General features: G+C 44.7%; 51 protein-coding genes, 5 pseudogenes and 1 riboswitch (2 of these 57 cut by a window edge). Of the genes and pseudogenes, 24 read left to right on the forward strand and 32 right to left on the reverse strand.

Annotated features, from left to right (window positions below):
• Positions 1–7 carry the 3' end of an Hsp70 family protein gene (locus tag SU60_RS03720; RefSeq protein WP_041154377.1) on the forward strand. Its footprint begins 1,946 nt before the window's first position, so the window shows 7 of its 1,953 coding nt (coding positions 1,947–1,953); its start codon lies beyond the left edge, outside the window; the stop codon is at positions 5–7.
• 58 nt (positions 8–65) lie between these two features.
• Positions 66–2,878, forward strand: a pseudogene (locus tag SU60_RS03725) (Hsp70 family protein).
• Positions 2,879–2,987: 109 nt separating this feature from the next.
• On the opposite strand, the gene SU60_RS03730 reads toward SU60_RS03725, so the two are convergent.
• Positions 2,988–3,182, reverse strand: coding sequence for a hypothetical protein (locus SU60_RS03730; RefSeq protein WP_005394200.1), 195 nt, complete (start codon positions 3,180–3,182; stop codon positions 2,988–2,990).
• A gap of 85 nt (positions 3,183–3,267) precedes the next feature.
• Here SU60_RS03730 and SU60_RS03735 point away from each other — a divergent pair.
• From SU60_RS03735 to SU60_RS03750, 4 genes and pseudogenes are all read left to right on the forward strand, one after another.
• Positions 3,268–3,953, forward strand: a pseudogene (locus SU60_RS03735) (DNA-3-methyladenine glycosylase I).
• Between the two features lie 283 nt (positions 3,954–4,236).
• Positions 4,237–5,976: an ABC transporter transmembrane domain-containing protein gene (locus SU60_RS03740; RefSeq protein ID WP_041154378.1), complete on the forward strand. Its 1,740-nt coding sequence runs from the start codon at positions 4,237–4,239 to the stop codon at positions 5,974–5,976.
• A gap of 3 nt (positions 5,977–5,979) precedes the next feature.
• The gene (locus SU60_RS03745; RefSeq protein WP_041154379.1) at positions 5,980–7,755 is read left to right on the forward strand and encodes an ABC transporter transmembrane domain-containing protein; all 1,776 of its coding nucleotides are present in this window, start codon (positions 5,980–5,982) and stop codon (positions 7,753–7,755) included.
• 187 nt (positions 7,756–7,942) lie between these two features.
• A complete protein-coding gene (locus SU60_RS03750; protein WP_041154380.1) occupies positions 7,943–8,491 on the forward strand; it encodes an MSHA operon transcriptional regulator in 549 nt (182 codons plus the stop codon).
• A gap of 117 nt (positions 8,492–8,608) precedes the next feature.
• On the opposite strand, the gene SU60_RS03755 is transcribed toward SU60_RS03750, so the two are convergent.
• The 3 genes from SU60_RS03755 to SU60_RS03765 form a co-directional block, all read right to left on the reverse strand.
• Positions 8,609–8,821: a hypothetical protein gene (locus tag SU60_RS03755; RefSeq protein ID WP_041154381.1), complete on the reverse strand. Its 213-nt coding sequence runs from the start codon at positions 8,819–8,821 to the stop codon at positions 8,609–8,611.
• 312 nt (positions 8,822–9,133) lie between these two features.
• Complete coding sequence (locus tag SU60_RS03760; protein ID WP_041154382.1) at positions 9,134–10,339, reverse strand: aromatic amino acid transport family protein; 1,206 nt, start codon at positions 10,337–10,339, stop codon at positions 9,134–9,136.
• 207 nt (positions 10,340–10,546) lie between these two features.
• Complete coding sequence (locus SU60_RS03765) at positions 10,547–11,149, reverse strand: 2OG-Fe(II) oxygenase (RefSeq protein WP_041154383.1); 603 nt, start codon at positions 11,147–11,149, stop codon at positions 10,547–10,549.
• A 285-nt stretch (positions 11,150–11,434) separates the two neighbouring features.
• Here SU60_RS03765 and SU60_RS03770 point away from each other — a divergent pair, with 285 nt between their 5' ends.
• Complete coding sequence (locus SU60_RS03770; protein ID WP_041154384.1) at positions 11,435–12,379, forward strand: LysR family transcriptional regulator; 945 nt, start codon at positions 11,435–11,437, stop codon at positions 12,377–12,379.
• A 717-nt stretch (positions 12,380–13,096) separates the two neighbouring features.
• The gene (locus tag SU60_RS03775) at positions 13,097–14,800 is read left to right on the forward strand and encodes an EAL domain-containing protein (protein WP_041154385.1); all 1,704 of its coding nucleotides are present in this window, start codon (positions 13,097–13,099) and stop codon (positions 14,798–14,800) included.
• A 257-nt stretch (positions 14,801–15,057) separates the two neighbouring features.
• On the opposite strand, the gene SU60_RS03780 is transcribed toward SU60_RS03775, so the two are convergent.
• From SU60_RS03780 to urtA, 16 genes and pseudogenes are all read right to left on the reverse strand, one after another.
• Entirely contained in the window at positions 15,058–15,531 is a 474-nt protein-coding gene (locus SU60_RS03780) for a response regulator (protein WP_041154386.1), read from the reverse strand.
• On the reverse strand, positions 15,518–16,855 hold the full coding sequence (locus tag SU60_RS03785; RefSeq protein ID WP_041154387.1) for an ATP-binding protein: 1,338 nt from the start codon (positions 16,853–16,855) through the stop codon (positions 15,518–15,520). Before SU60_RS03785 ends, SU60_RS03780 begins: the two co-directional genes overlap by 14 nt.
• Positions 16,856–16,859: 4 nt before the next feature.
• Positions 16,860–18,277: pseudogene (locus SU60_RS03790) on the reverse strand (SLC13 family permease).
• Between the two features lie 462 nt (positions 18,278–18,739).
• On the reverse strand, positions 18,740–19,270 hold the full coding sequence (locus SU60_RS03795; protein ID WP_041154388.1) for a HupE/UreJ family protein: 531 nt from the start codon (positions 19,268–19,270) through the stop codon (positions 18,740–18,742).
• A 12-nt stretch (positions 19,271–19,282) separates the two neighbouring features.
• Positions 19,283–19,923: pseudogene (gene ureG, locus SU60_RS03800) on the reverse strand (urease accessory protein UreG).
• Between the two features lie 2 nt (positions 19,924–19,925).
• Positions 19,926–20,588, reverse strand: a complete 663-nt coding sequence (locus SU60_RS03805) for an urease accessory protein UreF (protein WP_041154389.1) — start codon at positions 20,586–20,588, stop codon at positions 19,926–19,928.
• Positions 20,588–21,076, reverse strand: a complete 489-nt coding sequence (ureE, locus tag SU60_RS03810; RefSeq protein WP_041154390.1) for an urease accessory protein UreE — start codon at positions 21,074–21,076, stop codon at positions 20,588–20,590. Before ureE ends, SU60_RS03805 begins: the two co-directional genes overlap by 1 nt.
• 25 nt (positions 21,077–21,101) lie before the next feature.
• Positions 21,102–22,808 carry an urease subunit alpha gene (ureC, locus tag SU60_RS03815; RefSeq protein ID WP_041154391.1) on the reverse strand — a complete coding sequence of 569 codons (1,707 nt, stop codon included), beginning with the start codon at positions 22,806–22,808 and terminating at the stop codon, positions 21,102–21,104.
• A gap of 74 nt (positions 22,809–22,882) precedes the next feature.
• The gene (locus SU60_RS03820) at positions 22,883–23,188 is read right to left on the reverse strand and encodes an urease subunit beta (protein WP_041154392.1); all 306 of its coding nucleotides are present in this window, start codon (positions 23,186–23,188) and stop codon (positions 22,883–22,885) included.
• Positions 23,189–23,202: 14 nt separating this feature from the next.
• Complete coding sequence (gene ureA / locus SU60_RS03825) at positions 23,203–23,505, reverse strand: urease subunit gamma (RefSeq protein WP_041154393.1); 303 nt, start codon at positions 23,503–23,505, stop codon at positions 23,203–23,205.
• Between the two features lie 81 nt (positions 23,506–23,586).
• On the reverse strand, positions 23,587–24,444 hold the full coding sequence (locus SU60_RS03830; RefSeq protein ID WP_041154394.1) for an urease accessory protein UreD: 858 nt from the start codon (positions 24,442–24,444) through the stop codon (positions 23,587–23,589).
• 6 nt (positions 24,445–24,450) lie between these two features.
• Complete coding sequence (gene urtE, locus SU60_RS03835) at positions 24,451–25,146, reverse strand: urea ABC transporter ATP-binding subunit UrtE (RefSeq protein WP_041154395.1); 696 nt, start codon at positions 25,144–25,146, stop codon at positions 24,451–24,453.
• A complete protein-coding gene (urtD, locus tag SU60_RS03840; RefSeq protein WP_041154396.1) occupies positions 25,143–25,979 on the reverse strand; it encodes an urea ABC transporter ATP-binding protein UrtD in 837 nt (278 codons plus the stop codon). Before urtD ends, urtE begins: the two co-directional genes overlap by 4 nt.
• Positions 25,976–27,061: an urea ABC transporter permease subunit UrtC gene (gene urtC, locus SU60_RS03845; RefSeq protein ID WP_041154397.1), complete on the reverse strand. Its 1,086-nt coding sequence runs from the start codon at positions 27,059–27,061 to the stop codon at positions 25,976–25,978. Before urtC ends, urtD begins: the two co-directional genes overlap by 4 nt.
• 2 nt (positions 27,062–27,063) lie before the next feature.
• Positions 27,064–28,710 (reverse strand): urea ABC transporter permease subunit UrtB, encoded by a 1,647-nt coding sequence (gene urtB / locus SU60_RS03850; RefSeq protein WP_052481480.1) that lies wholly within the window; start codon positions 28,708–28,710, stop codon positions 27,064–27,066.
• Positions 28,711–28,894: 184 nt separating this feature from the next.
• On the reverse strand, positions 28,895–30,112 hold the full coding sequence (urtA, locus tag SU60_RS03855; protein ID WP_245228348.1) for an urea ABC transporter substrate-binding protein: 1,218 nt from the start codon (positions 30,110–30,112) through the stop codon (positions 28,895–28,897).
• 481 nt (positions 30,113–30,593) lie between these two features.
• Here urtA and SU60_RS22220 point away from each other — a divergent pair, with 481 nt between their 5' ends.
• From SU60_RS22220 to SU60_RS03885, 6 genes are all read left to right on the forward strand, one after another.
• The gene (locus SU60_RS22220) at positions 30,594–32,312 is read left to right on the forward strand and encodes a purine-cytosine permease family protein (RefSeq protein ID WP_245228344.1); all 1,719 of its coding nucleotides are present in this window, start codon (positions 30,594–30,596) and stop codon (positions 32,310–32,312) included.
• A complete protein-coding gene (locus SU60_RS22225) occupies positions 32,303–33,913 on the forward strand; it encodes an ATP-binding protein (RefSeq protein WP_245228345.1) in 1,611 nt (536 codons plus the stop codon). The genes SU60_RS22220 and SU60_RS22225 overlap by 10 nt, the downstream gene beginning before the upstream one ends.
• Positions 33,891–34,796, forward strand: coding sequence for a response regulator transcription factor (locus SU60_RS03865; RefSeq protein WP_041154399.1), 906 nt, complete (start codon positions 33,891–33,893; stop codon positions 34,794–34,796). The genes SU60_RS22225 and SU60_RS03865 overlap by 23 nt, the downstream gene beginning before the upstream one ends.
• 260 nt (positions 34,797–35,056) lie before the next feature.
• Positions 35,057–35,344 (forward strand): hypothetical protein, encoded by a 288-nt coding sequence (locus SU60_RS03870; protein WP_041154400.1) that lies wholly within the window; start codon positions 35,057–35,059, stop codon positions 35,342–35,344.
• Positions 35,345–35,851: 507 nt separating this feature from the next.
• Complete coding sequence (locus SU60_RS03880) at positions 35,852–36,433, forward strand: hypothetical protein (RefSeq protein WP_209419664.1); 582 nt, start codon at positions 35,852–35,854, stop codon at positions 36,431–36,433.
• A 153-nt stretch (positions 36,434–36,586) separates the two neighbouring features.
• Positions 36,587–37,123, forward strand: coding sequence for a GNAT family N-acetyltransferase (locus SU60_RS03885; RefSeq protein ID WP_041154403.1), 537 nt, complete (start codon positions 36,587–36,589; stop codon positions 37,121–37,123).
• A 200-nt stretch (positions 37,124–37,323) separates the two neighbouring features.
• Here SU60_RS03885 and SU60_RS03890 read toward each other — a convergent pair whose 3' ends face one another.
• From SU60_RS03890 to SU60_RS03925, 8 genes are all read right to left on the reverse strand, one after another.
• A complete protein-coding gene (locus SU60_RS03890; RefSeq protein ID WP_041154404.1) occupies positions 37,324–37,851 on the reverse strand; it encodes a chromate transporter in 528 nt (175 codons plus the stop codon).
• A 2-nt stretch (positions 37,852–37,853) separates the two neighbouring features.
• Entirely contained in the window at positions 37,854–38,435 is a 582-nt protein-coding gene (locus SU60_RS03895; protein ID WP_041154405.1) for a chromate transporter, read from the reverse strand.
• A gap of 72 nt (positions 38,436–38,507) precedes the next feature.
• Positions 38,508–39,368 carry a DUF5718 family protein gene (locus tag SU60_RS03900; protein ID WP_041154406.1) on the reverse strand — a complete coding sequence of 287 codons (861 nt, stop codon included), beginning with the start codon at positions 39,366–39,368 and terminating at the stop codon, positions 38,508–38,510.
• The gene (locus tag SU60_RS03905) at positions 39,368–40,597 is read right to left on the reverse strand and encodes an allantoate amidohydrolase (RefSeq protein WP_041154407.1); all 1,230 of its coding nucleotides are present in this window, start codon (positions 40,595–40,597) and stop codon (positions 39,368–39,370) included. Before SU60_RS03905 ends, SU60_RS03900 begins: the two co-directional genes overlap by 1 nt.
• A 26-nt stretch (positions 40,598–40,623) precedes the next feature.
• Entirely contained in the window at positions 40,624–41,853 is a 1,230-nt protein-coding gene (locus tag SU60_RS03910) for a pyridoxal-phosphate-dependent aminotransferase family protein (protein WP_041154408.1), read from the reverse strand.
• The gene (locus SU60_RS03915; RefSeq protein WP_209419665.1) at positions 41,853–43,418 is read right to left on the reverse strand and encodes a gamma-glutamyltransferase family protein; all 1,566 of its coding nucleotides are present in this window, start codon (positions 43,416–43,418) and stop codon (positions 41,853–41,855) included. Before SU60_RS03915 ends, SU60_RS03910 begins: the two co-directional genes overlap by 1 nt.
• A gap of 2 nt (positions 43,419–43,420) precedes the next feature.
• Positions 43,421–44,602 (reverse strand): amidase, encoded by a 1,182-nt coding sequence (locus tag SU60_RS03920; protein WP_041154410.1) that lies wholly within the window; start codon positions 44,600–44,602, stop codon positions 43,421–43,423.
• A 142-nt stretch (positions 44,603–44,744) separates the two neighbouring features.
• Positions 44,745–46,181, reverse strand: a complete 1,437-nt coding sequence (locus SU60_RS03925; RefSeq protein ID WP_041154411.1) for an NCS1 family nucleobase:cation symporter-1 — start codon at positions 46,179–46,181, stop codon at positions 44,745–44,747.
• A gap of 322 nt (positions 46,182–46,503) precedes the next feature.
• Between SU60_RS03925 and SU60_RS03930 the strand changes: the two genes are divergently transcribed.
• From SU60_RS03930 to SU60_RS22230, 5 genes are all read left to right on the forward strand, one after another.
• The gene (locus SU60_RS03930) at positions 46,504–47,193 is read left to right on the forward strand and encodes a GntR family transcriptional regulator (RefSeq protein ID WP_245228346.1); all 690 of its coding nucleotides are present in this window, start codon (positions 46,504–46,506) and stop codon (positions 47,191–47,193) included.
• A complete protein-coding gene (locus SU60_RS03935) occupies positions 47,194–47,925 on the forward strand; it encodes an aspartate/glutamate racemase family protein (protein WP_041154412.1) in 732 nt (243 codons plus the stop codon).
• 102 nt (positions 47,926–48,027) lie between these two features.
• Entirely contained in the window at positions 48,028–48,987 is a 960-nt protein-coding gene (puuE, locus tag SU60_RS03940) for an allantoinase PuuE (protein WP_052481477.1), read from the forward strand.
• A gap of 185 nt (positions 48,988–49,172) precedes the next feature.
• On the forward strand, positions 49,173–49,403 hold the full coding sequence (locus tag SU60_RS03945; protein ID WP_041154413.1) for a PAS factor family protein: 231 nt from the start codon (positions 49,173–49,175) through the stop codon (positions 49,401–49,403).
• 107 nt (positions 49,404–49,510) lie between these two features.
• The gene (locus SU60_RS22230) at positions 49,511–49,624 is read left to right on the forward strand and encodes a nitrogen fixation protein NifQ (protein ID WP_280806688.1); all 114 of its coding nucleotides are present in this window, start codon (positions 49,511–49,513) and stop codon (positions 49,622–49,624) included.
• Here the strand turns inward: SU60_RS22230 and SU60_RS03950 are convergent.
• From SU60_RS03950 to SU60_RS21580, 3 genes are all read right to left on the reverse strand, one after another.
• Complete coding sequence (locus SU60_RS03950) at positions 49,621–50,103, reverse strand: HAD family hydrolase (protein WP_041154414.1); 483 nt, start codon at positions 50,101–50,103, stop codon at positions 49,621–49,623. The two genes, SU60_RS22230 and SU60_RS03950, sit on opposite strands and share 4 nt — an antisense overlap.
• Positions 50,104–50,201: 98 nt before the next feature.
• On the reverse strand, positions 50,202–50,936 hold the full coding sequence (locus tag SU60_RS03955) for a hypothetical protein (RefSeq protein WP_041154415.1): 735 nt from the start codon (positions 50,934–50,936) through the stop codon (positions 50,202–50,204).
• Between the two features lie 37 nt (positions 50,937–50,973).
• A complete protein-coding gene (locus SU60_RS21580) occupies positions 50,974–51,132 on the reverse strand; it encodes a hypothetical protein (RefSeq protein ID WP_041154416.1) in 159 nt (52 codons plus the stop codon).
• Between the two features lie 494 nt (positions 51,133–51,626).
• Positions 51,627–51,726, forward strand: a riboswitch (glycine riboswitch).
• Positions 51,727–51,842: 116 nt separating this feature from the next.
• Between SU60_RS21580 and SU60_RS03965 the strand changes: the two are divergent.
• The 4 genes and pseudogenes from SU60_RS03965 (at position 51,843) to SU60_RS03980 (ending at position 56,289) form a co-directional block, all read left to right on the forward strand.
• Positions 51,843–53,221, forward strand: a pseudogene (locus SU60_RS03965) (alanine/glycine:cation symporter family protein).
• A gap of 209 nt (positions 53,222–53,430) precedes the next feature.
• A complete protein-coding gene (locus tag SU60_RS03970; protein ID WP_041154417.1) occupies positions 53,431–54,444 on the forward strand; it encodes a DUF2817 domain-containing protein in 1,014 nt (337 codons plus the stop codon).
• Positions 54,432–55,076, forward strand: a complete 645-nt coding sequence (locus SU60_RS03975) for an alpha/beta fold hydrolase (protein ID WP_245228347.1) — start codon at positions 54,432–54,434, stop codon at positions 55,074–55,076. Before SU60_RS03970 ends, SU60_RS03975 begins: the two co-directional genes overlap by 13 nt.
• A 217-nt stretch (positions 55,077–55,293) precedes the next feature.
• The gene (locus SU60_RS03980; protein WP_041154418.1) at positions 55,294–56,289 is read left to right on the forward strand and encodes an LLM class flavin-dependent oxidoreductase; all 996 of its coding nucleotides are present in this window, start codon (positions 55,294–55,296) and stop codon (positions 56,287–56,289) included.
• Positions 56,290–56,362: 73 nt separating this feature from the next.
• Here SU60_RS03980 and SU60_RS03985 read toward each other — a convergent pair whose 3' ends face one another.
• Positions 56,363–56,998: a LysE family translocator gene (locus tag SU60_RS03985; RefSeq protein WP_041154445.1), complete on the reverse strand. Its 636-nt coding sequence runs from the start codon at positions 56,996–56,998 to the stop codon at positions 56,363–56,365.
• 239 nt (positions 56,999–57,237) lie between these two features.
• On the opposite strand from SU60_RS03985, the gene SU60_RS03990 reads away from it, so the two are divergent.
• Positions 57,238–57,671: the 5' end (the start) of a carboxypeptidase M32 gene (locus SU60_RS03990; protein WP_041154419.1), read on the forward strand. 1,048 nt of this gene lie beyond the right edge of the window; only the first 434 of its 1,482 coding nucleotides appear in the window; it begins with the start codon at positions 57,238–57,240; its stop codon lies off the right edge, out of view.

Below are 57,671 nucleotides of genomic sequence, written 5' to 3' on the forward strand. Positions count from 1 at the left end.
ATACTAAGTAGCAATGACAAAACGGCATCCAATTGGGTGCCGTTTTCAAATACACGAAGGTTTGTATGGCATCTCCTTGTTTCCTTGTTGGTATTGACTTAGGCACCACAAACACTGTGGTGGCATATTGTGAAATCACCGACAACCTTGAACAGTCTGAAGTTTCCCTATTTGATATTGACCAACTTATTGGTCCGGGCGAAGTGGTTCGTAAGGCACTGCTACCCTCTTTCCGCTACCATCCAGCTGAAGGACAAATATCACCGTCTGATTTAACGCTTCCATGGGACAACCAACCCGTACCTGGCGATATTAACAACGTTATTGTCGGTGAATGGGCGCGAGAATTAGGTGCGAAAGTCGAAGGTCGTCAGGTATCCAGTGCCAAAAGCTGGCTATCACATCAAGCGGTGGACCGCAGTTCCGATATACTCCCTTGGGCCGGCGCACAGGACGTTGATAAAGTCTCGCCTGTGATTGCGAGTGCCAGTTACCTCAATCACATTCGTCAAGCCTGGAACTACCGTCACCCAAGCAATAAACTGGAAGATCAAGAAGTGGTCGTTACGGTACCAGCATCGTTTGACGAGACAGCGCGTAAGCTCACTTTAGAGGCGGCCGAACTGGCTGGCTTGACGAAAATTGTCTTACTCGAAGAGCCACAAGCCGTATGTTACGACTGGTATGCACGCCACCAACAAACTGCCTCAGAAGAACTCAAAGGATTACCCTTAATTCTTGTGTGCGATGTGGGTGGTGGTACGACCGACTTAAGTTTGATTGAAGCAAAATTTGACGGTTCAAGTGAAGAGCTTGCTTTGGATCGTATTGGTGTTGGCGAGCATTTAATGTTGGGCGGTGACAACCTAGACTTAGCATTAGCCCACTTAGCTGAAAACCGTTTTAATCAGAGTAAAAAGCTCACAGCAGCAAGTTTAACCAAGTTAATTCAGCAAACTCGTAAAGCGAAAGAAAGCTTGCTTTCTGCAAGTGCACCCGATGACGTAAAAATCACCATGCTTGGTAGTGGTTCTAAACTGCTTGGAGGGACCAAGAGTATTTCTCTAAGCAAACAAGAAGTTCATCAAATTGCGCTGGACGGTTTTTTCCCGCTGTCAGAGTTTGGCGAAGTCCCTGATAAACGCCGCAGTGCGGTGGTAGAATTTGGTCTTCCTTACGTCGCTGATCCAGCAGTAAGTAAACACGTCGCTGAATTTTTAACTCAGCATCAGCAAGTCTCACGTGCCGCCCTTGGCATAGATGATGAGCAACAAAATGCCATTCCAGTCGGTATTCTGTTGAACGGTGGTGTGTTTAATAGTGACCTTGTTACAAAGCGCGTAACTACTTTGCTCTCCAATTGGCGTGGTGCGCCAGTTACGGTACTCGATAATCCTCATCCAGATTGGTCTGTAGCTCTCGGCGCCGTCGCGTTTGGTAAAGCAAGACGCGGCGCGCAACTTAAAATTGGTGGTGGTGCTGCCCGCTCCTATTTCTTGCATCTGCAAGAAAAAAACAAAATGGGCAAAGCACTGTGCTTACTCGCAAAAGGAACCGAAGAAGGCCATGAAATTCGCTTAAGTGGTCGTCGCTTTTCCCTAACGTTAGGCGAGCCTGTTCGTTTCAACTTACTGACCTCAACGCACGATACCTTAACGAATAACACCACGATTCAAAATGGCGTAATCGCGAGGTAGACCCTGACTTATTCACCCCCCTCCCACCATACATTACCACTCTCGAGGGTGAAGGTGCGGCGCTGCATGCTAACCAAAAAGAGCGAGTAGAAGTACAGCTTGCCTGTCAGTTGACCGAAGTCGGCACGTTGAAAATGGAGTGTGTCCGCGCAGACGATGACAGTAAGCGCTGGGCGTTAGAGTTCGAAGTTCGCAATAAACAAGTAGATGAAACCGAGGAAGTGCAACTTCACCCAAGGTTGAACGAATGTAAAGCGTTGATTGCTCGTCTGTATAGCGGCAACAAAAAGAGTGCAGATAGCAAAGAGATTAAAACCTTAGCGAAGGATCTTGAAAAGAAACTCGGTAAACGCGATGAATGGGATTTTACTACGCTCCGTCAATTGTTTGATGCATTTTCGCAAGGACGAAAGCGTCGTCGTCGCTCTGAACCACACGAAAAGAATTGGCTACGACTGTCTGGGTTTGCACTGCGACCAGGTTTTGGAGATGCAACGGATTCATGGCGAATCGAACAAGTGTGGAGCCTGTATCAACAAGGCATTCAATTTAAGAATCATCAAGGCTGGACGGATTGGTGGGTATTCTGGCGCCGCATTGCGGGCGGTTTAAACCAAGAACAACAAGAAACAATACTTGCCGATATCGCTAAATATTTACATCCAGGTGCGATGAAGAACCCGCAGTCAGCAAAAGCGGCGCAAGACATGGGTTATGAAGCCATGGTTCGTCTCTCTGCCTCTTTAGAAAACCTTGAAGTGGAAGATAAAGTGCTACTGGCAACCTGGTTCTTGAGTAAAGCCATCAACCATAATCAATTCCAACAGGCGCACTGGTGGGCTATGGGTCGTCTTGCGTCTCGCACGCCACTTTATGGCAGTCAACACAACGTAATTCCACGTGAACAAGCTGAGCAGTGGCTTCCCAAATTGCTCGATCAAAACTGGCAAAAAGAACCAATGATCGCGTTTGCCGCTGTCATGATCTGCCGTAAAACGGGAGACCGATTGTTTGATATTTCTGATGATTTTAGACAACAAGTTCTAGCCAAGCTTAAACAGAGCAAAGTGCCAGAGTCTTGGGTGTCTTTGGTTGAAGAAGTAAAAGAACTCTCGGAAAGCGAATCAAAACGCGTATTTGGTGATGCGCTACCAAGTGGTTTAACGCTGGTCCATCATTAACTACGTAATCCTAGTCGTCAATTACGTAATCCCATTCTTTGCAAGATTAGAGACGCTCTGACTTACACAGCCCTTCACATCGAAGGGCTGTGTTTTATCTAAAAAGACATCAATTCATCTCTGTCGTAATGACCACATCTCGCGTTTCGTTATCCATATCACTAATGCCCACCACAGACACTTCACGATCGGATAGCGTTTCGATCAAGCTATCTTCTAAACCACCATCGGCTAACCAAGTATAAAATTTATCTGCGATGCGTTCGGAACCTTCGCCAACAAACGTTAATGTGACCTTTTTCATGAGTGGCACCCCATTAATTTACGATTCAGCCACTTAAGCGTAGTATGTTTGCTAAACATAAACAGTAAACAACGTAGAATTATTTATGACCATTGAAAAATTTGATGCTATTTATCAGCGTGCTGCAGAACGTAAAGGAGGAGAAAACCAGCTGGAACAGTTGATCTCTCACCCACTAAGTAAATCTGAATTGGCAAAGATTACAGACGATCGCTGGCTGGCCGCCTTCTCGATGAAAGTATTTCAAAGTGGCATTTCTTGGAGCGTCGTTCGTAACAAATGGCCAAATTTTGAAGAAGTCTTTTTTGGATTCAAAATTGAACCCTTACTGATGCTTTCAGACGAACAATGGGAAACCAAAGCAACGGACAAGCGCATCATCCGCCACCTTAAGAAAGTCATGTCTATCCCAGCTAACGCCCGCATGATTCACGAAGCTCAGCTTGAACATGGGTCATTTAGCAATATGGTCGCAAACTGGCCTCAAGATAATATCACGGGTCTGTGGAGCTACCTTAAAAAGCACGGTAATCGCCTAGGAGCAATACAGGCCCTTACACACTGCGTCAAATGGGCGTTGACACGTTCATCCTTTCTAACGACGTAGAGGCTTATTTACGTAACTATAAAATCATCGAAGGCGGTAAAGATACGAAGAAATCTCTGGATGCTGCAAACAAAGCGTTTCTTCAATGGCAGCGAGAAAGTGACAGAAGTCTCTCTGAAATCAGTCAGATCATTGCTTTTAGTACCGGTGACAACCGAATATAAGTGCCTCTTTAATAATATCGGAGGGAGCGACATCTCTCCCTCTACCCTTAACAAGTTTTACGAATCCCCGCTTTCACTACCATTCGCAACCGTTAACAAAAAATTCACATTGTGTTGTTTGATCAAATACCGACAGACAGAATGCCAGAATTTCAATAGAGCAGGTATTCGAAATTGGTACAATCTACCGTTTTTCAAATTGTGCATTATTTGCACTTGTAAACTATCCATTTAGATTAATAATAGTTCCATAAAAAATTCAGTATGTTAAGTCGGGGGCGTGATGAAAATCTTCTGGGAATTACGTTGGTATTTCCAACAAAAATGGAAACATTACGTTGGCTCGATTGTTCTTCTAGCACTGATTTCTCTTCTCCAGCTTGTTCCCCCAAAAGCAGTCGGCATTATTGTTGATGGTGTTGTTGATAACACTTTAGATACAAACACATTAGTCCTTTGGTTGTTTGGGTTAGCCCTTCTGGCTTTCATTATTTATGGATGTCGAATTCTTTGGCGTATTTGGCTGTTTGGTGCCAGTTGGGAACTGGGGACCATTCTACGCAATAAGCTCTATCGGCACCTCTCCTCTCAACCTCCTCGATTCTTCGAACGTTATAAAACTGGCGATTTGATGGCACGCGGAACTAACGATGTACGCAACATTGTTACGACAGCTGGTGAAGGTGTACTGACTGCCGCTGATTCCTTAATTACTGGGATCGCAGTGTTCATTATCATGGTTACCCAAATCAGCTGGAAACTAACTTTAATGGCATTACTCCCAATGCCTTTTCTTGCCATTGTTATTTTCTATATCGTGCGTATTCTCCACTTGCGTTTTCGCACGGCTCAGGAAGCCTTTTCTACCATGTCTGACATGACACAAGAATCACTCAACGGCGTTCGCATGTTGAGAGCCTTTGGCTTAGAAGAGCAAGAACAAAAACGTTTTGAAGAAGTTGTTGAAGATACTGGCGATAAAAATATCGCGGTAGCCAGAGTAGATGCACGCTTCGATCCCGCCATTCAATTAACGATTGGTCTTTCCTTTTTACTCAGTATCGCTTCGGGAGCCTATCTTGTTGATAAAGGAGAAATAACGCTAGGCGATTTAACGGCATTTAATATGTACCTCGGGTTAATGATTTGGCCCATGCTCGCGTTCGCCTTCTTGTTCAACATTCTCGAGCGAGGTTCAGCAGCATGGAACCGCCTACAAGAGATTTTTGATGAGAAGCCAGAAATTGTCAGTGGTGATATACCATTAGAAAGTAAACCACTTCCCCTCAACATCAACATTGATGAATTTCATTGGTCAAAGGATTTACCACCCGCCCTTGTCGATGTCGATATCTGCTTAGAACCGGGACAGATGTTGGGAATAGCCGGACCTGTTGGGAGTGGTAAATCCACCTTACTCACACTGCTTTTAAGGCAACATGAATTAGAGAAAGGTAATATAAAACTTGGCGATGTTGATATCAAAGAAGCTAAGCTGACTGAGTGGCGACAACGCTTTGCGGTGGTCAATCAGACACCATTTCTCTTTTCTACGTCTATTTTCGACAATATCGCACTAGGCAATCCGAGCGCCAACAAAGAGCAAGTTTATGAGGCAGCAAAACTGGCATGCGTTCATGAAGATATCGAGAAATTTCCAGAAGGTTATCAAACTGAAGTTGGTGAAAAAGGTATCACACTCTCCGGTGGTCAAAAGCAGAGAATTGCAATAGCACGAGCAATGTTACTTAATGCTCAAATTCTGGTTCTGGACGATGCTCTGTCAGCAGTAGATGGGAGAACGGAACACCAAATTTTGCAAAACCTTGAAACTCATTATCGCGATCAAGCGTTAATCGTTATTGCACACCGATTAACGGCATTAGAAGCGGCAGATGAAATCATTGTGTTGAATCAAGGAAATGTCATCGAACGTGGCCCTCATTATTCATTACTTGCCCACCAAGGTTGGTATGCAGAAATGTTCCAATACCAGAAACTTGAACAGGCAATGGAGGAGTAATAGATGAAACAAAGCAGCACATTTAAGCGGTTACTTTCTTATCCATTGTCACAACCCAAACCCATGTTTAAAGGGTTTTGCTTACTGTTTATCGCTGCGTTAGCAAGTGCCAGTGGTCCATGGCTGATTCAATATTTTATCGATGAACACATCGCGAAAGGCGAATACGGGCAAAATGTATTGATTCCTCTGGTTGCTGGCTATCTGCTCCTTCAAATCATTGCCGCCGTATTTCAATATCTTCAATCATTACAGTTTAGTATTGTAGCGGCAAATACGATAAAAATGATTCGTAAGCAGGTTTTCTCCGGTGTCATCAAACAGCCGCTGTCGGCTTTTGATTATACCCCTGCGGGCAAGCTTGTTTCTCGAATCACCAACGATACCGAGTCCCTTCAACAGTTTTATGAGTTACTCATTGCCACTGTGGTAAAAAACACCGTGATGATTTTAGTTATGCTGGGTGTGATGTCCCTGATGAGCTGGAAACTCACGCTTGTTGTTCTTGCGTTGCTTCCAGTCGTTATCGGCTTTATGTGCCTATTCAAAATATTAAGTACCCAAAGTTATCGAAAAATGCGGGATTTACTCACCGACATTAACGCCAACTTAAGCGAATCTATTCAAGGTATGAGTGTGATTCAGTTAATGCGGCAGGAAGAGCGTTTTAATAAGCAGTTTAACGATCTGACAGCAGAGCATTTAGTCGCTTCCAAGCAAGTGATTCGTTTGAACGGCTATTTACTGCGACCGCTAATGGATCTACTTGCAGGAATTGCGCTGCTTTGTTTGGTCGCAATTTTTGGCTTCAACGGGGTCGAGTTGATTGGTGTGGGTGTGCTATACGCCTTTATCAGCTACCTAGCCCGTGTAACCGAACCTTTGATCGAAATGACGCAACAACTCGCCCTACTCCAGCAAGCTTTAGTTTCTAGTGAGCGAGTATTCGAACTTATCGACGCAAACGAACAAACCTATGGTCAAGACGCTCAGCCGTTGCAAACAGGACGTATAGAAATCAATAACCTCACCTTTAGTTATGACGGTAAACAGAACGTCCTCAACAACCTATCCTTGTCGGCAAACCATCAGGACTTTATTGCTTTAGTCGGACACACAGGTAGCGGGAAAAGCACCTTAGCGTCGCTGTTAATGGGTTTCTATCCAACGAAAACGGGTGTGTTAAAGATTGATGACCGCCCGATAAATATGCTGAGTAAAGAGGTTCTGCGTAAAGATGTCGCCATGGTCCAGCAGGATCCTCACATCCTTCCAACATCAGTACGAGAAAACGTCTCGTTAAACCGAGATGTCAACGATTCACAAGTTTGGGATGCGTTAGATAAGGTGGGGTTGTCTGAGCAAATACGCCGTTATCCAAATGGCTTAGACACTCAGTTAGGTCAGGGTGAAACCAACCTTTCATCTGGCCAGAAGCAACTACTGGCTCTCGCTCGCGTTTTGGTTGCGAAACCGAAGATCTTAATTCTGGATGAAGCGACCGCGAATATTGACTCTGGGACAGAAGCTTTAATTCAGAGTAGTCTTAAAGTACTTCGCCAAAACATGACCTTAGTCGTTATCGCTCATCGTCTCTCAACAATATTAGATGCAGACCAAATCGTGGTGCTCCATCATGGTGATTTAGTTGAGAAAGGCACGCATAAAACGCTACTGCAACAAAATGGGCGATATGCCCAAATGTACCAATTGCAGCAAGCAAATAGACAACTAAGGCAACTAGAGTCAGAGACAAAGCCGTTAGAAGAAGCCGTTTAATCTACCCATTCGCACAGACGAACACCTGCAAGTCACATTGCGGGTGTTTTCTCAACATTTATTGATATAATCCCTCGCTATCTAGCCCAAGGTCGTTGTAGAATCACATCGAACTTCAGCTCAACGCCTACTATATTCTCATGAGCTGATTACCTGATACTGCATATTAATCTCATGAACAAAGTCCATGGATAAAGATAAGTTTACTAACATCTACCGTTTGCCTGGCTCAATTCAAATACGCATCGGCAAGTGGCAAAAAACGTTTCGCGGCACCTCTGATTTAGTTTTGCATCAGGCGTTGATGGAGCGTAACAAACAATTTAAGAAACCAGACTTCCTTCCTAAGGGCTGGTGTATTAAACCCATTGATGAAAAAGATATTACCATTACCCATCATGGCAAATACATCCAAACTGTCATGCGTACAATGCTAGACAGAAAAGTATCCTATAAACGACTTTTTCTTTCTCGTATGAATGAAGAACAAGGCGAAAAAGTACTTCATAGCTACAAGCAGGAATGGGTACGTAAACATAATCAGATCGCGAAAAAATACAACCAAATAAAGAAAAAGCAGTTTTTGAACTTAGCCAGAGAAGAAGAGGAAACGCTTTACCCTTCGATTGAAAAAGGCGAATTTGATAAAACACTGTGGAATAAACTTGTGGTATCCGCATTTGGTCCACAAAAGAAATACAAAAACCCCCACTACGTTCGCAAAGCCGACTTCTAACTTTCATCGCAGAAGCCTCTATATACATAAGCTTTTAGATACCAACTTTTCCCAAAGCGTAAGCGGTCCGAGTTGATATAGGCTCCATGAGTGAGTTAGGAGCCTAACAATCCAATATTAATGTCGAGCGTCCACACCAAACTCACTGTCTTTATAGATATCCGCTAGTGATTTCTTCTTATCTTTAGCTGTACGCGTCTTCTTAGGTTGATAATGATATTCTTGCTCTTCCAATGCTTGTTCGTGCTCTTTTGCAGATTGAACAAACTCTGAATTCGCAAGCGCTTGTTGGCGTAAGCGGTTTACTCTCTCAAGGGTTTCCCACAACATACATCACCTCCAAACTTCATTGATATAGCACTGTATATAACAACAGTATTATTTGAAGATTCCTCCACGTCAACTTATTCGCTCAATCTTTGTACTAATGAAAAAACGCTATCTTAAACAGGTTAGAAATACCGACGTTAATAGAGCCACCATTCTCTGCTTTATTTTTCTTAACTTACAACATAAGTATATGAACAAAATAAGAATTCCGCTAATTTCTTACAAAACAATAAGCAAAATTCTGAGTAAAAAAAAGCCAACGAGCAGAACTCGTTGGCTTTCAATGTTAACTGGCGTTGACCATTAACCTCATCAACCTAAAGCAGGTAACACTCCTAGAGTTATTAGCACCTGTGCCATAACAATGCCTATACCAGCGATACCGGTAAGAATCAGCGCCCCATGTCCACCAGCAACACGATACTCAGCCTCAAACTCATTTGAACGTCGGACTTTGACCACCATGACTAAGGGCAGAAAAATCGCCAGGATTGCCAACGCTATCGCTGCATAACCTAATGCCATAATGAACCCTTGAGGGTAAAACAGGGCAAACCCCAACGGCGGTGTGAAGGTAATCAAAGCCGCCAATACGCGATTTGGTTTTTCATTTTTACCTTTAATCGTATCGCCCAAAAACTCGAATAAACCTAGACTCACACCGAGGAAAGACGTCAATAGTGCCAAATCAGCAAACACACCAACAATACTTCCAAGGTTCGATTGATGCACCGTTTGCGATAGCTGACCAATCAGCGCACTTAAACCACCGTTTTCGATCAACGTGTTTTGGCTAACTACGCCTAAAGTAACAATCTGCCAAAAGATATAAATGACGAGTGGAATCGTAGAGCCGACAATAACGGCTTTTCGTAAAGATGATGTATCACCATCTAAATAATTAACGATTGCAGGAATGCTTCCATGAAAGCCGAAGGATGTAAAAATAACAGGGATAGAGGCAACGATTAAGCCTTGTTCAATAGGCATGCTTAATAGGTAGGACTCTGTTACGTTGGGTGCTAAGAAAAACAAGACGGCGACCATCGCGGCAAGTTTCATCGCAAAGAGCACGCGATTCACTTTATCTACCGTACCCGTCCCAATCGTCACGACCAACGTCACGAGCAGAGTAAAAATTATCGTCGCTGTAGGCCCGGAGATATCAAATGCAAACCATTCTAACAAACGGTCACCAAATTGCGCCCCGCCACCAGCAATGTATGCGGCACACAGAGAATAAAAAAGAAATAGCATCGCGAAACTGGCTACCCACTTTCCTTTTTTCCCCAAAATTTGCTTAGCCAAGGTATGTAATGTCGCACTGCTATCTGCATACTGGTGTAGCTCAAGCATAAGAAGAGCGGTAAACGCCATTAATGCCCATAAGCTAAACATAATGGCGAGGGAGGTAGAAAAACCAATGCCCGCAGAGGCCAGAGGAAGAGCCAACATACCGGCTCCAATTGTAGTTCCTGCAATAATGAGGGTACTACCAAACACTTTAGATCGACTCATGTATATTTATCTTTACAACCAAATTAATTATTGTCAGCATCAAATTAGGCACGATTACCTCTATTTAATACCATATGTTTATTCGGGTGAATTTTGTAGGATCTTAATAGTAAGATCAAGCAAACTGTAAGGATAAAAAACCATAAATGTAACGTATAGTTTACACTGACATATATCTCTTTAGAGTAGGAGCATTAGCCGGGAATTTTAGCTGGCAATGTCTAATACATTGTCTCGGACACCATTAATACGAAACCAACCCGCGACACTGTATCGCTCAGCATTTGTGGCAAGAACTTCATGCGGAAATTGTTCAGAGAGAAACACCAAAAGACGACCACCTTTAGGCGGCACCTTGGCAATCAGTTTATCCGCTAGATCATAAACGACCAGTTCACCCGCATCTTCTTCGTTCCACGCTTCATTAAGATAAAAAACTGTGGTTAAACGACGATTTTCATTGCCTTTAAAACTGTCAAGGTGCTTTTTATAGAAATCCCCTGCTTCGTATTTCGCAAAGTGCGCTTCATATTCAAACAAGCCCAAGAACAGATGACGGTTAACCTCATTACGGAGTTCTTCCATCTTGGTTAAGTAATCCTCAACCGGAGCGCCCATTTGTGGCGTCAACCACTGAATTTTATCACTTCGAATAGAAGCGATTCGAGTGGCATCTTCTTTTCGACCAATACGTGCTTTACTCCAATCCTCAGGGAGACATCCCCTTAAACGAGCAACGTCATTTTCAGATAAGAAATCATCCCAAATATAAAATCCATGAGTCGCTAGAGCGTCGATCAGTTCGTTCATCTTGTTTGTTTAATCGTTTGAGTTGGAGCGTTGGTATACGTAATCCAAGCCACTGCGGCAAATGCGATTTTTTGTCGCAACGACAAATGAACTGGTCGAGCTAACAAAACGTAAATAGACCCGGTTAAGCGACAGTGACCACGTTAAATAATGCCGACTGAAAGCAACAATTTATTTTGGTAATAACCGATTAATAAAGGTTTATATCCTATATAATTCTGATACTTGAGTATAATGCCATGTTACTGATATGATTAAACAAACAAAAATAACACCAAGTTAAACATGGACTACCTCGCCCTGTCGCGCATTAGCCTCAAGCACCTCACGGTGCTACATATACTACTGACTACCCATAGTGTCACCCAAGCGGCTGAGTGCCTTTGTGTTACTCCCTCAAGTGTGAGTAAAACACTCAGCCAATTACGTGATCTACTTAAAGATGAGCTATTTTATCGTGATGGTTCGCATTTGGTTCCGACACCCTATGCTCTGTATATTGGCCCATCCGTACACGGTATTCTTTCAAGTACTCATGGACTTTTGCATAAGGGTGAATTTAATCCCGCGTATTATCAAAATAGCTTCGCATTAGCCATGCGTGAGAGTTCATTTGAATTGTTTGCACCGATACTGCACCAGCTCTCTCTGCAACTAGGAAATCAAGCTCATATCAATGTGTACGCAAAAGAAGAAATGAGTTTTGAAGCATTGTTAAGGGGACAAATCGACTTGTTACTACTTCCACACGATCTAAGTCAGCCCCCCACCCAGAACAAGGACCTCGTATGGCAAACCATATTTAAAGATGAAATGGTCTGCTTGATGAGTGAGTCAAACCCATTAGCTGAGAGTCAGCTTTCTTTAGAAAAATATCTCTGCGCCCGCCATATAGGAATACACGATAAAGATCTTGCAAAACCATACTTCGAACAACACTTGAAGCAAAAACAACTTAAAAGAAACATTGCCATGCGTGTGGCAGATTTTGGTGCAGCAGCAGTAATGTGTCAGCAGTCTAACTATCTGTTTACTTGTTCTAAACTTTGGGCAAATCGTGCATTGCAAGCACAAGGGTTGGTACAACGTGAACTGCCATTTGATTATGGAGAAGTGGCTTATAGCCTGATCTGGAGCCGATCAAGCTTAAATGACCCGGCATTACGATGGCTACAAGAACAATTAATCTCAGCTTGTGAAGTCATTGAATACAAAAATCAAATGTCGTAGATCTTGCTGATCATTATCAGTAATTGACTTGATGAGTTATAAGGATTTAGTGGCAAATAGAGAACGTACAAGCAAACGCTAAACATGAGCGTTATAGAAGTAAAATGCTTCCCCACTGGATACCACAGGTGTCAAAACCGTAATGTCTATGTATCAAATCGAGCCGAAAGTGTCAGTAAGCCATTTGTTTTTATTTGTACCAAAATGACACTTTATAATGCTCGCAATGGGGGCATTTCTTTAAGCCAAACAACGTTGTTCACGATTCGGAACAGTGTCGAATAAATGCATCAGATGACGAGTTAAAAAATTGACGTTAACCATCTGAACTAGAATGAATTTTAGCGACAACATTAAGTAACAACTACTGAAAAAATCAACACGTCACTTTTCCAAACTGGAAATTAGCAACTGATAACTTAAACACTTCCAGTTTGACCCGCCAGTAACGACAAACAATAAAAATATCGCTAAACATTATTTCTGGTTTGCCGACACACTGAGCATGGAAATGTTATCTATTGATTAATTGATATATACATTGATGATGAGGTACTCTAAACCTATTGGTCAAATCGCACGATAGTAGATCAACGTAAATGAACGCTTATGGCACAATTATGCACATCCACAAAACATTGGTAAGTTATCTAAACCTAAATGCACACTTGTGCTTATTACCTGCTGCGTTGTTAGGTGATGCAAGGAGCAAACGTCTTGAGTGATATTTTAGAACCGTTCGCTACCGAGCAAGATCACGACTTTCTAAAGCTAGTAGAAGAACGCTTCATACACATCTTTGATGTGTTTAGCCAAGGCCTGTTCTACATGGATGAACAAGGCGACATGGTATTTTATAACCAAGATTTTTACGGACAGTTTGGCCTTAGCACTGGCCAGATCACCCTTGAGCTATGGCTAAGCTTGGTCCATCCGCTAGATCGGGAGCGACTAGAAAAAAGCATAAAGAACCATATAGTGACGAATAACACTCGCGTCACAACCATTTATCGATTACGTAAACCGAGCGGTCAATATGTTTGGATCGAAGGCGTCGCGATGACCAAAGAAAGCTCACAGGGTCACTACATGGTCGGTAGCCACCGAGATATCTCTGAACGTAAGTTGATGGAAAGTTACATTCATCAAGCGGCATTTTATGACAGCAAGTCAGGTATGGCCAACCGTGCTCACCTTCTTCACGACATTCGTGATATCGTGATATCTAATGGTGCGGATGTTTCTATTTTCTACATTCAAATAGAAGACATTAAATCCTACCTCAATCACTACGGAAACGACTTGGTCGATGGCTTGGTCGACAATTTACTACAGGCGTTGAACCACCTGCCTTCCATCAAGAGTAAAGTCTATCGTGTTCATGATGATGATTTTGCACTGCTCATTAAAGGTGAATGCTCAGTAGACAAACTCCAATCTTATGCCAAAACGATAAAGCAGACTTACCATAAAGCCGTCACTCAAGAGGGACAATATTTAGGGAACTATATCAGTATTGGGATCTACCCTTGCATTGACCCTATCCAGTCAGAAGAAGAAATACTGCGAATTGCTGCCAGAACCTGTCAGTACGCGCACGAACAAAACGAAAACCGTATAGCAATATACAGCCAGTCTACACAGAAAGTCGTTGACCGTTATTTCTTTATTGAACAAGGCCTCAAACACGCTTTAGAGGCGAAAACGCTAAGCGTTAAATTTCAACCAATCGTCGATACGAAAGAGTCCACCGTTGTGAGCTTCGAATCTTTAGTTCGCTGGCGCAGTAAAGAATTTGGTGAAATATTTCCCGATGAGTTTATCCCTGTTGCAGAAAACAAAGGATTGATCGTGGAACTCGGCTATCAAGTATTTGCCAAAGCGTGTCAATTTATTAAACAATATCGTGACCGATATCAGAATGATGTTCGAGTTAACGTCAATGTTTCCGTACTTCAGCTACTGAATACTGAGTTCCCAACCAAGATTAAGGCGATGGCAGATGAAGCTGGCGTAAAACCTCAGTCTATTGTGTTAGAGCTGACTGAGACGTTTGTTCTGGATAACAATCAAGCGGCTATCGCACCATTAAACACTCTGAGCCAGCTCGGCTTTGCACTTTCTCTTGATGACTTTGGTTCCGGTTATAGCTCACTGAACTGCTTTTTCGATCTGCCGATGACACAAATTAAAATCGATAAAGTGATGGCATGGAAAACACTGACTAATCGTTCTTCGAAAGAGTACCTTAAATTTCTGATTAATATGTGTCACGAAAATAATATTGAAGTGGTTATCGAAGGCATTGAAGACGCAAGAATGCGAGACTTTTTTGCTGACATGGGTGTTGATTACTTACAAGGCTACTGGTTTTCAAAACCCTTATCCGTCGCGAGTGCTAGCCGCTATACGTTAAAATAATACCATTCTGGATAAGTAAATGGTCAAATTATCGCGCAGGACTTACTTTACAAGGTGAGTCGCTTAGAGCAAGGCATAGATTGCAGTAACTCGTTATTCTAATTACAAAATCTATAACGAAGCTATCAGCGACTTTAACCAGCTAGAGTGAGCAAGTACTTATCTTGAATAGTATAAAACCTTCTTGACCATAGTCGGCTCCCTGACTACCACCTGATTAGTAATACAATCAGGCTGATAGTGGGAGCTGTAAGTGATTAGCGTAAATTCTCTAAAACGACTCTTTGATCCAAGTATTGGTGATAATCAGTGTAATCCAACCCAACATCAAAAATATATTGAGTCGCGAGTTTTTTAACACATTCTACTAACTGATTTGCATCCCAAGGCTTTTCAAAATAACGATCAATGCCAGCAGAATTAATCGCCGCTATCGTATCTGAATGTGTTGCTTGACCAGTCAGTAGGACTTTTCGTGTTTGAACAAAACGGCTGTCTTGCGAAATATCGGTAAGTAATTCGACACCTGTCTTTCCCGGCATCACGTGATCAGAAATGACCACCGCAATTCGCTCACCACCTGCATCCAGCTCGTCCATAAGTTCGAGTACTTCATCTGCCGATTCACAGTCTTCAATATTGATCCACTGACTCAACGGTTCGAGATCGAGTAAAACTGCACTTAACACTTCTCGTTGGTCATCAACGCAAATTAAATTAAGCTTCTCCATGTACACCCTCTAACGGTAATTTGATTCTAAAAATCGTCTTATCACGGCTACTTTTCACCGCTATCGAGCCACCGTAACCCGCCACGATTCGCTTAACGATGGACAACCCCAAACCAAGACCAAATGATAACCCACCTTTTTTTGTCGAAAAATTTGGTTGAAAAATTTTACGCCGCGTCGCTTCATCAATTTCTGGACCATTGTTAGAAAACGTCACGAGAACTTTTCCTTTACTGATCCGTGTGTATATTTCAATTACAGGTGACTCAACATTCACCAGCGCATCACAAGCATTTTTTAATATGTTGACCCAAACCTGTGCTAATTCAGTCTGTGATCCGATAAAGGGGGGTAATTCGGCTGGGCTAAAACGAACCGTTACGCGCCTTAAGTCACTTTGTAATAACGCCAGTGCACCATTAATCGACTCGTTAATTTTTACCGCATCTTCACGGTCAATATCTGTTCTACCTAACTGTTTCACTGAGCGGACAATGCCAACGGTATGTTTGGATGCGAGACGTAAATCGTGCAAATCTCGTCCCATTTGCCAATAACGGATTGCCTCTTGTGGTTTTTCTAGCCAATAGCTGCTCAGATAGTTGGTTGGCACCGCACGAGCCAGATCTCGCGCTAAACCTTTTGGCAAACTATAGTATTTTTCAAAATGCCGCCCTTTTGCTCTTACTTCTCTAGATGACACCTTCTGGCCATGAAGTAAACCAAAATCAAAAAACAAGCTGGCTTCTGGATGCACCTCTTCTAATAAAAGCATGATCACATGCTCTAGGCGCTCGGATTTACTACTCACGACTCCAATCGCGTTGTTGAGCTCGTGCGCAATACCCGCCGCCAATTGACCCAATGTCGTCATTTGCTCTGCGGTATGTAGCTTTTGTACCGCTTTTTCTCTGGCAACTGATTCTTGCATGGCACGACGTTGGCGACGCGATAATTCATCCATCATCACGGGCATAAACTGCGTAGTCAGTGGACCGTATTTATCTTCGTCTACCGCAGGAGTGTCACGCTCTATCCAAGCAAGCTCTGCATCGGTTTGGGCGATAACCGTCGATGAGGCAATTCTAGTTCCCGAGAAAAAACTATGTACGCCGATAAACGCACCTTCAGAGGCAGAGAATACCTGAATGGGCTTTTTATCGTCTTCCGAATAATATCCCGCTAACTCACCAGATAAGACATAATAAAGTCGATCGTTGTAACCCGCTTGCTCAATCAGCACCGAACCACCCAAAACGGTTAATCGGCGTTCAATGTGATTAAAATAACGCTCTACTAATGCGTGCAGTTTATTTTCGTACATGGGGTTATCCAATATGCCCTACCGAATGTAGTATCCAAACCATTACAAAGCTTAATAACACCCCGATGATACCAAGCACCGCACCAATCCGAGCCATTTGACTGCTTTGCACATTGCCCGTCGCATGAGCAAGTGCGTTCGGAGGTGTACTGATCGGCAACGACATACCAAGCGAGGCAGCAAAAGTGACGACTAAAATCAGTGTCACTTCACCACCCAACGGTGTCAGTGACGTCATCGAAGTCCCTAGTGCAGCCATGATCGGCATCAGCAAGTTTGCCGTTGCGGTATGAGACATAAAATTCGCCATTAGCAAACATAAGAATGCGGCGCCAAATAAAACCACATACGGTGAAAATTGATCAAACGGAATACTGTGGACCATCAATTTGGCTAAACCGGTTTTATCCAAAGCCAAGCCTAATGCTATACCACCAGACACCAACCATAGAACATCCCAAGATATTCGCTTGAGATCTTCTTTATTAATTATGCCTGTTAATGAGAAAACCGCGACTGGGATTAAAGCAACAGTATACGAATTCATGCCGTGCGCTGAGCCCATTAACCACAAAATAATGGTGCCCGCAAACGTGATATAGACAACCATAGCCTTGGGCGTTTTTAAAAATTTACTTTTGATATTTAGGTCTATAGTAGTCTGCTCAGCTTTGTATAGGTATCCGATAAATGTCCAGGCAAGTGCCATCATAATGACCACAAACGGCACTCCAAACATCATCCACTCGCCGAAGGTGATGAGGTTATCCCCGACTAAATACTTCAGTGCGATTGCGTTGGGAGGTGTACCAATTGGGGTACCGATTCCACCGATGTTCGCTGCGACCGGAATACATAGCGCAAACGCAATACGACCCGGATCTTTAGGTCCGAACACGGCGATAACAGGAGTCAAAATAGACAACATCATCGCGGTAGTTGCCGTGTTAGACATAAACATAGAAAAAATCGCAGTAATCAACATCAACCCCAACATAACGAACTTGGGGTTTTGCCCAAATGGTTTTAGTAACACACGCGCTAAGTTGACATCTAAACGGTATTTCGTTGCTGCCATGGCTAGAAAGAACCCACCCAAGAACAACATGATAATTGGACTGGCAAACGTTGCATGATCTCATGATATTTTAAAAGTTCACCAAAATGAGGTTGCCCTTCTTGCCCTCGAAAAAGGACAATACTCTTATCAGAAACCAGTAATAGCTCCAGAACGATAATTACCACAGACGTCGCATAAATTGGGATCGGTTCAAACACCCAGCATAGAGCGGCAAGTAAAAATATCGCGACAACCCGTTGTTGTACGATTGTAATGCCATCAAACGGGAACGCGGATAAAGGCATTAGCCAAATAAGTAACGGGATGACCGTTGGGATGATGTATTTAAGATAAGGGCGCATAGTACAACTACTCTTCCTGAGATTCATTCATTAGGAGTGTCACTAGCCATCTCTCACATCACGCTGTCTTTTATTTGCCGTTCAATCTAACCGCATAAACTGGAGCGATAAAAACCTGAGCTTATCCAAGGTGAAAAGACATAACGTGTCAGTTAGTGACTCCGATAGGAAATTATGCGCATTGTTTAAAAACAAAGAGTTGGTTTTAGATCAATGAACGCGGATTCACATGAAAAAACATTTCACGAATGTGTTCGAGCTCACTAAATGAACACTGTAGACAAGGTAACCACTGTCTGTACGTTATCTACTCAGAGGTATTGATTAAACGTAGACTTCACTTGGGCGGAGGAATTGACAATATTGGGAGAGCTTAAGAATAAAAAATGCCGACAAGCGTCGGCATTATAGAAAGAATGGCTAATTAGTAGATCATGTTAGTGATGTTGGACGTTAAGTCACTTATTGGCTCGCCATGCGTGCTTTAAGTTGCGCTGCCTGACGTGCTATTAGATACGTCGCACTAATAACCAAAGCGCTAGCAAGCATCACACCTAAACCAAACTGACCTGCCGAACCATGAGCTTCCGCCCCCTGAACCAAACCATGCGATACGCTAAATAAAATAATAGCCGCAGCTGCCACTAAACTCTTTGCTCCACCTTTCTTTAACGCGATGAGCGCAAGAGGCAAACCGATAAGAGAGCTCACCACTAGCGCTTCAACAGATGTTGCGCCCGCCCATTCCAAACCAATCGCATAGCCGCCTGCAATGGCAGCCATAATGACGGCTGAAATTTGACTTGCACGTCGTAACGCAAAGGCTGAGAGAAACAAACCAATGAGAGCAAGAGCGATGAGATGATCCCAGCCAGTTAACGGGTGAAGGAAGCCTTCAGAAAAACTGGCTTCCATGTGGTGGCCAGTATGGGCAAAACTGCTGGCACTGGCGAATGCTAAACTTGCGCTGAATCCTTTTATTAATCCTTTCATTTTCACTATTCCTTATGCTTCTGTCACTTCAATTTTTACGTCACGCTTTGCCAGCATGCCGCGCTCAACAATAAAATCGATCACTTCTTGTAATCCATCGCCACGAATCAAATTAGTAAATACAAATGGTTTTTCACCGCGCATTTTCTTGGCGTCGCGATCCATGACTTCAAGTGAGGCATTCACCATAGGAGCCAGATCCGTTTTGTTGATGATCAAAAGGTCCGACTTTGTAATACCTGGCCCCCCTTTACGAGGGATTTTGTCTCCGGCACACACATCGATGACATAGAGAGTCAAATCTGAAAGCTCTGGCTAAACGTTGCACTGAGGTTATCGCCACCACTTTCAACCAAAACAAACTCTAGATTTTCATGACGCTCTTGCAGTTCATCAATCGCCGCCAAGTTCATCGACGCATCTTCACGAATTGCCGTATGTGGGCAGCCACCCGTTTCTACCCCCATAATACGATCGGACTCTAATGCTTCGTTGCGTAAAAGGAATTCGGCATCCTCTTTGGTGTATATATCGTTGGTAACGACCGCAAGATCATAATGCTGACGCATGGCTAAACATAACTGACGCAACAGTGCCGTTTTCCCTGAACCAACCGGGCCACCGACACCAATTCGCAAACATTGTGTACTCATCGTTAACTCCTAAATAATCTTGAATATTGGGTTTCGTGCCATGCGCAGGCCATGGCAAAGTTAGGTAGCGTTAGACCGATAGACTCATCCTCTACCTTTAACCCTGTGTTAATCGCTTTTTCTATTTGTGGCATCATTGCAATCAGAACCCGCTGAGCCGATGTTTGTCCTAGCGGTACGGTTTTACATGCCACGGTAATTTGGTTTTCGAGCCATGACCACAGCCATCCTGTCGCCGCTTGCTCTAAAGAAACGCCAAAGTGCTGACACGCTTTTGCAAACAACGGCAGATACGTCATCTGCTTTGCTTGCGTGGGCAGTTCCACATTCAAACTGACCAACAAACGATACAGCGTTTGTCCTAGTTTTTGCTCTTCCATCACGAGTTCAGCCGTTTCTCGGTTTGCCAGTAATACGGCCTGCCAGTGCTCTAGGGCAGCAATGTCGTTTTGGTGCCAAGCCTGATAGCAACGAACAAGTAGAGGCAATTCTAAGTTAGCTTGAGCGTGATTAAGAATCGGCTCTAGCCAGGTCTGCAATGTTGACTCGTCACGTACCCATTCTAAATCCACCGCCGTTTCTAACCCTTGGCTATATGCAAAAGCACCAATGGGTAGGCTTGGGCTGCTGAGGTGCAAAAGAGAGAGTAATGACTGAATATTCATCAGTGGCTGTGCTCCCCATGACTGTGGTGATGCTCATCATGCGAATGGCCATGACTGTGGCCCCCGCCGTGGTAAGCCCCAGATTCTGGGTTGAACATCGCTTGATGTTGCTGACACTCCAAACCAAACAGTTCCACCATTTCTTGCAAAACATGATCGGGTTGGAATCGTAACCATCGCTCACCAATTTCCATCGGTACGTGTCGATTGCCCATGTGATAGCAAGCCTTGGCGAAAGTCAGCCAATCTTTCGCTTCTGCGGTGACGACCTCTTCTTCTTGCGCTTCGACTCGGAATACCTTGCCACATTCGGTAAACAAACAGTCGCCATTTTTCAGTACGTCACCACGAGGTAAGAACACCCCCACATCTAAGCCCGTTTTACTCGATACGCGAAAGCGTCCGCGCTGACGCATTTCATAAGGCAGCACGATAGCGTCATCAATCTCACCGTGATGATGGTCCGAACGGCTAATCACTCGAAACATAGTTCTTTCCTTCTAAACTGAGCAGTTAAAACAACGTATAACGCTGTGCTAGGGGAAGTTCGGTTGCTGGGTCGCACGTCAGCAATTCACCGTCTGCACGAACTTCATAAGTCTGTGGATCTACAGTTACCGTAGGCATGTAATCGTTCAACACCATGTCTCGCTTGGTAACGCTGCGACAATTTTTACAAGCCACAAGATCACGGTGTAAGCCTAGTTTTTCCTTTAGCCCATTTTCCGTTGCAGCCTTGCTGGTAAATGTCACTGACGTCGCAGAGGCAGCTCGACCAAAGCCACCAAACATATAGCGATAATGGACTGGCTGAGGGGTCGGAATAGAAGCGTTAGCATCGCCCATTGGAGCAGCAGCAATAAAACCGCCTTTAATGATCAACGATGGTTTAATGCCAAAAAACGCGGGTTTCCATAAAACGATGTCAGCCAGTTTTCCAACTTCAATTGAGCCGACGGTATGGTCCACACCATGGGCAATGGCCGGATTAATGGTGTATTTCGCGATGTAACGTTTCGCACGGAAGTTATCCGCTTGAATCTCTTTGTCTTGTTCCAAGTATCCGCGCTGAACTTTCATTTTGTGGGCAGTTTGCCAAGTACGCGTAATCACTTCGCCAACTCGCCCCATGGCTTGTGAATCAGACGCAATCATTGAAAATGCACCGAGGTCATGAAGGATATCTTCAGCCGCAATGGTTTCTTTTCGAATGCGGGAATCGGCAAACGCGACATCTTCTGGAATATTTGGGTCAAGGTGATGACAGACCATCAACATATCCAAATGTTCATCAACCGTATTCACCGTGTACGGACGTGTAGGGTTGGTCGATGACGGCAATACGTTCGGGTGACCGCACGCGACAATAATATCCGGTGCGTGGCCGCCACCCGCTCCTTCAGTGTGATAGGTATGAATGGTGCGACCTTTGAAAGCAGCAAGCGTGTCTTCAACAAAACCCGATTCATTCAATGTGTCGGTATGAATTGCGACCTGAACATCGTATTTTTCTGCCACCGATAAACAATTGTCGATAGAAGCTGGTGTCGTGCCCCAATCTTCATGCAACTTTAACCCACAAACGCCTGCTTCAATTTGTTCAGCGATCGGCTCTGGCAAGCTGGCGTTACCTTTGCCTAAAAATCCAAAGTTCATCGGCATTTGGTCAGTGCTCAGCAGCATTTGTACCATGTTCCAAGCCCCAGGAGTACAGGTGGTCGCATTGGTGCCGGTTGCCGGACCAGTACCACCACCTATCATGGTTGTCGTGCCAGCCATTAACGCTTCTTCTATTTGTTGCGGACAAATAAAGTGGATGTGTGCATCAATTGCGCCTGCTGTGACAATGTGTCCCTCTCCAGCGATAACTTCTGTACTGGCACCGATATTAATCGTTACGTCAGGTTGGATGTCTTTGTTACCGGCTTTCCCAATCGCAACAATATTGCCATCTTTAATCCCAATGTCTGCTTTCACGATCCCCCAATGATCGAGAATCAACGCATTAGTGATCACACAATCCACCACATCTGCGCGACATAGTTGCCCTTGTCCCATCCCATCGCGGATGACTTTACCTCCGCCAAATTTCACTTCATCGCCATACACGGTGTAATCTTCTTCAACCTGTATAAACAGCTCGGTGTCCGCGAGACGAACCTTATCGCCAACGGTTGGTCCGTACATATCGGCATAGGCTTGACGAGATAGTTCTGCCATTATTGTTCTCCCTAACCCTTATTTTTTAACGCGTTTCTTTAACCCGTTCTATTAATCCATTGGGTGAATAGTTCTTAAACCTTACCCATCACTTCACCGCGGAAGCCATACACCGTTTTTGAACCGTCAATTTCAACCAATTCGATATTACGTGTCTGGCCAGGTTCAAAACGAACTGCCGTCCCTGCAGCAATATTTAGACGCATGCCTTTGGCTTTCTCTCGTTCAAAATCCAGTGCCGGATTAGTTTCAAAAAAGTGGTAATGACTCCCTACTTGGATTGGACGATCACCGTGGTTGATCACCGCTAATTGTTCAGTTCGACGCCCTCTGTTCAACTCAATAGGGGTATCGCTTAATATGTATTCACCAGGGTTCATGATGCCTCCTACTCCTATTGAATTGGGTTATGGACGGTAACGAGTTTGGTTCCATCGGGGAAAGTAGCTTCGACTTGCACTTCCTCCAACAACTCCGGTATACCCTCCATCACGTCGTCTTTTGTCAGAAGCGTTCTCCCATCACTCATCAACTGCGCGACGCTTTTTCCGTCACGCGCACCTTCCATAATCGCCGCGGATATGTAGGCTGATGCCTCTGGGTAGTTAAGTTTGACGCCACGTGCAAGTCTGCGTTCTGCGACTAAGGCGGCGGTAAACAGCAGTAACTTGTCCTTGTCTCTTGGAGATAGTTCCATCAGTAAATCCTCTACATTATGAGTGACATTGTCACTTATTTTTTGTATCTCTAATCGTTATATGCCGCGCAAACAATGTCACTAGGTGTTCCAGATTCGTGGTGCACTGGCTTGTCTTTGCATCAATTGTGGACGAATTATTGCCCAACAAGTACGTAACTGGTGTTGTGCTTGCTCACTGCAATCACCCAGATAACGCACCAGTAAAACATTGAGTCGATAAGTGATACTGAGCGTCCCTTGTGTGTCCGCCGAAAAGTGGTCGCGTAACGCTTCGACCATCGAAGCCGCATCATCTAGGCCAACCACCGTCAACATGCCAGACACTAGGTGTCCATTGAACCCACTAACGGCGGTAAGTAATGGATCGTCCGCTGCTAAGTATTGGCGCTCAAGCAACAATGGCTTACCGTCCTGATAGATCGACAAACGCTGCTCAACACTGCCTTGAGTAAAGGGCAAGTGACTCTTCGGTCGACCTAAACAAAACACATCCATACCGACAAATTTTGCGCTTCCGTGTAGGTTAACGCTGGTGGTTAACTTGCCATGTGCGCCATTAAAAACGATGGTTTCCATTGGCAACCACTCACAAGAGGCATTATCGACTTCGATATCCACATGCTGCTTTTGCTCGATATTGTGGCTATCTGCCTTATAAATTTTGCCCGCTGAAGGTGTCGTGACCAGTGCATGACTACCACTTTGGCAATGAATCTGAATGCTCAAATCATCACCGGATACCAATCCACCTGGTGGATGCAGTAGGTAAACGTGGCAAACGTCTTGCTCTGGATAGAACGGTCTTTGAACGCGCAGCGGACCTTGAAACTCCATCCGTTTCATTTGTGTTCTGTCACCCGACTTGCTAAACCCCAATGCCAAATAAGCGGGCCAATGACGTTTAGTTTGAGTCGACATATTAAAGACACTGTTCATAACACATCACACCGTGAGATATTTCTTAACCAATTCGTCGTTTAGGGCGTCCATGTCGCCCATCGCAACCTGTCGACCACGGTCAATAATGCAAAAGTTATCTGCCACTTTGCGGGCGAAAGGCAGTTTCTGCTCGACGAGTAACACCGTGAGGCCGATTTCTTTGTTCAGTCGACGAATAATGTCGCCGATTTCCGCTACGACATTCGGTTGAATCCCTTCCGTTGGTTCATCCAAAATCAGTAGTTTGGGGTTAATCACCAAAGCACGCCCAATAGCCAACTGCTGTTGTTGTCCACCCGATAAATCCCCGCCTCGACGGTGAAGCATCTCCTTCAACACAGGAAAAAGCTCATAAATAAAGTCTGGCACTTGCTTCGCACCATCACCTCGCATTGGCAATCCAATGCGCAAATTCTCTTCGACGGTGAGTAATGGAAAAATTTGCCGCCCTTGCGGTACATAACCGATACCAATCGGTGCGCGTTTCTCCGCTGCCAATTTGGTAATGTCTTGGCCAAGGAAGTTAATTTCACCACTTTTGGTCGGCAACAATCCCATAATGCATTGCAACAACGTGGTTTTTCCGACCCCATTTCGTCCCATAAGTACCGTGCACTTTCCTTCAGGAATATGCATATCGAGATCCCACAACGTGTGGCTCTGACCATAAAATTGGTTTAGTCCTTTAATCTCAATCATGCTTCTTCTCCAAGGTAGACTTCCACAACTTTCGGGTTGCTTTGCACTTTATCCATAGTGCCTTCAGCCAACACACTGCCTTGGTGAAGCACCGTGACATCACGGGCAACCGAACGGACAAAGTCCATATCGTGCTCAACCAGCACAATGGTGCGTTCACCCGCTAAAGAGGTAAGCAGTTCACCGGTTCGGTCCATTTCTTGGTGGGTCATACCCGCAACTGGCTCATCGACCAAAAGCAACTTCGGGTTCTGCATAAGCAGCATGCCGATTTCTAACCACTGCTTTTGTCCGTGGGACAAAGCGCCTGCCAATAGACTGCGATTCTCGTATAAACCGATTTGTTTCAATACGTGATCAATGTGATCCACTTGGCTTGGCGTCAGCGTAGCAAAGAGACTCGACAGCACCGTTTTAGGGCCCGCCATGGCCAATTCCAAGTTGTGAAAGACTGATTGAGATTCGAACACAGTCGGCTTTTGAAACTTACGGCCGATACCAGCTTGTGCAATCTCTGGCTCACTCATGTCGAGCAAGTTAATGTTTTGACCAAACCAGGCCGTGCCGCTATCAGGGCGCGTTTTACCAGTAATAATATCCATCATGGTGGTTTTTCCCGCACCATTTGGACCAATAATGCATCGTAACTCGCCTTCTTTGATATACAGGTTTAAGTCATTAATCGCTTTAAAGCCGTCAAACGCAACGCTGATTCCTTCTAGATACAACAAGCAGCCATGTCCCACGTTAAGCATCGGATTCACTTGTGGCATCATAAAGTCATAGACTTGGTCACGATCAGTCAGTGCTTTTACATATTTAAGGACGCTCATGATTGCACCTCTTTACGTTTGATAAGCCCAGTTACTCCTTTTGGAAGGAACAACGTCACAAGGACAAACATCGCCCCCAAACTAAACAGCCATACTTCAGGCAGTGCTGCGGTCAGGTAGGTTTTGGCATAATTAACAGCAAGCGCCCCGACTACGGCTCCGTATAAGGTTGCACGACCGCCTAGCGCCACCCATACCACTAGCTCTATAGAATTCAGAGGTGAAAACTCAGAGGGGTTGATAATGCCAACTTGAGGGACATATAACGCCCCAGCAATACCGGCAAGCACGGCAGAAAATGTGAAGATAGCCAGCTTGACGTATTCGACTTTGTAACCAGTAAAACGAGTTCTTGCTTCTGCGTCTCGCACCGCCATTGCAACACGGCCTAGACGACTGACGACAATAAAGCGACATGCCAAATAGCCTAAACCCAAAGCAATGCCGGACAACATGAACAGAGTCAGTCGGGTCGAGTCTGCTTGGAGGTCAAACCCCAAGATGTCCTTAAAGTCAGTTAGTCCATTGTTACCGCCAAAGCCCATTTCGTTACGGAAAAATGCAAGTAGTAAGGCATAAGTCAGCGCTTGAGTAATAATCGATAGATACACCCCAGTAACACGAGAGCGAAACGCAAACCAACCAAATACGAATGCAAGTATTCCAGGAGCAAGCACGACCATCAGCATCGCAAACCAGAACTGGTCAAAACCGTGCCAAAACCATGGCAACTCTTGCCAGTTAAGGAAAACCATAAAATCCGGTAACTCTGCGTTACCATACACACCTCGGTCTCCAATCTGGCGCATTAAATACATCCCCATGGCATAACCACCGAGTGCAAAAAATGCGGCATGACCCAGGCTTAAAATCCCTAAATAGCCCCACACTAAATCCACGGCAACGGCCAATAATGCATAAGTGAGGTATTTACCCATGAGCGTGATTGTGTAGGTGGACATGTGCAATGCCGAGCCTTCGGCAAAGAACAAGTTCATTGATGGAATGACACACAGCGCGGCACCCAAAACAATCAAAAACAGCAGTGTAGAACGATCGAACAATTTTGATTGAAGATCCATGATTAACCCTCCGCCGAGCGACCCTTCTGAGGGAACAAGCCTCGGGGTTTCTTCTGAATAAAGAGAATGATGAATACCAGTACTAGGATTTTCGCCAGAACGGCACCAGCCCAAGGCTCCATCACTTTGTTAGCAATACCAAGCGACATACCTGCCACCAAAGTACCCCACAAATTACCGACACCACCAAACACCACGACCATAAAAGAGTCGATAATGTACGCTTGCCCTAAGTTAGGACCGACGTTAGTTAATTGGCTGAGTGCTACACCTGCAATGCCTGCGATACCCGAACCTAAGCCGAACGTCATGGCATCAACCCACTCGGATTTCACACCCATTGAACGTGCCATATTGCGGTTTTGAGACACAGCACGAACTTCAATACCGAGTCGGGTATAACGTAATACAGCGAACAACATGGCAAAGACGATTAAGCAGAAAATAATGATGTAGAAACGGTTAAGCGTCAGACTCAGTAGTGGGTTAATTTCAATGACACCTTGCATCCATTCTGGGGTAGAAACAGAACGGTTCAGAGGTGAGAAGATGGTACGCACGGCTTGTTGAAGCACCAAACTGATACCAAATGTCGCCAGTAACGTTTCCAATGGACGTCCGTACAAGTGACGAATTACAGTCCGTTCAATTAAAACCCCGACAGCACCGGACACCAAAAATGCCACAGGTATTGAAACAATAATCGACCAACCAATATGATTTGGCATCAGCGTTTGAATGACATACGTCGTGTACGCACCCAGCATGATCAGTTCGCCATGGGCCATGTTGATGATGCCCATAACACCAAAGGTAATCGCCAAACCAATCGCTGCCAACACAAGAACAGAACCCAGACTTAGGCCAAAGAACAAAGTTTCACCAAACTGCGCCATACTGACGCGCTGCTCTATTAACCCAAGCGCTTTATTTGTTGCTTCGGTTAACGTTTGGTTTGGCTCAGTGGACAAAAACTGAGTGAGCGCATTACGAGCCGTTGGTTGATAGCTGTCACCCAGAGTTGCAATAGCGGCCAACTGTTCATCTTGTGTACTGCTGTGTTCCAGTTGATAAATCGCCAACGCGGTGTCCAATACTTGCTGTACGTCCGAATCGGTTTCTGTACTCCGCGCCTGTTGCAACATCGCGTAACTTTGAGCGTCAAGCTCACCCATCAGTTGGGTAACGGCATCAATTCTCTTATGTTCATCAGGATGGCGAATATTAAGTGCCGCCAACTGAAGCTTGATCTCCCCACGGAGTTGGTTGTTAATGCCCACTTTTTTGACTGAGCGGCGTTTTACTTGTTGTGCTGGTGTCGATTCTGCGGCGAAAAGTGGAGTGACTAAATATTTGGAGCCTTGTTTCTCGACGATTTTGACCAGCTGCTTGGAATCTTTATCAAAGTAAATGTCGCCCGCTAATAGTAAATTTAAAACGTCAACTGCACGCTCATCACCACTATCACCAATGTTTGCGACAGCGATGCTGACTTGATCATAATCTCGGGTGGTGAGTCGTTGCAGTTCACTCTCGAAATTAGTAGCAGAAGCGAAGGTTTGAGCCGTTAAGAATATGCTAGAGAGTGCAACGAAAATACCAAGGCCACCTTTAGAAAGACAACCAAACAAACGGCTAAATCGTTGCATAACAAATGCATGAAATATCATTTGAGAGCCTCTGTTAAGTAGAATACGCATCTCAGAGAGAATGAGTAAAATGTAAGTCCAATTGGATGACAGCGTTACTGTCAACTTAGTGAGTACATATCAAGTAACGCTGAAATAAACATGAAGAACTGGACTCTATGACAGGAGTCGTTCTAAAAACCCGTTAGTAGTTTTGACCAGAACATTTGCCTGTTTTGATGTTGTAGTTACCGCATGACAACGGTTGACGCCAATCAGAGATAAGGTCTTTTGAGCCTGGTAAGAAATCCGACCATGCATCACCAGCAACTAGGCCAGACGTTTGCCATACGGTTTCAAATTGACCATCATCCTGAATCTCGCCCAACAGTACTGGCTTAGTGATGTGGTGGTTAGGCATCATTGCTGAGTAACCACCAGTCAAGTTTGGTACCGTCACCCCGATCAAGGCATCACCGACCACAGAAGGATCCGTTGTACCGGCTTTTTTCACGGCCTCAACCCACATGTTGAAACCGATATAATGCGCTTCCATTGGGTCATTGGTGACACGTTCATCGTCTTTAATGAATTTATGCCACTGCTCAATGAACTCGTCGTTCGCGTCAGATTCAACGCTCATGAAGTAGTTCCAAGCTGCCAAGTGGCCAACCAACGAAGACGTATCCATACCAGAAAGTTCTTCTTCACCTACGGAGAATGCAACGACAGGGATATCGCTGGCTGAAATACCTTGGTTACCCAACTCTTTGTAGAACGGAACATTTGCATCGCCGTTGATGGTTGATACCACAGCGGTTTTCTTACCTGCGGAACCAAACTTTTTGATATCTGACACAATGGACTGCCAATCAGAGTGACCAAACGGTGTGTAGTTGATCATGATGTCAGCATCCGTCACACCCTTCTCTTTCAAATACGCTTCTAGGATTTTATTAGTCGTGCGCGGGTAAACGTAGTCGGTTCCAGCCAGCACCCAACGCTTAACACCTTGCTCTAACAAGTAGTCAACGGCTGGAATAGCTTGCTGGTTTGGCGCAGCGCCGGTGTAAAAAACATTTTTAGACGATTCTTCACCCTCATATTGCACTGGGTAGAAAAGTAAGCTGTCGAGCTCTTCAAAAACGGGCAATACCGATTTACGGGATACTGATGTCCAACAGCCAAAGACCGCATCCACTTTGTCTTTCGAGATCAGCTCACGTGCTTTTTCAGCAAACATTGGCCAGTTAGAGGCAGGGTCAACAACGACCGCTTCAAGTTTCTTACCTAACAAGCCACCTTTTTTGTTCTGCTCATCAATCAGCATTAACATAGTGTCTTTAAGAGTGGTTTCGCTGATTGCCATCGTGCCGGATAGTGAGTGCAGAACACCAACTTTAATGGTGTCTTCATCTGCCATTACGTATCCACTAAAGAGTGACGCTGCTAGTACTGAAGTCGCTAAGAAATTCCGTTTCATTCGTCTTCTTCCTTAAAGTAAATTTGCAAAAAATTAAAACGTTGTAAATCTGGTTCATTCAATGCCCTTGAAGACATGACGATAACCAAGTGATTGAAATCGTGATGTCGGAATGAACGAGGTTCAGTATCAGCCAGATTGAATCATTTGAATATGCGCAGTTAGCGCAGCAAAACTACGCACAATTACGCATGGAGAGATGTAATAAAAAGAGCTATATTTGTGGAGCACAGGATGTGCGTAACATAGTATGAAAATAACGGATATGCCTGCCACCTGTATGACATCACGTTATACGTCACTTGAAGGCAAGTAGTACTGTATATCTCAAGGAAAGAGAGTTATTAACACACAACAAGTTCCCATCACTCGACGTCGATACAATAAACTGGTTGGTAACGAGTTACTGGAAGATTTCGCGTTGCGATTTACGGCAAAGCGCGCACGTAAATGGTCAGCGAGTTGGATTGCGAATACTGCGTTAGGCATTGTGTCGTTTTTAGTCCTTGAAGCGCTTGGTGGCACCATCACACTCAACTACGGGGTTATCAATTCGCTTTGGGCGATTTTAGCCGTAGCGCTAGTGGTAATTTTTTCCGGTATTCCTATCTGCTACTACGCCGCCAAACACGGCGTTGATATTGATTTGCTCAGTCGTGGGGCTGGGTTTGGCTATATCGGCTCAACGATCGTCTCTTTGATTTACGCATCGTTTACCTTTATTTTTTTCGCCTTAGAAGCCTCCATCATGTCCATGGCTATCGAGCTTCTGTTTGGCATTCCCATTGCCATTGCTTATGTGATCAGTGCGGTCATCGTCATTCCGCTCGTCGTATTGGGGATTACCAATATCGGCCGCTTTCAAATGTGGTCCCAACCGATTTGGCTAGCCTTACAGATCACCCCTCTTATCTATTTATTTACCCATCAAGACGCTAACATCAGTGAATGGTTGAGCTATGCGGGTGTCAATGATGCAAGTACCGATTTCAATTGGTTACTATTTGGCTCAGCCTCAGCCGTTCTCCTGTCTGTGGTTGCACAAATAGGTGAACAAGTCGACTTTTTACGTTTCCTGCCCGAGAAAGAAAAGTGCGGCAAACTCAAATGGTGGAGTGCAATGCTACTCGGTGGTCCTGGCTGGATGATTTTTGGCTCAATGAAGCTCGTGCTTGGGAGTTTTCTAGCGTGGTTTGCCATTAGCCAAGGCGTGTTACCCAATCTCGCAGCCGACCCTGCTCACATGTACTTTAATGTGTTTACTTTTACGACCGATAACACCCAACTGGCATTATTGGCCGCCGGCTTATTCGTGATTATTTCTCAGTTGAAAATCAACGTTGCCAACGCCTACGCCGGCTCACTCGCTTGGTCTAACTTTTTCTCTCGCCTGACTCACCACCACCCAGGTCGCGTTGTCTGGGTTGTGTTTAATGTCTTTATCGCATTACTGTTGATGGAGCTTGGCGTCTATCAACTGCTTGAAAAAACCTTACAGATCTATTCTGTACTCGTTCTTGCGTGGGTTGGCTCCGTTGTCGCAGATTTAGTTGTGAACAAACCTCTAGGGCTAAGTCCTAAAACCATCGAGTTTAAACGCTCAAAACTGTATGACATTAATCCGGTTGGTGTCGGCTCTATGTTGATTGCATCGGTGGTTGGAATTACGGCTCATCTCAATTTTTATGGTGAGATGATCAACGCTTTCGCATCCTATATAGCATTTGCATTACCATTTATTACGGCTCCGCTCATTGCACTACTTACTCGCAGTCGCTATTACCTGGTTGAAAATAACGTGATCGTAACCAGCTCAGAAGAAACCCATCAGTGCACGGTTTGCGAGCTGACGTTTGAAAAAGAAGACATGGCGCTCTGCCCCGCTTACGGTGGCCATATTTGCTCACTGTGCTGCTCACTTGATGTCCGCTGTCATGACCAATGCCGACCACAAGCGACGTTTAGTGCACAAGTAAAAGACTTACTTTCACCCTATTTGCCAGCCAACTGGGTAAACAGTGTGTCTTCTACTCTGGCGCAGTTTGTCGTCGTGATGCTTATCGTGACCGTCGCAATGGGCTGTATTCTTACATTGGCGTATTCACAAATTCCCGGGCTTGAACAAGCGACATGGATGTAATTTCTGGAGGCTTAATCAAATCGTTCGCGTTATTGTTGATTCCCATTGGTGTCATCAGCTGGTTGCTGGTCTTAGCTCGAACAAGCAGCAGAACCGCGTTAATGGAGTTACAATCACACACAACATTGTTGACCACAGAAATCAACGCACACCAGAAAACCTCTCTCGCATTGGAGCAAGCCAAACGCTCTGCGGAAACCGCAAACAATGCAAAAAGTCGGTATTTGGCGAGCTTAAGTCATGAGTTGAGGACACCGCTTAACATCCTACTCGGCTACGCACAGCTATTGCGTACAGATCAAACATCTAATCAACAAACCCGCGATTATGCTGACGTGTTAAAACGTAACGGTAAACATCTTTCCGATATGATTGAGGGCCTACTAGAAATCTCTAAAATTGAAGCAGGAAGATTAGAGTTACATCGTGATGAGTTCTCCCTAACCGCCCTGCTCGACCAACTCGTTGATATGTTCTCGATGCAAGCAAAACGCAAAGGACTTGAGTTTGAATACGAAGTGTCTGGCTATCTACCCAAGTTTGTTGCTGCAGATAAACAACGCTTGCGCCAAATCTTGATCAACCTGCTAGGCAATGCGGTAAAATATACCGAGCAAGGCAAAATCACCTTCAAAGTTCGTTATCGTAATCAAGTGGTTCACTTCAGTGTTCAGGACACGGGTATTGGTTTATCTGAACAGGATTTGGAGCTGATTTTCAAACCCTTTGAACGAATAAAGAACCAAAAAACGATGGCAATCAATGGCTCTGGACTGGGGCTCACTATCTCAAACGCCCTAGCGGAACTGATGGGCGGAGAAATATCCTGCACCAGCCAAGTCAATTACGGCAGTGCCTTTGTGTTGAAGTTGATGCTTCCTGAAGTCCTAGAAGGTACGGTTGAGCCTGAGGTATTGGATGACACTATTATTGGCTACTCTGGAAAACGTCAGACCATCTTAGTGGTGGACGATATCGACGATCAACGACAATTAATTGCTCGCATTCTTCAACCATTGGGTTTTAACGTGCTCACTGCAGAAAACGCACCGCAAGCCTTAAAAATGGTCAAAACACATCATATTGATTTGTTCTTACTTGATATCTTTATGCCACAAATGAATGGCTGGCAATTAGCCATTCAGCTAAGAAAAGAGCATTACCGACAACCGATTATGATGCTTTCAGCTAACATACAAGAACTGGAAATACACAACCAACTTGCCCGTTATCATAATGACTATTTAACAAAGCCAGTTTCGGTTCCGATGTTGCTTGCTAAATTGTATCGTTTACTGGATATCGAATGGCTCTATGAAGAAGAAGTCGCACCGGAAGAGAAAAACCCAGAGGCTCTAGATGACCCAGAGGCAGCGCAAACCAATCCGACTCCGAGCTACCAACAATTAGTACGTATGCGGGAGTACGCCGCAATTGGTTTTTTGTCAGCAGTAAGCAATGAGCTAGAAACCATGATTCAAATGCACGCCGCGAGTGATGATTGGTTGTCTGAACTAAAACAAAATCTACAAGAATGTAATTTTAACAATATTATCGCGCAAATAGATGGACTGATAAATGAGCATTATAACAACCAATAACATCATCGTATTAGTCGTCGATGACTCACCGGAATCACTTGGGATGTTAAATGCGACGCTAAATCAAGCGGGGCTTACCGTTCTTGTCGCGACGAGCGGGTTTCAGGCACTTACCATCATCGAAAAAGTACAACCAGATGTTATCTTACTAGATGCCATCATGCCTGAAATGGACGGGTTTGATACTTGTGTCAAACTTAAGGAATCCCTCCCTTCAACACCGATTATTTTTATGACCGGATTGAATGACTCCAAACATGTCATACAAGGATTTGAATCTGGCGGCACAGATTACATCACTAAACCCGTCGTTCCTGACGAAGTGTTGGCTCGAATTAAGGTGCACAGTCAGTCTGCTCGTCTTGCAAAGTCGGCTCAAGCCGCCCTAGACTACGCAGGACAATACATATTCTGTGTCTCCAATAACGGAAATCTGGAATGGGCAACGCCCCATGCTCAAGAGCTGTTGTGCGACCTAGGTGATGATTTGTCTGAAACCTGGCAAAAAATCCAGCAAGATATCGCCATTTGGCTAATGCAATCTCCCGCGGACTCTTCGTTGCCATTAACTCAGTTTACCCCGAGCTTAGAAGCAAGCTACGCTGGGGACTACAATGGCATTCACTCGCTTGTCCGGATTTCTACCCCAAAACAAAATGGTTCAGAGAAAGATCTGCAAACGCATTTGGGTCTAACAAAACGCGAATCTCAGGTGCTGTATTGGCTCTCTTTTGCTAAAACGAACTGGGAAATCGCCCAGATATTAGAAATGAGCCCACGCACTGTGCATAAGCATCTTGAGCAGGTATACAAAAAACTGGACGTCGATAACCGTACAGCTGCTGCAAGCATATCGATCAGAATTTTAGAGCGGGCAAGCTAGCTTGAACGAGAAGCCAATGAAGGCAGAGAAAGGGACTGTCGGTGGAAATTAAAGTTCGAGGCTTTTTACGTAGTTTGCCTTTTGCTCTAACAAGGTTTTGCCCCGAAGTGTTTTAAGATGCATGGTTTGCTTGATAAGTTTTGGTAATACTTTTAGGCCCTAACTAGAATTTGCTAGACTTAGGTAAAGAGCACATCATGGTGGCCGAATGAACTACTTTGCAGAGGACCCCTTCTAGGTAATGTAAACCTGGAGGGTAAATGAAAAAACTAAAGCAACAGTACCGAAGTCATGTCAAAGCGCAAGGGGCTTATCTATGGGATGTGTATCCTAGCGTACGTAGTGGAACTCACAAGCATTTTTCAACCAAGCAGGAGAAGAGCTACTATTTTCTCCACAAAGTTGAGTGTCGTGAATATCCAATCAAGCTGCGAGCAGCTAGAGGAAAATCACTGGCTAATCCGTGGGATGATTACCCTGCACACGTATATGACGTTGCTAAGTGTTGGAAGCATAATTCGAAAAGGCGTCACCAATACTACAAGTAAACATTATCAAGCCTCGCCAATGCGAGGCTTATTTGTATCCGTCAGTTTGTTCACTAAGGTGTACTAACCCGTATTTGCCCCATTCAGTGTTTAGAACACATGAAACCATCATGAGATTAATTTGTGCAGCAGCTTGCTGCACAAATAGGAAATTGCCTGCTTCATCAAATGTCCAACAGGCTGTTGGACAAACTCTAGTATCCAATTGTGCAAGAGGGTCTTGCACAATTGCGAAACAACCTGTTTCGTGAATTATTTCTGCCCCTTTCTGTTGTAGCATCGAATCCAATACACATTCTGCCAATGTGCGTTTGGCTTACTAAAATTTATTCGATGAAGTCTAAATGTTAGACATTCTAAAATTATGCGCCATTTTGCAGTATAATCTTCCATGCTTCTAGCTAACATGCTGATTATCAATTGAGTTACGATAAGAACGACCGCATTATTGAACGATAAAAGACGGCTAAAAGCCGTATAGAAAGCGTTATGCCTAAGGAGATATTGGTGACATTCCCAGAAAACCCAAGTATTGATATTGTAAAGGGCTACTTGGAGCTTTGGCACACATTGGATAGTTACACTCTTCAAGAAAAGTCGTTGGAAAACCTGTTTAAAAAATTTTGTCCTCAGAACGACAAAATAGAAGATGTATTGCTAAAGGTTAGTGCTCTCAATGACTTTTATAGTACTAATATCTACGATACTTACTCAGTTTCAAAGCATATACTTGGTTTGAGCATTGATGAGAAGCTTAACCAAGGTTGTCTAGGTTTGGTTGATGAAGTTGCACCTATTGAAATCAAAGGTAAAACCCGAAGATTCTATTCTTTTGCTACTAAGTATTGTAGTCACCATAAACCCAATGATTACCCAATTTATGATTCATATGTAGAAAAAATGCTCATGCATTTCAAGAGGCGGGATTCCTTTTGTCAGTTTAAAAAAGATGATCTTAAAAACTATCGCATATTCGTTCAAATAATTAAGGCATTTAGTCGGTACTACTCTTTGGAAGAGTTCAGCTTAAGAGAAATTGATATTTATTTATGGCTTGCTGGAAAAAAGCATTTCCCAAATAGATATTAGGCATAACAAAGCGTTTAAGGCAGATTCGCAACGCGTGGCATTCTCAGTTTAAATTGAGTTTTGTGTTTACAGTGCCTTAGGTTAGGTTTAGTGGTAGCGTTGCTCACTACTTAACGCGGCGTTATATGCCAATCGGGGATTATAAGGAAAATCATGCAATTGGAACTAGATGGTTACTATCTTCGTTCACTGGATGTGGAAGATAAGGAAGCATTTTACAAGTGGTCACGTGACCGTGAAGTTACACTTTATAGTCTTTCTTCATACGCGTACCCTCAATCCAAATCAGATATCGAAAAATGGCTTTTATCCATAAATTCAAACCCTAAAAATGTCTCTTTTGGTATATGTAGTAACGAGAATGATCAGCTACTTGGATATGCTGGTATATCTGGGATCAGTACTCTAAATCGTAGTGGTGAATACTTCATTCTTATTGGAGAAAAAAGTTATTGGGGTAAGGGGATTGGTACATCAGTAACAAAAATTGTAACAGATTACGCTATACGAACTCTTGGTTTACACAGAGTTCAGCTTACAGCAAGTTCTCTTAATTACGGTGCAATTAAGGCTTATGAAAATGCAGGTTATAAACATGAGGGTGTGATGCGACAATCAGGTTTTCGTAATGGTGAATTTGTCGATAAAGTCCTAATGTCAGTTCTGTCTACAGAGTGGTCAGGCATATAACAAACGACTAAGGTTTCAAGATACTTTTTCTTATCTGAAATGATGCCACTACATAATTTGAGCTAAGAAGCTTTTGTCCAAAAATGAGTTTCAAACTTTAATGACCTCCGACAGGTACAACTGCTAAGAATACCCGCAAAGAAACAAAAAAACCGAGCCAGTGCGTCTTACTGGCTCGGTTTTTATAGAGGTCGCATCACTTAAAGCAAAAACGCACCATAGACGAGGCTTGCGCAGATCACATACGTCGGATGCACTTTGAATTTTTCCAAGCACAGACCCGCGACCACAAATAGCAACGCAAAATGTCCCCAACCGGCTTCGCCACCAGACATCACCAGTTTGTAACTCAGTAACAGCATCAGCGTGAAGATGATCGGTAATACCCACGCACCTAGCGCTTTCACTTTTGGTGAATTACGATATTTGTACAACACACTCATTGCCACAATCATAATGATGATGGTTGGCGCAACGGTTGCAAGCACGGCAATACAAGCCCCTAACGTACCCCCTACTTCGTAACCAATGTACCCCGCCATTTTAGTCGCGATTGGACTTGGAAGTGCGTTACCCAAAGCAAGCACTTCGGCGAATTGACTGGCGTCCATCCACCCATACTGACCAACGACCTGTGCTTCAATCAGCGGGATGATCGCAGGACCACCGCCGTAACCAACGATGTTAGGAATAAAAAAGGCCAAAAAGATGTCGATATAAAGTTGCATGTTTATCCCTTTTTATTCTCTGGATTCAAAGTGTTTGCTGTTTTAGGCTTTGGGGCTGGTTTCACCAATACTGCTAATAGCACTGCAGCTACCACCAGCCCTGGATGTACATTCAGCACCACGATAAACAACAATGACAGCGCAATACCGACTCCAGTGGCGATCATGCCAAGGGCCTTGTAGCCTTTGATCAAAAAGTCATACGTGAGTTTTGCCATCATCCAAGAAACAACCGGCAAAACGCCTTGTGCCATACCAGCAACCCATGGCTTATCACGGTATTCATTAAGCAGCCCTAAACCCGCAATCATGACGATGATGAGAGGAATAATGGTCATTATGACAGCGTTTATACACCCTATAGTGCCACCCACTTTATAACCAATGTAACCCGCCATTTTGGTTGCGATAGGCCCTGGCAAGGTGTTACCAATCGCGAGCACATTGGCAAACTCATCGTCTTCCATCCACTTATAGTTGTCGACCACTTCTTTGTGGACCAAAGGGATCATCGTGGGGCCGCCACCAAATCCAAACAAGCCAATACGAAAAAATGCACTGGCGAGGTCTAACTGCTTACTCATTTTTGCCTCTATCCTTAAAAATTAACAGGTTAATGGTTGGATTAGCCCGTTTATAATTTGTTTGGGTATATATTAATATACCGTCTGCTCTAGCCATATTATATGTGGACTCACGATCCAACTCTCTTTGGGCTCTGCGAGCATGGTCTCTATATCGCTTAATTCAAAATGCCTGTCATCGTAAACACAAACAAACGTCTGGTCACCAACAGCTAACTGATGGTTTTCTCCGTAGGAGGTGTAGCATGGCGCACCAATCGCGATCGTAATTTGGTTAGGCTGATTGGCTTGTTTAAGCACAGAATGAATATCATGCATCGCGCCACTGTCACCCTGCTGATTAATCGTCTCAATTAACCAGTCGATCAAAGACTGATAAAAGACGTTATATTCCGTAACGGAGACGTCTTGACTGCATAGCTGCCACTCGCCATTTCGAGCATGAAACCCACACAATCGAAGATGATCGAGTAAACTTCCTTCCAAAAAAGAATCAATGTTCAATTGTTGTTCAGCCAGTCCTTTACTGCTCGCCCCCCAGTTTTTCTTCTCTGCTAACTTCGATACCGCTTTATTTCGGTACGTCGCGTCATTAATGAGCGTCAGTGCATGCGGCTTTAAATCGGTGACGTTGCCTTGCTCTGAATACGACACATCACATTTAAACGCAAGCTCAGGCTCAATTTGTACGACCGCGTCTTCGTCCTCAGGAAGAATCAAACTCGATGCACTAAAAGGCATCTGTTCCAGGTAGCGATGTTCACTTTTGCAAGCAAACATCGGGAACAGCGCACGAGGTCGCTGAGCGGCTTGCAATTCCGCTTTTGCCTGTTCGCTAAACGCAGCGATCTCACCAGTCTGCGCTAAGTAGCCCGGTGAGTTGCCTGCAATTCCAAACACAACTGGCGTTGTCATCGCGTGTTCATTAGCCATTAATTAGCAAGCTCCTGTTGCGCGAGGATCATTTGCGTTAAACACTCCAGCGCAACACCCACATCACCTTCCAGCACGCTTTCCAGCGGGTTATGACTGATGCCTTTATCACAACGGACAAACAACATGCCAACTTTAGTCAAATGGACCATAGCCAATGCATCATGTCCGGCACCGCTTGGCAGGTAAACTGGATCTGCTCCCGTCACTCGCGCCACGATATCCCCCCACTGATGCTGCAATGAGGCATCGCAAGGCACGGCATCTGCTTGGTACAACAAGGTTTCGGAGAAAGTCACTTGGCGACGCCGAGCGATCACGTTAAGTTCAGTCAGTAGGTCGTCACAGCCGAGTTCTAGATCCGTTTGCTCAAGGCTGCGAATATCCAAGGTAAAGTTAACCTCACCAGGAATCACATTGACAGAGCCAGGAGCGACTTCACACTTACCGACGGTTGCGACAACGTTGTTTTCAGTCGCATATTGTTCGATCGTCGTGATCATTTCTGCCACCGCGCACAAAGCATCCATACGCATCCCCATAGGCACAGTACCAGAGTGCCCCGCTAAGCCTTTGACATTAAATTGAAAGCGTTTTGCTCCTGCGATTCCGGTTACTACTCCAACCGGTTGGTTCTCAGCTTCTAGGACTGGCCCTTGCTCAATATGCACTTCTAAGTAGGATTTAACTTCCTCTGCAACACGGCGATCTTCCCCAACCGAGTCTGGACATAAACCAAAGGCAACCATCGCTTCTGACATTGACGTGCTATCTTGATCTTTGAGTGACAACCAGTTTGTGTCAAATACACCCGCAACCGCACTAGAGCCAATCAAGGTGCTGTTAAAACGTGTGCCTTCTTCATCAGCGAACGCGACCACATCAACATGAAATGGCAACTCGACACTCTTAAGCAGCTCTAACGCAGAGATTCCGAGTAAAATACCTAAGTTGCCGTCATATTTTCCCGCATTGGTGACAGTGTCACTATGTGAGCCAATGATCAGCGTCGGTTGGGTTGGATTGGTCGCGACTTTTCTTCCCCATTGGTTTCCAACGCTGTCTTGCCAGGTTTCTAGACCGGCTTGTTCCATCCACACAGCGAGCTGGGCGTGAGCTTGTTTGTGCTCGTTAGATAAATACGTACGCTCCAATCCACCTTCCAATGATGTGAAAGTCGCGAGTATATCAGCACGCTTCATTACCGTTTCGGCATTGATATTCTTCATCCTTGAATCACTCTCTATTTGGGGGATTAAACGTAGTGTTCCATTGCTGCAATCACGGCTTCGCCTGGGACAATTTTCGCTTTATTGCGCACAAGAATCGCTTCCAACGCGGCAAGCGTAGTCAGCACCGCTTCTTGGCGCGCGTTATAACCCATTGTGCCAATGCGCCAGATTTTGCCATCTAGCGGACCAAATGAAGTGCCAATCTCGATACCGAAGCTATGAAGCAATTCTTGGCGCACTTTGTTGCCATCCACTTCTTTTGGGATATACACACCCACAACGTTGTTCATTTTGTATTTCTGATTGCCGAACAGCTCCAAACCCATTGCTCTAAGGCCACTTGCCATCGCATCACCCGCTTGCTTGTGGCGAGCAATCACGTTGTCTGCGCCTTCTTCTAGGTAAATACGTGCACATTCACGCGCTGCATACAGCATGCTTGTTGCTTCAGTGTGATGGTTTAGACGCTCAGGTCCCCAATAATCCATGATCATCGACAAATCGAAGTAGTTAGAACGAATTACTTCGTCTTCACCTGCTTGGTGGTGGTCCGCTCGGATACCCGCTTCAACATGCTTACGACGGTTGATTAGCTCAGCGCACTGGTCGCTTAATGTGATTGGCGCACTGCCCGAAGGACCGCCTAAACACTTTTGTAGTCCCGCAGAAACCGCATCTAGGTTCCATTCGTCAACTTTAAGATCGTTACCCGCAATCGACGCCGTTGCATCACAGTAGAACAACACACCGTGACGTTTACAGATTTCGCCAAATTCGGCCAAAGGCTGATTCATCGTCGTCGAAGTATCACCTTGTACGGTGGCGAGGAGTTTTGGTTGAAACTCTTTAATCGCTTTTTCTACTTGCTCTGGTGAGCACACTTCACCCCATTCAACATTGATGGTTTGTACCTTTGCCCCAACACGGTCTGCAATTTCGCAAAGTAGATGGCCGAAACGACCAATAATAGGAATCAGAACTTTGTCGCCGGGTTTGATGACTGAAACCAGTACAGCTTCAATACCTGATCGAGCTGTGCCATCAACCAGCATGGTTTGTTGGTTTTGTGTTTCGAATACACCGCGATACAGAGACTGAACTTGAGTCATGTACCCCGTCATAACAGGGTCATACTGGCCAATTAGAGCCTGAGAAATCGCTTGATGAACACGTGGATAGGCGTTAATTGGGCCAGGACCCATCAACAAACGTTGTGGTGGGTTCAAAGTTTCAAATAGCGTTTGAGTTGTCATTATCTCTCTCCTAAAAATATGTCGCCATTGCTGCGAGGGTCGCTCGTAGCGTCTGCCTTTCCTTGCAGATCTAGGGTTATCGCTCCCGCATGTCCCATCAGTTCACTCAAGTTTTCAACCTGAGTTACCTCGTGGCCCATTTGCGTTAATGTTTGCGCGTATTCTGTATGTAGGTCTTCTTCAAGACGTAAATTGTTTGTCGTGTCACCCCATGTCCGCCCCAATAACCAACGCGGCATCGACACGGCTTGTTGCAGCGACATGTTTTGATAAATGTGGCGGCTGAATAAGCACGCTTGAGTTTGTGGTTGCCCCTCTCCGCCCATGGTTCCATAAACCATGCGGCGACCATCCTTTAATTCCGCATAAGCAGGATTTAAGGTATGGAACGGTTTTTTCCCCGCCACTAATGTATTGTGATGTTCAGTGTCCAATGAGAAGCTTTTGCCTCTAACATTCCACATGATTCCGCTCGACGGAAGGACTAAGCCAGAGCCAAACTCCCAGTACACACTTTGGATAAAGCTCACCATGGAGCCATATTGATCCGTCGCACCCATCCAAATGGTATCGCCTGGTTTCGCCTGATAAGGCCATGGCTGCGCTTGGGTTAAAGAAATACGTTCAGCGCATTGAGTGACGACACTGTCATCTAGGTATTCTTGCAGCGGTTTGTCTAAATAGCGTTCATCTGTCACCACTTTATCGCGGATAATGAACGCCTGTTTTGTCGCTTCAACCAACAAATGTATGTGGTCAAGCTCCGTGGTTGCCTGTTCCGCTAAGCGATCGTATATCGCTAAAATCAATAGCGATGCCAATCCTTGCGTTGGAGCACCTAGATTGAACAGCTGACCTTTTGATGTCTCAACGTTCAAAGGCTGAGTCACCAAGGCTTGGTGCTGGTGGAAATCTTCAAGCGTTAAAGGGCTTCCTGCTTCTTGCAGCTCTTTTGCCGCCTGCTCTGCAATCTCACCACGGTAGAAGTCATCCAAACCAACTTCTGCTAATCTCTCGAGCGTTTTTGCCAATGCTGGGTTTACAATCGTCGCGCCAAGTTTTAGCGTGTTTCCATCATCAAGAAATAAACGGCTAAATTCAGGAAGATCTTTTAAGCGATCAAAGGTTTTTACGCTCGCATCAACAAGGCTTTGCGTCACTTCAATGCCGTTTCTCGCGGCATCAATCGAAGGTTGTAAGAGTGTGCTGAGTGACAGCGATCCACCGTTGATTTCCAATGCTTTTTGCCAGCCCGCCACCGTGCCAGCCATGGTAATTGACGCTTCTCCGCCCTTTTCAGGTAATTCGTCACCCAACGTTCGGTAATGATCTGGGTCAATGGATAATGCTGCTGCTCCGCACGCGTCAATCGCAACGGGCGCTTCTCCCGCTTTACTGATCAGCCAAAAACCGTCTCCGCCAATACCATTCATGTGTGGGTATTGTACCGCGACCATTGATGCCGCTGCGACCATCGCTTCTGACGCGGTTCCGCCTTGTTCTAAAATTTGTTTTCCCACCTCGGTGGCTTTGTAATGTGGGGCGGTAAATGCGGTTTGAAACACCATTAAGCTTCTCCTAGGATTAACGACGATGCGGTTGCAATTAAATCATATTCTCGGTTTGCTGAACCCAATAGCGAAACACCACAAGGTCCGTTGGCAATGTTCGTCATTGGGATATGAAGTTGAGGGAAGCCACTTAAACCCGCGAGACTCGTTAATCCCATTAGGTCTGAACGGTATTGAGCTAAGTCTGCATCCGCAGTCGTAAGCTTAGGTGGTTTTCCTGGTGTGGTAGGTAATACCCATAACACATCACTACTGGTCAGTTGGCCCGCTAACCACTGCGTGAATTTCGTTTGCTGCTCTTTTGCATTGAGGTAGTCTTGCTTCGAAATGGTACGAGCCCATTCGACTCGTTCTTGAATCGCAGGAGCCAGCGTATGTCCGTAATCATCCAACCATGAGCCGTGGCGAGCAATGATTTCATAGCCTTGAACGGTTCGGAATAAAGCACTCAAGTCACCGAGTTCATAACCAGCCTCTTGTAATGCATTGCGATATTCCAGTTGAATACCTGCACGCTTCGCCCACCGTTCCAACTCAGCCTGGCGTTCTGAGCCGAGGGTCTTTGTTAAGCTCTCATCAAGCATCAAAGTTGTTGCGACTGTGTGGCGACGTTTATTCGGACTTAGGCAAGAAAATACCTTATTAAGTATGGTTAAGTTTTTGCTGAACACACCCGCGGTATCGAAACTTTCCGCTAACGTAAAGCTATGCTCCAAGGGCAATTGTCCTAATGTCGGGCGAAGACCGAATAATCCGCAGTAGCTAGCAGGAACACGAACCGAGCCGCCAGTATCCGTTCCGATAGAGAAGTCAACATCTCCTTTTGCGACCGCAACCGCACTGCCACTTGAAGAACCACCTGGTAAACAGTCAGGAGCTAAAGGATTAACAGGCGTGCCGTAATGAACATTGATACCATTTAAACTGTATGCAAGTTCATCGGTTTGAACTCGACCATGACATTCTGCGCCATTGTTTAAAAGTGAAAGAATTAACGGGGATGTACTTTCTGCTTTATCGTGCGTTTCTAGCCATTTCGGGTTTCCCGCACCGGTTCTGAACCCTTGTACGTCAAACAGATCTTTGAAAACAAAACGCAAACCGTTTAATGCGCCTTGTTGCAAGGCCGCTAACGTTTTAGGTCCTTGAGTACAATAAATACGTGTATCGATTTCCATCTTTCATTCCTTTGAAGTAAGCAAGCAAGTAATAGCAGCGTTACTCGCTTGCTTTAGTCTTTACGCTGGTGGTTTAAATCAATTTAATACCAGACATAAAGCAGTTCTTATTATCATTGTCTTACTTGGTTCTTCTATGAACTCATTGTTTTGCTAACGCAGCTTTAGATACCCAAGACAAACGTTTTTCCATGAGCAGTTTGTACACTATTGCAGAAACCAGACCACCAATAAATAGTGCGTAATTTGCAAGCTCAGTAACAAAGAAGGTTGCAATGATAGCCGCAATACTTGCGATAACTAGCGCATAGACACTGTTCATATTAACGCCATTTTTGTACCAGTACTGACCTTGCGGAGATTCAGTGTAAAGAGAAGGAACATGAATATCGCCCTTCTTCACAATGAAGTAATCAACAATGATGATGCCATATAGTGGACCAATCATCGCGGCCAGTACATCAACCGTGTAGTGAATCACCTCAGGGTTGTTAAACAGGTTCCATGGTGTTAGCAAGATTGAACCGAATGCCGCCACAAAGCCACCCATTTTGAAGCTAATTTTTTGTGGTGAAACATTCGAAAAATCGAACGCTGGTGCCACAAAGTTAGCTACGATATTGATACCCACAGTTGCAAAGATAAAGGTTAATGCACCAAGTACCGTAATTAGGCCTGAATCAAGACGTTTTACTGTTTCAACGGGGTCAACAATCATCTCACCAAACACCGGGATTGAAGCAGACACGATGACAACGCTAAACAAAGAGAAAACGATAAAGTTAACTGGTAGACCTAATAAATTACCGAATTTCAGATCCTTGTAGCTTGTACAGTAACGCGAGAAGTCACTGAAGTTAAGTGTTGGTCCCGCAAAGTAACCTGCTACCAATGCCGTCGCAATAACCATTTGTACGATTGCATCGCTACCCACCAATGTCTCTTTACCCAAGTTAAAGCTGATGTTATCCCAACCGGCTAAGTTGATCATATAAGCACATAGCGCAAACATCGCGATGTAAATTGCAGGGCCTGACCAATCAATCACTTTACGAATCATGTCCATACCAAACATAAACACTATCGCTTGCAGGATCCACATTGAGCTGAAACCAACCCAACCTAAGTAGGATAAACCTATAAACGAATCATTCGCTAAGCTTTCCATCGACGGGAAAAAGTACAGCAACAGAATAATAAACGAGCTTGACGCCAAATAGGTTTGAATACCGTACCACACCACTGCGATAATACCTCGAATTACAGCGGGGATATTGGCACCAAATACACCGAAGGACATACGTGCAACCACAGGGAATGGGACACCTGCTTTTTGCCCCGGCTTACCCATCAAGTTAGCAAAAACTAAAACAATGGAGATACCTGCTAATAAACTGATAAACACCTGAATGCCATTTAATCCAAGTGCGAATAAACTGGCTGCAAATACATACCCTCCTACACTGTGTACATCAGACATCCAAAAAGCAAAGATGCTATACCATCCCCACTTTTGATCTTTCTCTGGCGCTAAATCTGCGTTGCTTAGCCGTGGGCTAACTGGCAATTCCTTTTTCATAATCATATTTCCTTATTACATTGTATACAATGCTAAATACAATTTGCATGCCAATAATGGAAACACCCGCCACTCAAGGGGTTTATCGATTTTGATCGTAAATATCACAAAAAACATGCACTACATTCGCGCGTAACGCCTCTTTTTGGTGCTTGCTTACCCTTTGTGTGACAAACTAACGCGCAGTTCAGTGAGATATGCGTACACAAACATTTGCAGTCAAAGCTATACTCCACACAGTTCCAGGCCCACATTGTATACAATATTATGATCGTGGTTGTTTCATGGTATATATATTGCTTGAATACAAAAGATGAAAAATATGGTTCAAATAACTATGTCAAATGATGAAAGAATCTATCAGCAAATATTAAAGGCTATTGTTGAACACAAACTTAAGCCAGGAGAGCGACTTCCTGAAGATAAACTGTCTGAAGCTTTCGGTGTCAGCAGAACAGGCATTAGAAAGGTACTGCAACGCCTGTCATTGGAAAAGTTTGTGGTTATTCAACCTAATAAAGGCGCGCACGTGAATAAACCGAGCAAAGCTGAAGCCGAAGAAGTGTTAAATAGTCGTATCCTACTAGAGCCGCTTCTTATTACAGACATCGTGCGCGGTTGGGATGAAGAGCAGTCGCACCATTTACGCTCTATCGTCAGCCAAGAACAAAAAGCGGAAGAGCATGGCGACTTAGCTGAGTCAATTCAGCTCACCGCGAAGTTTCATTATGAACTGGCTAAGCAATCAGGAAACTCTGTATTGGCTTCGTTCATCGAACAACTGTGTTACCGCTCATCACTCGTCATCGCAGCTTTTGGGTCAAAGCATAGTGTGAGCTGTGATTGTGGCTCCCATTCTGACCTGATTGAACTGCTCGATGATGGTCAACACCAACAAGCAGAACAATGGATGAGGCATCACTTAACGATGATTAAATCGTCGCTAGATCTTGATACCTCACCAAAAGAACCGATTAATTTTCAAAAGCTTTTTTCTGAGGTGGACTCGTAAATGAAGATCAACTTAATCAACCCGAATACTTGCCAAGGTATGACGGATAAAATCGCTATCAGTGCTAACAGTATCGCGCTGCCGACGACGCAAATTATCGCCTCTTCACCACAGCATGGTCCCGAAAGTATAGAGTGTGCATTCGACGAAACACTCGCAGCCGCAGCCCTGCTTGATGTGATCCGTTCGGGCGAAGAACAAGGGGTTGATGCACATATCATCGCTTGCTTTGGTGACCCTGCTTTAGATGCTGCTCGAGAAATTGCCACGAAGCCCGTGATTGGTATCGCTGGCGCTGCATTCCAATTAGCGAGCTTGGTGTCTTACCGTTTTGGTGTTGTGACCACAATGACAAGAACGCTGCCTGCAAGTGCACATTTGCTTCAGCGATACGGCTATGAGCACCTATGCAGTGGAGTACGCGCAACCGATATTCCTGTTTTAGAGCTAGAGTCTTTGAGCATGCAAACCTATCAGCTCCTTGCCGATGAATGTCGCAAAGCAATCAAAGAAGATGGCGCCGAAGCGATTGTTCTTGGTTGCGCAGGCATGTCTGATCTAGCCAATGAGCTTTCAGACGAATTGAATGTTCCCGTTATTGATGGCGTTACAGCAGCCGTGAAATTGGCGGAGTCACTCCACCAGCTCAAACTGACAACATCGAAAAGCGGCCAATATGCGGCACCATTAGTGAAGCCTATTCACGGCATGTTCAACCACTGGAATCGATAATACCGAGCAGACTTCAAAGTTTACGCTCAGCTTTGATCAAGGTTTGGGTCGACACATAACCACCCCGATTTTTTACAACTATTTTATACCAAGGTTTACTTTATGGACGAAAATAACCCTCACGGCCTCTCTCTTCAAGACAATAATAATCCTCGAGATTATATCGGCTATGGACGCAACAACCTTCCCTATGCTAACTGGCCGAACAAAGCAAAAATCGCGGTACAATTCGTACTCAATTATGAAGAAGGTGGCGAAAACTGCGTGCTCCACGGTGACGAGCATTCAGAAACATTCTTATCTGAAATCGCAGGTGCGGAAGCCTATAAAGACAGACACATGAGCATGGAATCGCTTTATGAATATGGTTCCCGTGTGGGTGTCTGGCGTATTTTAAACGAATTCAAAAAGCGTGGTCTTCCGCTCACCGTATTTGGCGTGGCGACAGCGCTACAAAGAAACCCTGAAGTGACCAAAGCGATCATCGAAGAGGGTCACGAAATCGCCTGTCATGGATTGAAGTGGCTGCACTATCAGAATGCGCCGATAGACGTTGAGCGTGAGCACATGCAACAAGCTCTCGATATCATTGAGTCTCTGACTGGCACACGTCCAATTGGTTGGTATACGGGTCGTGATTCCCCAAATACGCGTGAGCTTGTTGCCGAACAAGATGGGTTGCTATATGACTCAGATTATTACGGTGACGACCTGCCATTTTGGATGCAAGTCCCAGACAAACACAATGAAGGCAGTACAAGACCTCATCTGATTGTGCCTTATACGCTCGACACCAATGATATGCGTTTCTCTTCGCCTTACGGGTTCAGCCACGGCGACGAATTTTTTGAGTATCTGAAAGATTCCTTTGATTGTCTGTACGAAGAAGGCACGGAAACGCCTAAAATGATGTCGGTTGGCTTGCACTGCCGCGTAATTGGAAAGCCAGGTCGATTTAAAGCGCTGAAGCGCTTCTTAGATTATATTCAATCGCACGATGCCGTTTGGGTAGCGACCCGAGAAGACATCGCAAGGCACTGGATTGAGAACCATCCAGCGTAAAACATAAGTAACGCAATAATAGTATCGAGCTTGAGAGAGGTGCCAAACAATCTCGATTGAGTTCTCACCTTTTGGTATTGACAATCTATCAATAACGAACCGTTATTCTGTGATTGACGCTTAAGATTTAACTTATGCAATCGAATACAATCTCGGCGTCCCCCGCAATGAGAAAAGGAATAAACGTGAAATCTCTGATTCATGACACTATTGTTCGACTTAGAAATCAAGAGCCAGAACAACATGCTGAGACAAGACAGAATCTGTACGATCAATTAGATTTACCTTTTGAGAAACAACTGGCGCTATACAATAGTGCGCTTGGACCGGCTAGTTCTGGCAAGCTCGAAAACAGCGCCATCATTGAAAGCGTAGTTGATAGAACAATTCGACTGCTCGAAACCCCTGAAAGATAACGTATTTGCTCTTGATAAAATAAAAAGGTCCGCATTCCCCAGCGGACCGTTTTCATCGCTAATCTTCAACTTCATCTCTAATCTTCAATATCTCATTGATATCGGTCTTGACGCGTTTTCTCTATCGCCAATTGTATGAAAGCCGCGGAGATTATGTTTGGCGCTCACCAAGTTGTGAAACCTGCTCAAGTTACCGTGAATGTTTCCAGACCGAGGGCTAAAGTTGCTGCTCACATAAGTCTGTCAGTTTCTGAATTTGTCTGATAGGAAAGCAAGTATCGTTTGAGCGCTGGGTCGGGTTAAACCAAATAGCATCCACACCAGCTTTAATCGCAGGCGCTATATCATTTTGATAGCTATCTCCGACCATAAGTAATGATTCCGGATTCACGCCAAGCCTCTCTATGATTTTATAAAAGAATGCGGGAGTGCCTTTACCAATACCCAAGTTGGATTTGCAGAAATAGCCTTTGATATAGCGCGCTAAGCCAACGCGTGCAAACGCAGATTGAATATCTGCCTCGCTTGAATCTGCCGCATTCGTGGCGATATAGATGGCATGTTTTTTTGAAAGTTCTGCCAATATTTCGATAGCACCATCGACGGCATATACGTATTCCCAATCACACATTTTTCCTTGCTGATTGGGTAAATCCACCATAAGAGTATCACCCCAATCGAATAAGTATATTCGAGCCATCCTTTCTCCTGAAACGAAACAAAGTCTCCTGAAACAAACAAAGCCAGAAAGCATTTGCTTACTTTCTCAGCCAAATGGCAATACCATTCAGCTGAAAATTACAACCCTATCTCTTCACTGATTTGTTTGATTTGCTTTAAGTCCATCTTATGCACTTCGATCATTTGATCAATTTGACTTAAGCGCGAGTTAGCCGCGTCGTGCTTGTCACACGCGTCAGATTTCACATCCCAGGATTTACCTTCTAAAAACACATCACATTGCTTTTTCAGTTTTTCAATCTTTGGAAGTAAACTTTGTCGTTCTTTCTCTAACGCTTCTAAAGCTTGAGATATTTTGAGCTCTTTTTGGAAGACTTCACGAGAACGCTCAAACATGGTCGCTTGCATATTTGCCTGGCGATTCAGCTTTTCATTTTCTGAGTGAGTTGCATTGATCTTGGCAGCCTGTTGTTTCAATTGAGACTCAAGTGACAAGTTCACCTTTTCTACTTCAGTCAACTGTTGTTGTAACTGTTTTAGCTCTTTTTTATGCGCAGCATCCTTAGCTGCAACCAGTTCTGCAACTTTCGTATCAATCTCTTGCTGCAGTCCCTCTTCCCGACCTTTGAACTGAGACACCAACTGTGTCTTATCTTGTGCAAGCGCTTGGTATTTTTCTTCCAAGACTTGGTAGGTCGACTCCCATTTGTTTACCGTGATCACTGATCCCGCTAATCCACCAAATGCCAAGCCGAGTACCGCCGCAATCGCGATATAGATATGAGTACGTTTATCACGCTCTTCAATGACGACTACATCGTCTTGTTCTTCAATATTTTTCTGAGAACTCACCGTATATTACTCCAAAAGCCTATGCTATTTAGCTTGGCTAGCGAATCAATTCCGCCACCACGAGTGATGCGGTATAAATCAGGAATGCGCCAATCAAGGTAATGACGGTCGCTTTTTGGACTTTTTCATTGGTCCGATAGCGAAACAGTACAAACGCTAACGCTATCAACACCGCAATGGCTAACAATCTTGTCATACAGCCTCCTTGTCCAATTGTGAAATCTTCTCAGTAACACAAAGCCATCCACAAAAGTTTATTGTAACCCATTTCTCTGTTTCTTAAGGTCAACATAGCGTACATTTTGGCTTGAGTGTGTTTATTTTGTCCAATTTTGTGCTCTTAATTGAATGACTTAACGTGATGGTTTGTTCAATTATCGTTCTCTCATCTTATTCTCATCATTATTCAGGGTTACACCGTTGAGAATCGAGAGTGATGATTGGTCACCTAGCTCAGAAAGATATTGAATATTTATTCCCTTTGAGCCTTGAAATGACCCAAAAACATGATAAAGTTCTTGCGTCATTGATGACCAGCATCATTGACTAACCTTTGCTCAGTTTATTGGGCAATTGTTCCGATGAAGACTGCAGGAGAGTAGTTATTAACCAAACTTTAACATTTGGTTAGCATAACTCGCCGAAGAATTAACTATTTCAGGTGCTACCTTGGTAGCGGGGACTGTAGTTGGAGGAACCTCTGGAGAGAACCGTTAAATCGGTCGCCGAAGGAGCAAATCTTGCGTTTACGCAGGGTGAAACTCTCAGGCAAAAGGACAGAGGAGTGGAAAGTAAAACCTAACTATTTTGGCCTCTAGCCTTTATTAAATAGCTATGTTCAATTAGAGATCATGGATCTCGCCCTTTCCCTCTTCTCCTTATTAGTTGTTTTATTAAGGGGAAATCATGAACGACCTACAATCTTTACTGCAAACTATCGATAACTTCGTCTGGGGTCCACCACTGCTACTATTGCTTGTGGGCACGGGGGTTTACTTCACTTTTAGCCTTGGCTTAATCCAATTTAAACACCTGCCAACCGCGTTAGCATGGTCTTTCGTAAAGATAAGTCATCCGATAAAAAAGAGGGTGACGTTTCTAGCTTTGCCGCACTTTGTACAGCACTGTCTGCCACTATCGGTACTGGGAATATTGTTGGGGTGGCTACCGCAATCAAACTCGGTGGTCCCGGCGCACTGTTCTGGATGTGGCTTGCTGCACTCTTTGGTATGGCAACCAAATACGCTGAGTGTTTGCTCGCAGTAAAATACCGTCGCGTCGACGACAAAGGCCAAATGATTGGGGGGCCAATGTACTACCTCCAAGATGGCGTTGGTTCAAAAGCGCTTGCGATCATGTTCGCAGTCTTTGCACTCGGTGTAGCCTGTTTTGGCATCGGTACCTTCCCACAAGTTAACGCGATTTTAGACGCCTCTGAGATTTCTCTTGGTGTTGATCGTGAAGTGTCTGCTTCTGTGCTAACGCTTTTGGTCGCGTTTGTAACGTTAGGTGGCATCAAGTCTATCGCCAGTGTTGCAGGTAAAGTGGTTCCGACTATGGCGGTGTTTTATGTGTTGGCATGTTTAAGCGTCATCATCATGAATGCTGACCAATTGGTGGATGCGATTGAACTGGTGTTGGTTTCTGCCTTCACGTCAACGGCTGCAACCGGCGGATTTTTGGGAGCGAGTATCATGCTTGCTATCCAGTCAGGTATTGCACGTGGTGTATTCTCAAATGAATCCGGACTTGGTAGTGCACCAATGGCTGCGGCGGCGGCGAAAACGGACTCTTGTGTTAAACAAGGTCTGATTTCAATGACGGGTACTTTTATCGACACTATCATCATTTGTACCATGACAGGTCTTGCGTTGATCTTAACAGGTGCGTGGCAGAGTGACTTCTCAGGAGCAGCGATGACAACACACGCCTTTGCAATCGGTTTAAATGCAGAAACGTTTGGTCCAATGCTTGTATCTATTGGTCTAATGTTTTTCGCCTTTACCACTATCCTCGGTTGGAATTATTACGGTGAACGCTGTGTTGTCTTTTTGTTTGGAACTAAAGCAGTCCTTCCTTACAAATTGATTTTCGTCGGCTTAGTTGCGTCTGGTGCGTTTTTACATCTGGATATGATTTGGATTATTGCCGATATTGTTAACGGTCTAATGGCAGTGCCTAACCTCATTGGTTTGATTGCTCTGCGTCATGTTGTTGTAGAAGAAACGAAGCATTATTTTGCACAGGCCACTTCAAGTCTCTGTGACGATAAAGTGACAGCTTAGCCCTCAAGCAAGAAACACACAATTTAATGCGAAGCGTAACTGCTTCGCATTTTTTTACCTCAAATAACGCTCACTGCAACAAATACTTCATCTCACCTCCACGCAGTCGTTCTACACTTATTCGAACCTAGATAAGTGAGATAAGCTGGTCGTTTTATTATGAATCATTCACTTATCGGAACTGTTTTGCCCTCAATCTGAGCATCAAGATGACCTTACACATTCCTCGTGAAATACAGCACATAGAACAACTAGCAAAACAATACCCACGACATTTACGTTTAGGCTTCCTTGCTGACATTGCTCATAAAGGGAATGCACTCCCTTTGTATTCGCTTGAACTTGGATCGACTGACAACGATGCCCCATGCCTAGTTTTTACAGGTGCGATTCACGGTGTAGAACGTATTGGAAGTCAGATCATTCTCGCTTTTATAAAGAGCCTGTTGAGAAGATTGGAGTGGGATCAGCAATTTAAAGCGTCTCTTAACAACTTGCAAATTGTTACCGTACCTGTTGTTAACCCGTGGGGAGTGGCACTAAAAAGGCGTTCAAATCACAACGGTGTGGATTTGATGCGCAATGCGCCAGTCAATAGTAACAACCCTATTTATCACCTTCATGCTGGGCAAAACTTTAGTTCTCACCTACCTTGGTACCGAGGCAATCCAAGCAAAATGGAGCAAGAGCTGCAAGTGTTGTCGCACTACATTTTAGGTTACGCCAAACAAGCTCGCACGACCATTGTATTGGATCTGCATAGTGGGTTTGGTACTCGCGACCGACTGTGGTTTCCCTATGCCCATCAAACTACGCCTCCCAACAACTTAGCTCAATATTACTTGTTGTATCGTTTGTTTCGTAAAAGTTATCCGCACTATGAGCTTTATCAGTTTGAGCCTCAATGGCATCATTACACAACACATGGCGACTTCTGGGATTGGATGTTAAACGAACATCAAGCGCAGTCAGAACATCCTTTCTTGCCGCTGACTTTAGAGCTAGGCTCATGGTTGTGGGTCAAAAAAAATCCAATCCAACTGCTGCGATTTAGTCAGCTTTTTCATCCAACCAAAACCCACCGTATTAAACGCGTTCAACGTCGCCATAGCACTTTTTTGAACTACTTGATTCAAGTGCTGAACAATGACTTGATTGCCAGCATGGATTTGAGTGTGGAAGAAAAGTATTTGGAGAAGGCAAACAAGCTATGGTACCGATAGTGTTAGTGAGAGGATTATTAAGAGAAAGCGGTCATTGGCAAAGTATGCTTGACGCGCTAACACGATCCTCGCCAGACATTATCACCATTACCCCGAATGTTCCTGGTAACGGCGAAAAGTTTGGTGAATTCAGCCCACTCACCATCGAAGATATGCTGCCAGCCATGCTTGAACAGCTCCCCACAAATTGTCATCACTATCACCTGGTCGCGATTTCAATGGGGTCGATGCTTGCTAGCCACTGGGCACACACTTTACCCAATCAAGTTGCCAGCTTAACACTGATTAACCCGAGCTTTTCTCGTTACAGCCCGTTTTGGCGCAGAATCAATATCCACGCACTGTTAAGCATCGCCATATCCAGTATAAAGGGAAGTGAGGCATTCCAAAAATCGATTATTAAATGGACCAGTCCAACAAGTCTAGGCCATCCTGAAGTCTTAGCGCACCATCACTATCTCGCTCAACAGCACCCAGTCAGTGCGTACAATGCTATACGTCAACTTTGTGCCGCTGCTAGGTTTAAAGGCCAAAGCACACCACCGACTTGCCCTACTCAAATCATCGTCAGCGCAGGAGACAAGCTCGTAGATAACCGATGTGGAGAAGCGATAGCGAAAGCTGGAAAGTAGAACTATGCCGCTTTGAGAGTGAGGCGCATGACTTACCATTAGCTGAACCGCAAGTACTTTGCCAGCACCTTCTCGCTTGGCTGATAAAGGTGGAACACACGGCAACCACTCCTGCACCAGATTGACTGGCTCATTCTACTCATTGAAGCGCTAGGGGTTTATTTCGTGTCAGTTAGCCTCCACATAATTTAGAGGAACAACCAAACTCTGAGGCCTTATGCCATTTCCACGAATATCCATCTTAGATCTTGCACCTGTTGCAGAAGGTTCCAACTATACCGAAACCTACCAAAAATCAGTTTCCCTCGCCCAACACGCAGAAAATCTGGGATATCACCGCTTTTGGTTAGCGGAACATCACAACATGCCAGACATCGCTAGCGCAGCCACGTCGGTACTCATCAGCCATATCGGTGCGCACACAAAAACAATACGTTTGGGCTCTGGTGGTGTCATGCTTCCTAACCATGCACCGCTCGTTATTGCCGAGCAGTTTGGCACCTTAGACGCTCTCTATCCAGGACGTATAGATCTCGGACTTGGACGCGCTCCAGGGACAGATTACCCGACCATGCACGCACTGCGACGCGACCCAGAGAGAATGGATCCGGAGTTTTCTGATCTACTGGAAGAGTTGCAGTTTTTTATGGGTCCGGTTTCCAAAGCCCAACCCGTTAAAGCGTGTCCAGGGGCTGACTCCCAAGTTCCAATTTGGCTATTGGGTTCGAGTACCTATAGCGCACACCTCGCAGCCGTTAAAGGGTTGCCTTTTGCGTTCGCGGCGCACTTTGCACCCGATGCAATGATGCGAGCATTAGAAATATATCGCTCCAATTTTCAGCCTTCAGAACAATTGGATAAGCCCTATGTGATGATTGGTGTAAATGTCGCCGTTGCCGAAACGACTGAAGAGGCAAATTACCTAGCCACAACGGAGTATCAAAAATTTCTCCAATTAATTCGAGGCGGACAAGGAAAGATCCCTGCGCCCGTCGACGACATGGACACACTCTGGCTACCACATGAAAAGCACCAAGTGACACACCAGCTAAGAGAGTCTATTCACGGTGATAAGGCTTTGGTGAGGGAGAAGATAAAGTCACTCATCGAGCGTACCCAGGCCGATGAGATCATTGCTCATTCGATTATCTTTGATCACGACAAAAAACTGCGTTCTTACGAGCTGCTGGCAGAGATCAAAAACGAGCGGTAAACCAACTGTATGAATACCACAAGCAAAAAGAGCGACCATTGCGTCGCTCTTTTGATTCAAAAATAGTGCGTTACTATTTATCTTCTAACATCAATTTGACGCCCAATCCTACCAGCACAACACCTGTGGTGCCTTCCATCCAGTTCATAAAGCGTGCGCTTTTAAGCAAGTTTTTCGCTGAAGTTAGTGCGGCGGCTAACCCACATTGCCAAACCATCGCGATCACAAAGTGGATTGCTGCCATAAAGGTCGACTGTAGGAATGCAGAACCTTCCGGGTTAATAAACTGCGGTAAGAACGCGAGATAAAAGACCGCGGTTTTTGGATTCAATACGTTTGATAAAAAGCCTTCACGTAGTGAACGGGAAAAACGAAACTCGTGACGTGTGACGGGCCCCGCCGAGGCTTGCGGTGCTTCGTTATTGCGCCATAAGCTCTTCAGTGTTGTGAATCCTAAATAGATCAGATAAGCCGCCCCGACCATCTTAACCAAATGGAACAATTCGGCTGATTGCGCAAGAATGGCTGAAATGCCCACCGCCGAGAACGTAGCATGAACAAACAAACCTAGGCATATACCTAAACTGGTGACCGCACCATCAGTAAAACCACCACGCGACGAGTTACGAATAACCAACGCTGTATCCAACCCTGGGGTGAGCGTCAGTATGGTTATAGCGATTAAAAACGCTTCAAAATTTTGTATCAAGCTTACATCCACCTAGCTAAGAAATAATACTGTTCTCTTATTGTCATATTTATGCATCTATTTCAATTAAATTTTTTGATTCGCCTAAAACATAGTCATCATGAGGTCGGTTAAAAATTCTGTACAAAGTTAAACGTTCTCGTCACATCGCGGTATCAGCTCTCGCTTTGTATGCGAACTGCTTGGTAAGCCCTAAGATGCTTGTTAGAATTTTGTTTTTTATAGTCACGGAAAGACACATGAGCGCATTCGAAAAACTAAAAGCACATTCACATAAACTCTCCCACTTTCAACATCTCGCAGCGATTTGTGGCTGGGATCAAGCAACCGTTATGCCCGCTGGAGGCAACCAAGCTCGTTCAGAAGCGATGGCAGAACTCTACGTCCACATGCACAGCCTGCAAACCCAACCGCAATTAGAAGACTGGTTTGCAGAAGCAGAACAAGAAACATTGGACGCGCAAGACAAAGCGACATTACGAGAGCTCAAGCAAAGCTGGCAGCAAGCCAACGTTCTGCCTGAAGATTTAGTACAAGCAAAGTCCCTAGCGGGTTCAAAGTGTGAACATGCATGGCGCACCCAACGTGGTGAAAATGATTGGGCAGGTTTCGAAAAAAACTGGGCAGAAGTGGTCAAACTGTCTCAAGAAGAGGCACAAATAAGAGCGGAAGT

This window comes from Vibrio mytili (assembly GCF_000830505.1).
Lineage (GTDB): Bacteria > Pseudomonadota > Gammaproteobacteria > Enterobacterales > Vibrionaceae > Vibrio > Vibrio mytili.

Coding starts and splice junctions, on each gene's coding strand:
- puuE (WP_052481477.1), top strand. CDS start 48,028: ATGGACGAAAATAACCCTCACGGCCTCTCTCTTCAAGACAATAATAAT.
- SU60_RS03870 (WP_041154400.1), top strand. CDS start 35,057: ATGAAAAAACTAAAGCAACAGTACCGAAGTCATGTCAAAGCGCAAGGG.
- urtD (WP_041154396.1), bottom strand. CDS start 25,979: ATGAGCGTCCTTAAATATGTAAAAGCACTGACTGATCGTGACCAAGTC.
- SU60_RS03865 (WP_041154399.1), top strand. CDS start 33,891: ATGAGCATTATAACAACCAATAACATCATCGTATTAGTCGTCGATGAC.
- SU60_RS03890 (WP_041154404.1), bottom strand. CDS start 37,851: ATGCAACTTTATATCGACATCTTTTTGGCCTTTTTTATTCCTAACATC.
- SU60_RS03770 (WP_041154384.1), top strand. CDS start 11,435: ATGGACTACCTCGCCCTGTCGCGCATTAGCCTCAAGCACCTCACGGTG.
- SU60_RS03830 (WP_041154394.1), bottom strand. CDS start 24,444: ATGAACAGTGTCTTTAATATGTCGACTCAAACTAAACGTCATTGGCCC.
- SU60_RS03755 (WP_041154381.1), bottom strand. CDS start 8,821: ATGTTGTGGGAAACCCTTGAGAGAGTAAACCGCTTACGCCAACAAGCG.
- SU60_RS03885 (WP_041154403.1), top strand. CDS start 36,587: ATGCAATTGGAACTAGATGGTTACTATCTTCGTTCACTGGATGTGGAA.
- ureC (WP_041154391.1), bottom strand. CDS start 22,808: ATGGCAGAACTATCTCGTCAAGCCTATGCCGATATGTACGGACCAACC.
- urtC (WP_041154397.1), bottom strand. CDS start 27,061: ATGGATCTTCAATCAAAATTGTTCGATCGTTCTACACTGCTGTTTTTG.
- urtB (WP_052481480.1), bottom strand. CDS start 28,710: ATGCAACGATTTAGCCGTTTGTTTGGTTGTCTTTCTAAAGGTGGCCTT.
- SU60_RS03820 (WP_041154392.1), bottom strand. CDS start 23,188: ATGAACCCTGGTGAATACATATTAAGCGATACCCCTATTGAGTTGAAC.
- ureA (WP_041154393.1), bottom strand. CDS start 23,505: ATGGAACTATCTCCAAGAGACAAGGACAAGTTACTGCTGTTTACCGCC.
- SU60_RS03780 (WP_041154386.1), bottom strand. CDS start 15,531: ATGGAGAAGCTTAATTTAATTTGCGTTGATGACCAACGAGAAGTGTTA.
- SU60_RS03925 (WP_041154411.1), bottom strand. CDS start 46,181: ATGAAAAAGGAATTGCCAGTTAGCCCACGGCTAAGCAACGCAGATTTA.
- SU60_RS03765 (WP_041154383.1), bottom strand. CDS start 11,149: ATGAACGAACTGATCGACGCTCTAGCGACTCATGGATTTTATATTTGG.
- SU60_RS03930 (WP_245228346.1), top strand. CDS start 46,504: ATGGTTCAAATAACTATGTCAAATGATGAAAGAATCTATCAGCAAATA.
- SU60_RS03950 (WP_041154414.1), bottom strand. CDS start 50,103: ATGGCTCGAATATACTTATTCGATTGGGGTGATACTCTTATGGTGGAT.
- SU60_RS03900 (WP_041154406.1), bottom strand. CDS start 39,368: ATGGCTAATGAACACGCGATGACAACGCCAGTTGTGTTTGGAATTGCA.
- SU60_RS03975 (WP_245228347.1), top strand. CDS start 54,432: ATGGTACCGATAGTGTTAGTGAGAGGATTATTAAGAGAAAGCGGTCAT.
- SU60_RS03795 (WP_041154388.1), bottom strand. CDS start 19,270: ATGAAAGGATTAATAAAAGGATTCAGCGCAAGTTTAGCATTCGCCAGT.
- SU60_RS03920 (WP_041154410.1), bottom strand. CDS start 44,602: ATGGAAATCGATACACGTATTTATTGTACTCAAGGACCTAAAACGTTA.
- ureE (WP_041154390.1), bottom strand. CDS start 21,076: ATGTTTCGAGTGATTAGCCGTTCGGACCATCATCACGGTGAGATTGAT.
- SU60_RS03740 (WP_041154378.1), top strand. CDS start 4,237: ATGAAAATCTTCTGGGAATTACGTTGGTATTTCCAACAAAAATGGAAA.
- SU60_RS03730 (WP_005394200.1), bottom strand. CDS start 3,182: ATGAAAAAGGTCACATTAACGTTTGTTGGCGAAGGTTCCGAACGCATC.
- SU60_RS21580 (WP_041154416.1), bottom strand. CDS start 51,132: ATGACAAGATTGTTAGCCATTGCGGTGTTGATAGCGTTAGCGTTTGTA.
- SU60_RS03910 (WP_041154408.1), bottom strand. CDS start 41,853: ATGACAACTCAAACGCTATTTGAAACTTTGAACCCACCACAACGTTTG.
- SU60_RS03805 (WP_041154389.1), bottom strand. CDS start 20,588: ATGAATATTCAGTCATTACTCTCTCTTTTGCACCTCAGCAGCCCAAGC.
- urtE (WP_041154395.1), bottom strand. CDS start 25,146: ATGATTGAGATTAAAGGACTAAACCAATTTTATGGTCAGAGCCACACG.
- SU60_RS03750 (WP_041154380.1), top strand. CDS start 7,943: ATGGATAAAGATAAGTTTACTAACATCTACCGTTTGCCTGGCTCAATT.
- SU60_RS03980 (WP_041154418.1), top strand. CDS start 55,294: ATGCCATTTCCACGAATATCCATCTTAGATCTTGCACCTGTTGCAGAA.
- SU60_RS22225 (WP_245228345.1), top strand. CDS start 32,303: ATGGATGTAATTTCTGGAGGCTTAATCAAATCGTTCGCGTTATTGTTG.
- SU60_RS03760 (WP_041154382.1), bottom strand. CDS start 10,339: ATGAGTCGATCTAAAGTGTTTGGTAGTACCCTCATTATTGCAGGAACT.
- SU60_RS03970 (WP_041154417.1), top strand. CDS start 53,431: ATGACCTTACACATTCCTCGTGAAATACAGCACATAGAACAACTAGCA.
- SU60_RS03935 (WP_041154412.1), top strand. CDS start 47,194: ATGAAGATCAACTTAATCAACCCGAATACTTGCCAAGGTATGACGGAT.
- SU60_RS03785 (WP_041154387.1), bottom strand. CDS start 16,855: ATGTACGAAAATAAACTGCACGCATTAGTAGAGCGTTATTTTAATCAC.
- SU60_RS03905 (WP_041154407.1), bottom strand. CDS start 40,597: ATGAAGAATATCAATGCCGAAACGGTAATGAAGCGTGCTGATATACTC.
- SU60_RS03895 (WP_041154405.1), bottom strand. CDS start 38,435: ATGAGTAAGCAGTTAGACCTCGCCAGTGCATTTTTTCGTATTGGCTTG.
- SU60_RS03745 (WP_041154379.1), top strand. CDS start 5,980: ATGAAACAAAGCAGCACATTTAAGCGGTTACTTTCTTATCCATTGTCA.
- urtA (WP_245228348.1), bottom strand. CDS start 30,112: ATGGCAGATGAAGACACCATTAAAGTTGGTGTTCTGCACTCACTATCC.